Origin of the sequence: Mycolicibacterium iranicum, assembly GCF_002101705.1 — a bacterium.
Classification (GTDB): domain Bacteria; phylum Actinomycetota; class Actinomycetes; order Mycobacteriales; family Mycobacteriaceae; genus Mycobacterium; species Mycobacterium iranicum.
The window spans coordinates 1-57,671 of sequence record NZ_LQPC01000026.1; the positions used below are offsets into that span (position 1 = coordinate 1).

Consider the following 57,671-nt stretch of genomic DNA (forward strand, 5'->3'; position numbering starts at 1 on the left):
CCCCCGCCGCCCCCGCCCCCGCCGCTGCTGCCGCCGGGAGTGCCGCCACCACCGGCACCCGCTCCCACACCCGCGGGCTGATCACCTGAAGTGCGGGTCGAGCAGTGTCGCCCACGCGTTGTCGAGCTGCTGCCACTCCGCCTGGCATCCGCTGGCCCGGCTGTCCGGGAGCTCGCCCGCTGAGACGAGGTCGGCGTTGGCGTCCGGATTCGATCCGTAGATCCAGCACAGCAGGTTGTAATTGCGCGCCTCGTTGAGGGTGTGCTCATCGGCGAAGTCGCCCTCTCCGAGGGGACCGTCCTCGTCGCCGGACACCTCGAACACTTTCGCGAAGTCCTTGACCGCCTGCACCGAATCCGCGTCGGGCGCGCCGCTCTCGTCCGGCTGCAGCAGCACGTAGGCGGCCAACTGATCGGCGAGTCCTCTTCGCGTCCGGTGATCGGCAGGTCGTAGATCGTGATCGCCATGTGGCCGACCTCGTGATAGAAGGTCGCCCATTCGGCGTTGATCGCCGATGCGGCCGGATCCGGCTCCTGTAGCTCGGTGAAGATGCGTTCGCTGTTGGAGGTGTCCTCGTAGCAGATCGTGATGGTCTTGTCGCTCGGGCTCCAGAACGCGTTGGGCTGATCGCACTGCGCCCCGATCAGCGGGATGTCGTAGGGCAGGATCAGCGTCTGGTTGATGTCGTCGGCCATGTCTTCGAGCGCGCCGTCGCCCTCCAGCAACTCCCTGCCCCGCAGCGCCTCCGGGGTGCTCGCGTCCTGATAGGTCGCCACCATGGACCCGCCGCCCTCCGTTGGTTTTTCGGGCGCTTGCTCGGGCGCGTCGACCTTGCCCTTGTCGGCAGCGGCGGCCGACGTCTCTTCGGCGGCTGACGGCGAGTCCGGTTGTTCGGGCTGGGAGCCGCCGCAGGCCACCACCAGCAGGCCGGTCGCCAGGATCGGCAGAATCCGTGTATGCATAGGTCGGCCCCTTTGCTCGAAGCATCTATTGACAGCCTCGCAAATAATGGGCCGGCGTGCGGCTACTTCGACGCGTCCGCGCTCAACCAGCGCTTGGGATGCATCCGGATGACGACCGAAGACGCGCTCGGATACTCGTCGGCGAACTTGTTGCCCTCCCGCTCACCCACGCAGCGGACGGCGACCGACCGTACGCCGGCATCATCCGCCTGTTCGATCGCCGTGACGTCCCCCTCGACCGTGACGTATCGGTACGGCGGCCGCTCATCCTGGACCGTGATGGTGAACCGGCCAGCGTCGCGGATCAGCCGATGCTTCACCGAGTCCGCCTGGGTCCACACCAGCACCTCACCGCCGGGCTCATAGCCGTACCAGATCGGCACCGCGAGCGGGGCTCGGCCCGGTCGCTCGACCGCAACCACGCCGACGTGAACATCGGCCAGGAACTGCTCGCGCTCGTCGAGCGTCATCGTCGCCATGACTCTGACCAACCGGTGCGCGCTGGGTCACATTCCCTCAGTCACTGATGAGCTCGAAAATCGGGATGACGCGGTCGGTGCGCTTCTCGTACTCCCCGAAGCCGGGCGCGCGCTCGACGATCTTCGGGTACAGCTCGTCCCGCTCCGCACGCGGCAGTTCCCGCGCGGTGACGGCCTTCGGCGGCTCGGTGCCGATCTCGATGCTCGCCCGGGAATTCTCGCGAATGTTGAACGCCCAGGCCGGGTCTCGATCTCTGCCCGCTGCCGAGCCGACGATGTAGAGCCGCCCGTCGATGTCGAAGTACGCGGTGGGGTTGATCCGCGCTTCGCCGCTCTTGGCGCCGGTGGAATGCAACAGCAGCAGCGGGAAGCCTTCGAATTGACCGCCCACCTTGCCGCCGTTGGCACGGAACTCGTCGATCGTCTGCTGGTTGAAGTCGCGCTCACCGCGCATCGAATCGTCAGCCATGACCCCATCCTGCCGCTTACCCCGCGCCCGCGGAATAGCATTCCTGGCTGCGGTCGCGGCCGAAATCACAACCCGGAATGCTATTCCGCGAGCGTCCGGCACCGAGCGGCGCGAGGATGACGGGATGGATCACGTCACCTTCATCCCGACACCCGACCAGTACCGGTATACGTTCGGCGGCGCGGAGCCTGTGTTGCGGATCAAGCCCCAGACGATCCTGACGCTGTGGGCCGAAGACGCCTACGGCGGACGGATCACCACCACCGATGACGTCGCGTCCGCGGCGCTGAATACGTGGGACCTCAACCCGCAGACCGGGCCGTTCTTCGTCGAGGGGGCCGAGCCCGGCGACACGCTGGCCGTCCATCTGGTCGACCTGACACCCGCGCGCAGCTGGGGCGCGTCGACGCTGATCCCGTTCTTCGGCGGCCTGACCAGCGTCCCCGTCAGTCCGACGCTGCAGGAACCATTGCCCGAGCGCACCTGGATCTACGAATACGATTCAGCGGCAAAGACATTGGCGTTCAACGCCCACGGCAGCGACTTCAGCGTCGCCCTGCCCGCGAACCCGATGCTGGGCACCGTCGGCGTGGCACCCGACCGTCGCGAGGTCCGCACCGCGCTCGTCCCCGACATCTTCGGCGGCAACATGGACACTCCTGAGATGGCAGCAGGAGCGACGTGTTATCTGCGCGTGAACGTCCCCGGCGCGCTGTTCTCGCTGGGCGACGGCCACTACCGCCAGGGCGAGGGCGAATCCTGCGGCTGCGCCGTGGAGGGGGCGATGCACATCACCGCGATCGTCGATCTGATCAAGGGTGGCAACTCGGCGTGGCCGCGGTTGGAGACCGACACCCACCTGATGTGCATCGGATCCGGCCGCCCGATGGAGGAGGCGTGGCGGGCCGGGCAGGTCGAGATGATCACCTGGTTGGGCGAGTTGTACGGCCTCGACCGATTCGACGCCTACCAGTTGCTCACGCAGATCTCGCTGTCACCGATCGCCAACGTGGTCGACACCAACTACAGCGCTGTCACCAAGATCGACAAGCGACTGCTGCCGCCCGCGCCTGCCTACGGCGGGGTGCATGCACAATTGCGTGCTGCGGCAGAGGCATTGGGCAGCATCAGCTACTAGCCACCTGGTCGACCATGTGCCGCGCGATGGTCGAAATGACATTACGGCGTGCGCGACGTCCGCTCGACGACGAGGATGGCCCCATGGATCTCGGGCTTGCAGGTAAACGCTTCGCCGTCACGGGCGGCACCCGCGGAATCGGCCGCGCCGTCGTCGAAGGGTTGCTCGCCGAGGGGGCGTCGGTCGCCTTCTGCGCCCGCACGCCGGACGCGGTGGCCGAGGCACAGTCGGAGCTGACCGCTGGCGGGGCCACCGCAGTGGGCAGCGCGGTCGACGTGGGCGACCGCACCGCCGTCGCCGCCTGGGTCGAGGCCAGCGCCGAGACGCTCGGCGGGCTCGACGGTGTGGTGGCCAATGTCAGCGCGCTGGCCATCCCGGAGTCTGCCGAGAACTGGCGCACCACGTTCGAGGTCGACCTGATGGGCACGGTCGGGCTCGTCGACGCGGCACTGCCGTTTCTGCTCGCCTCCGGCGCCGGGTCCATCGTCTCGATCTCCAGCGTTTCTGGTCGCGAGGTCGACTTCGCCGCGGGCCCCTACGGCACGATGAAGGCCGCAATCATCCACTACACCCAGGGGCTGGCATACCAGCTCGCCGGAAAAGGCGTGCGCGCCAACAGCGTCAGCCCGGGCAACACCTACTTCGCCGGCGGCGTGTGGCCGTCGATCGAGGAGAACAACCCCGAACTGTTCGCCGCTGCGCTCGCGCTGAATCCGACCGGCCGGATGGCGACACCGGAGGAGGTGGCCAACGCGGTGGTGTTCCTGTCGAGCTCGGCGGCCAGCTTCATCACGGGCACGAACCTGGTCGTCGACGGCGCTCTGACTCGGGGCGTCCAACTCTGAGTCAGGGCTCAAGGCCCCGCAGCAGGACCGCGAGACCGTATTCGAACGCGTCGTCGGCCCGGGCCGGCTTGGGCGCCCCGGTGGCCAGCGCGGCGGCCAGTTCGGGACTCACCTCCGTGCCGGATCGCCACGGTTCGTCGGGTGCGGCGACGTCGAGCGCGGCTCCCAACACATAATTGTCCACCAACGTGATCGTCCGCAACGTGTCCGCGGCGCTGAAACCCGCGCGCCGCAACGTGATCGCGAGAGCGTTGTACATCCTGAACGCCTGCGGGCTGTTGACCGCGTACTCCGTCAGCAGGGGGATCAGCGTGGGGTACCGCGCGAAGCTGGAGCGGTACGACCGCGCGATGTCGGCGACCACGTCGCGCCACGGCCGGTCGGGATCGTCGGCGGGAAGGTGCACTTCCGACATCGCGCGCTCGCGCAGCAGCTCGACGATGGCGTCACGCCCCGACACGTGGTTGTACAGCGACGACGGCTGCACCTTCAGCTTGCGCGCGACCCCCGGCATCGTGAATCCGCCGGAGGTGCGCACGAGCTCGAGCGCGGCCTCGGCGATGACGTCCACGGACAGGATCGGCTTGGGCGGTCGGCCCATCTCACACCTCCCTCTTGCGTTGGCGGGTGACCGGGTTCACAATAAACGAACCTCATTCGTTTTAGGAGCTGGATGATCGTTCTCACCGCACCGGCGGCATCCCCGTTGTCGCGCACGACCGCGTCGCACCGTCCGCCGCTGCGCGTCGGCCTCGTCCAGCACCGCTGGCGTGACGACGCCGACGAACTGCGAAAGGTGTTGCGCGCCGGAATCGATCACGCGGCAGACGAGGGTGCGACGGCGGTGTTCCTGCCCGAGATCACGCTGCTGCGCTACCCCGCCGATCAGCCCGCAGCCGGGCAGGCGGACGCACTGGCAGAAGAGCTGCTCGACGGGCCAACCTTCGCACTGGCCGCCGAAGCCGCCACGGCACACGGAATTTTCGTGCACGCCTCCCTGTACGAGCGTGCACCCGGAGCCGACGGGCTCGGGTTCAACACCGCGATACTCGTCTCTCCCACAGGCGAATTGGTCGCCAAGACACACAAACTGCACATCCCGATCTCGGCGGGATACTACGAGGACACCTACTTTCGCGCCGGCCCGGCAGACAATCCCTACCCGGTGCGCGCGCCCGAGGGCCTCGGTGCCCGCATCGGCCTCCCCACGTGTTGGGACGAGTGGTTCCCCGAGGTCGCCCGCAGTTACTCGCTCGGCGGTGCGGAGATCGTGGTGTATCCGACCGCGATCGGCTCCGAACCCGTGTTCCCCGACTTCGACACCCGGCCGCTGTGGCAGCAGGTCATCGTCGCCAACGGCATCAGCAGCGGCCTGTTCATGATCGTCCCGAACCGCGTGGGCGACGAAGGCACCGTGACGTTCTACGGGTCGTCGTTCATCTCCGACCCGTACGGTCGTGTGCTGGTCCAGGCACCACGCGACGAGGAGGCGGTGCTGGTGGCCGATCTCGACCTCGATCAGCGCCGGGACTGGTTGGAACTGTTCCCGTTCCTGCTGACCCGCCGCCCAGATACCTACGGTGCGCTGACGGAAACCGTTGACATCCAACGCCCTTACGGCGCGGGCCACGAAGCGACGGCGGTGGTCAAGTGAGCGCAACACTGTTCACTGGCGGCGTGATCTGGACCGGCAGCGAGCAGACGGACGCGCTGCTCGTCGTCGACGGCGTCGTCGCCGCGATCGGTGACGACGCGCGCCGGCACCACGCGGACACCGTCGATCTTGCAGGCGGCTTTCTGATGCCGTCGTTCGGGGACGGCCACGCGCACCCGCTCTACGGAGGGCTCGAGGCGGTGGGACCCGCGGTGCGTCAAGCCACCACGGTCGACGAGATCGTGCTCGCCGTCAAACAATTCGCCGACGAGAACCCCGACGAAGAGTGGATCGTCGGTGCCTCCTACGACGGTAGCCTCGCCGAGAGCGGTCTGTTCGACGCGCGCTGGCTCGACGCCGCCGTGCCCGACCGGCCGGTGGTGCTGCGGGCATGGGACTACCACACGGTGTGGTGCAACTCGGCCGCACTGGAGCGTGCCGGGATCACCCCCGAAACCCCCGACCCTGCCTTGGGCGAGATCCCGCACAGCGAGGACGGATCCGTGCTGGGCACGTTGCGGGAATGGGGTGCAGTCGATCTGGTGATGAACGTGATGCCGCCCCGCGACGAACAGCAGCGTATTGATGCGCTGGGCACCGCGGCCGACTACTACCTGGCCCGCGGCGTCACCTGGGTGCAGGACGCCTGGGTCGAACCGGCCGATGTCGCGACGTACGTCGAGGCGGCCCGCCGCGACGCGCTGCGGATGCGGTTCAACCTCGCACTGTACGCTGATCCGCGTCACTTCGATTCGCAGGTAACGCAATTCGCTGATCAGCGCCGCCAGGTCGAGCAGGCGGGCAACCCGCTGCTGACCGCGCAGACGGTGAAGTTCTTCGCCGACGGCGTGGTGGAGAACGAGACCGGGGCGCTGCTGCAGCCGTACTGCACCGGTCTGCACGAGCATACGGGGATGCGCAACTGGGAGGGTGACTCGCTGGCTGAGGCCGCGCGCCGCGTCGACGAACTCGGCTTCCAGATCCACATCCACGCCATCGGCGACGCCGCGGTCCGCCAGGCCCTCGACGCGATCGAGTATGTGGTGAAACAGAATCCGGCCCGCGACCGTCGCCCGGTGATCGCGCACTGCCAGCTGATCGACGACGATGACTTGGCCCGCTTCGCCGCGCTCGGCGTCATCCCGAACATGCAGCCGCTGTGGGCACAGCTGGACGCGCTGATGACGGTGCTGACCATCCCGCGGTTGGGTCAGGAGCGTGCCGATCGCCAGTACCCGATCAACACGCTGGACACCTCGGGCGCGCCGTTGAGCTTCGGATCGGATTGGCCGGTGTCCTCCGGGGCACCGCTGGACGGTATCGCGGTCGCGACGTCGCGCCGCACCCGCGAAGGTACGCCCGAGGAAGGCTGGACACCGCATGAGGTACTGCCGATCGAGCGGGCTCTGACCGCCTACACCTCAGGGGTGGCCAACCAGGCCTTCGCCGAACATGTTTGGGGCGCCCTGACGCCCGGGTCCAGCGCCGACATGGTCTGGCTGCAGCACGATCCCCGGACAACCTCACCGCTGGATCTGCCAGCGGTGGGCCTTCGGACGACGTATCTTCGCGGAGTGCCGATGTACCAGGCGCGAGACTGAAAGGCTGACATGACTTCGGAATTCATCGCCGACACCGACCAGGGCAGTCTCAAGAGAGCACTGGGCCTACCGTCGCTGGTGCTGTTCGGTCTCGTCTACATGGTGCCGCTGACGGTCTTCACCACCTACGGCATCGTCACCGAGACCTCAGGCGGCCGGCTTCCTTTGGCCTACATCGTCACGTTGATCGCTATGGTGTTCACGGCGCTGTCGTACGCGCGCATGGCGGCGGCGATTCCAGTGGCCGGTTCGGCCTACACCTACACCCAGCGCACGTTCGGCGCCCCGGTCGGATTTCTCGCCGGGTGGTCGCTGATGCTGGACTATCTGTTCCTGCCGATGCTGAACTATCTCGTCATCGGGCTCTATCTCAACGCCGCGGTGCCCGCGCTGCCCGAATGGGTCATCGTCATCGCCACCATCGCGATCGTCACGGTGCTCAACATCGTCGGCATCGTGTCCGTGGCGCGCGCCAACTTCCTGATCATCGCAATCCAGGCCGTCTTCATCGTGGTCTTCATTGTCCTGTCCATCGGGAAGATCGCCGGCTACGGGTCGGTCGACTTCCTTGCGCCGTTCGCCGGTGACGGCTCCGCGGCCGGCATGAGCCCGGTGCTCGCCGGCGCCGCCATCCTATGCCTGTCGTTCCTCGGCTTCGACGCGGTGTCCACGCTGTCGGAGGAAGCCAAGGACGCCAGACGCACGGTGCCGCAGGCGATCCTGATCGCGACCATCGTGTCGGGATTCATCTTCATCCTGCTGTCCTACGTCTCGCAGCTGGTGTTCCCGTCCAACGAGTTCGCCGACGTCGACTCCGGTTCGCTCGACGTGATGGTGGCCGCCGGCGGCACCTTCCTCAACGCCCTGTTCACCGCGGCCTACGTCGCGGGCGCCACCGGGTCGGCGCTCACGTCGCAGGCCTCGGTGGCCCGCATCCTGTTCGCGATGGGCCGGGACGGAATCCTGCCGAGGAAAGTCTTCGGACATGTCTCGGTGAAGTACCGCACCCCGGTGTATGCCATCCTCTTCGTCAGCGTCATCTCGCTGCTGGCTATCGTGATCGACCTCGCGATCCTGGCCTCCGTGGTCAGTTTCGGTGCGCTGGTGGCGTTCTCGGTGGTCAACCTGTCGGTGATCAAGCACTACTTCATCGACCTCAAGGATCGCAGCAACATCGTGCTGAACCTGATCGCACCCGCGATCGGTTTCCTGCTGATGGTGTGGCTGTGGACCAGCCTGTCGGGAACCGCGCTGACCATAGGGCTGATCTGGCTCGCCATCGGATTCGTGTGGCTGCTGGTGGTCACCCGCGGCTTCAGCCGCCCCACCCCCGTGCTCGACCTCGAAGAAGCGGCCTAGCATCTCGCGAAAGCGCCACCACGGTAGTCTCCACGCTCGCGTAGCGACACTGGTGGCGTTCTCGCGAGAGCGCCGAAGAGCCTAGAGCCCGAGCTGTTCCGCAAGCTGAGATTCCGTGAAACCACCCGGCCCGCGCCCGTATCTTGCCGCGTCGCGGGCCAGCCGCGCCAATGTCGCGTTGAGCGGCGCTGTCCCGCCGTAGCTGTGCGCGATGCGGGCAATCTCGCCATTGAGGAAATCGGTCTCGACGCTGCCGCTGTTGCGCGCCAGCGATTGCCACGTCGAGTTCGGAATGACGCTGCCGGTCCCCGCGACAGGGCGGACCGTCGGCCCCTCGGCGCGCGCGGCGACGGACACCTCGAATGGCACGTAGTCGATCCCGGCCTGCGCGAGAACCTGTTCGCCCTCGCGGATGACCGCGGTCGCCACCTCGCCGTCGCGGGCCGACCCCGTCAGCGCGACAACGGCATTGCTCAAGTTGGTGAGCAGCTTGTTGTACTTCCACGGCGCGGCGTCGGGAGGCAGCTTCACCAGGATTCCCGCCGGCGTCCAGGCCTCGGCGATGTCCGCAAGGAGGACGCGGTCCTCGTCGGTGCCCAGTGCGGCCGGCCAGCGGGCGATGTGGAACTGCGCGGCCACCGGCCATGACTTGGCGATCACCTCGCCGGGGGTCACGTAAGCGGCTGGCGTCCACACGCATACTCCGAAGACCCTGGCGAAGTAGCGCAACGCCATCTCCTCGGCAACCACACCGTTGAGGGCGGTGAGCACAGGCAGCCGCTCCCCCGCCGTACCAATGACGTTGTCCCCGGTGTGCACTGGCTGATCGGCCCATTGCTGCAGCGCCGCGTCGAGTTGGTGGGTCTTGGTGGCGAACACCAGCACATCGCGATCGGTGAGCCGGATCTCCTCTGGCGCACCGGCCGCAGACACAGGTATTTGGTAGGTGTCGTCCGGCGTGCGCAGGGTCAACCCCTTCTCGGACAGGACTCGCGCGTGCTCACCTCGGGCCACCAGGACCACGTCCACCCCGGACCGCGCCAGCGCCCCGCCGACGGTGCCGCCGACCGCTCCGGCCCCAATGATGACGTAACGACGCGACGCATGCTCTGACACGGACCAGTTCCTCCTGACGCGGGTGACTTCCACGGTAGCCCGCTTGCTGCGGTTACCCAGCGGCCATGGACAGCACTTCCTCCGCCGACGGAGGACTCGGCGGATGGTGCGACAGGCACCATGGGGCGACGATACGGTGGAACGCCTCGCCTTCGGTCGCGACGTAGAAGTTGCCTGCCCGCAGCCTGCTGATGTCGTCGACCAGCCCGCCTTTCGCACGGGCCATCTCGCGGGCCGTCTCAATTTGTGCTGGCGCGTTGAGCAGCCCGTAGAACTGGGTGGCCGCGTTACCGGGGATGTTCAGGTTGAGCCCCTTAGGCGCCTGGGTCGCGAAGACGAGGCCGAGCCCGTACTTGCGCGCCTGCGACGACAGCGCCAGCGTGCTTCGTGTGCACGGCGTGAAACCCCTTGCCGGAGCGAAGTTCTGCGCTTCGTCGATCACCAACAGGCCACCGAGGGGCTTCTCCCCCGCCGGGTTGCGCTTGATCCACGCGAACAGCGCCATCTGCAGCTGGTTGACGAAACTCTGCCGCTGCTCGTCGGACGCGAGGCCGATCATGCTGATGACGGATACCTTGGCCCGGAAGCCTTCGGACGGGGTGAGCAGCACACCGGGGTCGACGGGCGTACCTGCCCCGCCGAAGAGTGGATCGTTGACCATCGCCGCACGCAGGTTCTGCGACAGGTCACCCGCGATGGTGTGCGCGCCCGCCATGTTGCTGACATCGTCGGGCAGGTCGGCCAGCAACCGGACGAACCCGGCCAGCGACGGCTCGGGTGTCCTGCCGTAGTGCTGCAACGCTTCTCGAAGCACGGCGCGGGATCGGGTGGCTTTCTGGCTCTTGCCGGTGATCAGTGCGCGCGGCTCCAGCGCCGAGCACGCCGACTCGACGGCTTCGGTGAACTCGTCGACGTCATCGAGGACGCTGGAGAAGTCCGGTAACGGCTGGAAGGCGAGCGGGCGACCATTGGTCCGCCTGGGCGTCCAGATCGTCACCTCGGTGTTGCTCAGGTAGTTCTCGGCGCGGGCATCGTCGGAGCGCCGCCAGCCCACTGGAGCCTGCGGCCACGCCGCACCGAGGCGCGACAGGTCGTTGTTGGGGTCGAGCACAATCGACGACACGCCGCGCAGCGCGCACTCCTCGACGAGACGGCGGATCAGCACTGTCTTGCCCGATCCCGACCCGGCGAAGATTGCGACGTGCTTGCGCAATGACGAAAGGTCCACCGTCACAGGGGTTTCGGTGTGCAGGTCGAAACCGAGCGGGATCTCGGACTCGGGAATGTCGACCGGATCGTCGACGAGGGTCTCCACAGCCGGCTCGGGTTCGGGTTCGGCGTCCACGACAGCGGTGGCGTCGCCGTCCAGGCCGAGCGCCTCGATCAGCAGCGACAGACCGTGTGCCGGCTTGCGGGCCCTCAACCAGCCCGGCAGTTCAGGGTCGTCGTCGTTGATCAGGTCGCGCAGCGCCGTCATGGTGCGGATGTCGTCTTCGGCCAAGGGCAGGGTGCGGCCGCCCGCGGCGTGGAACTCGTCGATGGCCTCGGCGGTTTTCTTGCCGCTCGGCCACGGCGAGTTGCGGAGCAGGAACAGCTGACGCCGGTCGTCACCTGTACCGAATCCTGTTGCGGTGATGGCTTTTCGCACTCGGCTCAGCGCAGCGCTGGCGTTGGTCGCCGCGACGGCCCGGAACGCCCAGTGTCGTTCGTCCTCGGTCGCCCGGTCGAGGGTCTCGCGCAACCGAGCGTGCAACATCACCTGCGCGCCCGGTGGCGGGTCGCAGACAAACGTCTGCTCGCCGTCGCATTCGGCGATCCACGCCTTCAGTGCCGCCGACAACAGCTCCGGCATCGTGGTGTCTTCGCCGTCGTGGGCGATCGCGGCCTCGGGCACCGCACGACGCCGGTACTCGGCGAAGCGCCGGTCCAGGGCGCCCGACGACGGGGCATTGCCGTTGGTGGACAACGATTCCCAGGTCGGCTGTGCATCCGCGTTCAGGTGTTCGAGCTCGATTACGTCGCCGTGCTTGAGGCACTCGCGGACGTGGGTGTCGGCGCGGATCAGCAGTTGTCGCGGTGTGTACGACGGCGCCTCCTCGAACGCCACGGGCGCCAAAGGCCATGTGGGATAAGGCGGGGTGAACCCCACCGCGGTGTAGCTCGCGGTGAACCGGCGCTCCAGGATGGCGCGCCCCACGTCGGCACTGGGCAGCGGCGACAGCACGCCGGTCACCCGGAACCGGTCGGCGACGCTCGCGGCGGCGCGGTCCTGGATGTGCTCCCACACCGCGGGCAGGCAAGCCACCACGGGGACCGTGCGGCGTGTCGTCTGCCGCAGCGCCATCAGCCCGTGGGCCACCTGTTCGAGCACACCGTCACCGGAGGGCTGTGCCAGCGATTGCGCGAGCAGCGTGTCGATCTGGTCGACGGCGAGCACCGCGGGGCCCGCCAGCGCCACCAGCCGGGAGATGTCGCGCACGCATTCCTGCGCCGATGCCGGCGCCGCACGCAATCCCCACGGCCCGCGCTCTTCGATGCTGAACTCTTCGCTGCCCTGCAGGAAGCCTTCGCCGATGTCGTGAGCGATGAAGTCGTTGGATCCGAGCAGCACCAGTGCGCGCAGCGCCTGATGGCATTGCCAGACAGTCTCTTTCGCGACAACCGAGAGCGCCTTGATGAAGCGGTACAGGGTTTCGGCGTCCAGGTCGTCATCGCCGACGATCGCGCGACGGTCGGCGCGTGACACGTGCGCCAGCGAGGCGAGCTCCCACAGCAGATCCTTGAGCTGGGTTTCTCGGTGGGCCCCCGGCCTGCCGAGACTCTCCAGCATGCCGCTGCGCACCGACTGCCAGAAGCTGGCGGCGTCGAGCAGTTCGACCACGAAGAAGAATCCGCTGTCGGCCTGTACGCGTTCCCGGATCTGGCCGAGCAGATGCGTCTTGCCCGACCCGGCGGGGCCGCGGATCACCACGCCGAGCGGCGCCGACTCGGCATCGCGCTGGGCGTCGCCGAATGCGGCCATCACATCGTCGACAGCGTGCTCGTTGAGCCCCCTCACGTGGGTGGCGGCCTGAGGGCGCCACAGGTCGTCCGAGGTGGGCGCCCACGTCAGTCGCAGCGACGCGAGGGCGTCCCGTTGCAGTGCGTCCATCACGCCTCCATCGCGATCAGATGCTTGGGCCGGTCCCCGATGACCACGGCCGCAGCCCGATCCTGCGCCGTCAGCACCTTCTGATCCTCCTGCGGGATCACGCTGACCCCCGGCGTGCGGTGCAACGTGACCAGGGCGGCGTCGACGTCGGCACGGGAATCGGTGAGCTCGGCGCGCAACGCGGTCAGTGACACCCAGCCGCCCGGCCGCGTCGCCAGCCGTCGGTACGCTGCCCGGATCCTGTCCTCGGTGGTGGCCGGGGTGACGCCGAAGACCTCGGCCAGGCTGACGTCGGCATGCTCCAGATAGCGCCCCAGCGCGCCGAGCACGGTGTAGAGCGTCTTTGCCGGTCCCGTCGAACGTGGCGGCGGTCCAGCGTCGATGAGATCGCGGCACAGTCGCCACCCGTGGTCGGTCAGCTCGTGGACGAATCTGTTTCCGACACGTTCGGATTCGATCAGCCCGAGGCGGTTGAGCTTGTCGCGTCCGGCTTTGTCCAGCGCAGGACCCAAATCGCTCAGCTGCGGGTTCGGCACCGGCCGCGATTCGGCCATCAGCACCAACAGCACCGACCGCTCGGTTCCGGTGAGATCCGTCGCCGTCACAGTCACGGTTGCCAACTTAACGGGGTACGGCAGGATTGCGTTGGCATGGTTGGTACCGAAGACACTTCTCCGACGTCGCGGCGGCGGCATATCGCGCGCCTCGCGGTGTTCGTGGTGTTGCTGTCACTCTTGTTCTATCTGACGGCCGTCGAGCGGGTCATCGACGTCGCCGCCGTTCGGGCGCTGATCGAGTCGGCCGGCCCCCTCGCCCCGCTGGCATACGTCGTGGTGTCCGCGGTTCTCGGGGCGTTGCTGGTGCCGGGCCCGCTGCTCGCGGCCGGTAGCGGATTTCTTTTCGGCCCGGTGCTCGGCACGTTCGTCACATTGGGTGCGACGGTCGGCTCGGCGGTCATCACGGCGGCGGTTGGTAGGCGCGCGGGCCGTGACAGCGCCCGTGCGCTGCTCGGTGAGCCTCGCGCGGACCGGATCGACCGCCTGATCGACCGCGGCGGACTGTGGGCGGTGGTCGGGCAGCGGTTCGTCCCGGGGATCAACGACGCACTCGCGTCCTACACGTTCGGCGCGTTCGGGGTGCCGCTGTGGCAGATGGCCGTCGGCGCCGTCATCGGTTCTGCGCCAAAGGCGTTCGCCTACACCGCGTTGGGGTCGACGGTCGGCGAGTTCTCGGCGCCGCTGTTGGCCGCGGCGATCGCGGTGTGGTGCGTGACCGCGGTGGTCGGCGCGTTCGCCGCACATCGCGGCTGGCGCAGATGGCGCGCCCGGGACTGACTCAGCCGCCGACGAGGGAGAATACTCGCCGAGAGTGCACGCAGGGTTGCGATCTCCGCCGGGCAACGACCGCACGTGCACTTTCGGCGCAGTAGCCTGCTGCCATGCCGGGCATTGTTCTCACCGAGGAGTTCCGTGAGGCGCTGGCTCTGCTGGCCGGAGGCAGGCACGTCTTCCTCACCGGCAAGGCGGGCACCGGCAAGTCGACGCTGATCCGCCGTTTCATGGCCGAGACGGACCGCAACGTGGTCGTGGTGGCACCGACCGGTATCGCCGCGCTCAACGTCGACGGCTACACCATTCACCGGATGTTCGGCTTCCGGTCGACGCTCACCCTCGACGATGTGCGCGGCGGTGAGTATCGCCCCGGCCGGTTCACCAAGACACTGGCGTCGCTGCAGACGCTGATCATCGACGAGGCGTCGATGGTGCGCGCCGACGTCTTTGACATGGTCGCCGCGGCGCTGGAGCGTTTCGGGCCGGAACCGGGCACCCCGTTCGGCGGCGTGCAGATCGTGCTCGTCGGCGACCTCTACCAGTTGCCGCCCGTGGTCCGGGAAGATGAAGCCGGCTACTTCACCACGACGTACGAGACGCCGTACTTCTTCTCGGCGCGGTCGTTTCACCGCGACGACTTTCCGACGGTGTCGTTGACGACGGTGTTCCGTCAGCTCGGTGATGACCGAATGACGGCTATTCTCAACGAGATCCGTGAAGGCGTCCTGCTCGGTCATGCTCAGGAGCAACTGAACGCCCGCGCCGACAAAGACTTCGTGCCGCCTGAGGACGAATTCTGGCTGACGCTGGCGCCGACGAACCGCCTCGTCACAGCGCGCAACCGCCAGCAGCTCGAGCGACTGCCCGGTGACGAGATGGTGCACCACGCGAAGGCATCCGGCGATCTGGCCATGTTCGAGGCGCCGGTCGAGGAAACATTGCGGTTCAAGGTCGGCGCGCAGGTGATGATGCTGAACAACGATCAGGGCAACCGTTGGGTCAACGGGACGGTCGGCCGTGTGGCGGGCGTGGGTTACGACCGTTACGGCGCCGTCGTCGAGGTCGAGTTTCCCGACGGCACCAGCGCTGACGTGTCGCCGTACACGTGGGAGGTGACGAGACCGGTGATGTCGGGCTCGTCGCTGAGCCGCGAGGTCGTCGGGTCGTTCACCCAGTTGCCGTTCAAGTTGGCGTGGGCGATCACGATCCACAAGAGCCAGGGGCAGACGCTGGACCGGGTGGTGGTCGACCTGACCGGCGGAATGTTCTCCACGGGCCAGCTGTATGTGGCGCTGAGCCGCTGCACGTCACTGTCCGGGCTGGTTCTGAAAAGGCCTGTCCTGCCGAAGGATTTGAAGACCGATCGGCGCATCGCCCGCTATCTGCGAACCTCGTCGGGCGACGCGGGTGCCCGGCGGTATTGCGCGATCGGCATGCTGACCGTCGGCGACGAGGGGCGCATGTCGCGACCCCGGCCGGTCGAGTTGGCAGTGGCGTTCGACGACGGCACCGCGGTGACCACCCTGATCAATCCGCAACGCGATCTCGCCGACGCTCGAACAGCTTTCGGCATCACCGTCTCTGACGTTCTGCTGGCGCCGACGTTGCGGGAGGCGTGGGCCGTCATCGCCCCGATGCTGGCGGGCTGCACCCCGGTGGGAGTCGGGGTGGACGGGCAACTCGGCCTGCTCGATTTCGAGCTGAAGCGCCTCGGCTACGTGACGGCGATGCCGTTGGGCGTCGAACTGCGCGGCACACGGATACGCGGAGCGACGGCACTGGAGCGAGCCCGCGCGGCGCTGGACGCTCACCGTGCCGGTGAATCGGAGGACGGGTCGTCAGCGTTCGACGACCCCGAATCGATCGAGATGTCAGGGCTGTTGGTGAGCCGGGATTCATCGGTGCCGACACCGGTCGCCGACCACCTGCCGGGGTTGTCGGCGTTGATGCGGATCAGCCGGGACGTCGGTGCGGTACTGCTGGGCGGTGAGGCGCCGACTTCCGCGGTGAGCACCGGCTGGGAGACGGGAGCTCGGCAGTCGGTGGCCGACCAGCTTCGGACGGCGGCATCGCGGGTGCAGCTCACCGACGAGGTGCTGGCGCGGCTGCGCTCGGCGGAGGAGCTGTTGGGTGTCGAGATCCTCTCCGGTGCAGAGCTTGTCGCGACGCATTCGATCGCTGACGTGCTGATACCAGGCGCACGGATCTGTTTCACCGGCACGGCCCAGGATTCGTCGGGGCGGATCGTGGACCGTGACGAGATGGAACTCCTGGCCGTCGGCGCGGGGCTGGCGCCGGTGAAGACGGTCACCAAGACCCGCTGCGATGTGTTGGTCACGGCGGAGGCGGGCACGCAGTCGGGGAAGGCACGCAAAGCGTTGGAGTACGGCAAGCCGGTGCTCAGCGCCGACGAGTTCTTCGCCTGGCTCGCCTCCCACCCCTAGCATCTCGCGAGACCGCCACCACGGTAGTCAATCGCCACTGCAAACTACGCTGAGTGCACTCTCGCGAGAGTGCCAGAATGGTCGTGTGCCGTCTCCCGCATTCGCCTCGGACAACGCCGCACCGGCGCACCCGACTCTCCTCGAAGCCCTGCACCGCGCCAACGACGGGTCCGCCCCCTCCTACGGCAGCGACGAGGTCACCGCACAAGCGGTGGACGCGCTGAGGCAGGCCTTCGACACGCCCGACGCCGACGTCCTGTTCGCCTTCACCGGCACTGCGGCCAACATTATTTCGCTGGCAGCGGCGGCGAGGCCCTGGGACGAGATTTTCTGCAGCGATGTCGCGCACGTCCTGGTCGACGAGGCGGGTGGGCCCGTACGACTCTCCGGCGCGCAGCTCACGCGATTGCCGAGCGTGGACGGATTGATCTCACCCGATGAGCTGGAGCGCAGAGTCCTCGGCCGTACTGAGGTTCACCACTCGCAACCCCGCATCGTGTCCGTCACCCAGTCGACCGAGAGCGGCCGGGTGTGGAAGGCCGAAGCTCTCAAGCACTTCGTCGACCGCGCCCACGCTTTGGGCCTTCTCGTTCATGTCGACGGCGCCCGTATCGCGAATGCAATTGCCGCATTGGGTGTCTCACCGCTCGATGCCATTGCCGACGCCGATATCGTCAGCGTCGGCGGCACCAAGAACGGCATGCTGTTCGGTGACGCCATCCTTGTGCGCCGGCCCGAGCGCTTCGACGGAATCAACTTCGTGCAGAAGCAGATCGGCCATCTCGCGAGCAAGCACCGGTTCATCGCCGCGCAGTTCATGGCGCTGTTCGATGACGGGCTGTGGCTCCAGAACGCCGCCAACGCCAACGCGATGTCCCGCCGGCTGAGCCAAGGATTGGAGTCGCTGGGATTGCAGTTGGCCGCTCCCGCGGAAGCCAACGAGGTCTTCGTGAAGCTCGATGCGGATGTGCACCGCAAGCTGGCCCAGCACTACCTGGTGCATCAGCCCGATCTCGGCGAACCGGTGGTGCGGTTCGTGTGTTCCTGGGCCACCACCGAGGCCGAGGTGGACGACGCGCTGGGCGTGCTGGACACGCTGCTCTGAGGTTCTGCTCCGCGAGCGCGCGTGTCTGCCCGGCGACACACCGACGTACGCCGTGCAAAAGCGCGCGCTCGTCGCGAGGGCAGAGCCGGTCGGTTGTCGCCACCTTCGTCGGTGGTGGACGCGAGAACTGACCGATCTCTTGCCTGCAGCACATCGATCGCCGAGTGATGTTGTCTGCCAATCCGTGTCACGATGCGTCACGTCGACACGACCGGGTCCCGCTTTTCGCTTCCCATTCTCTCGTTGACAACGTCAACCACTAGCCTCGCTCAGTATTGACTCCCCCAACAATCGAAGGCAGCCTAGGTGGCGGTGCGCCCGGCCACACCGGCCCCGCGCTGAACTTGCGGGCAGCACGTCATGGTCGATGTGGACTTCCGCGTGGTGGGTGCGGGCTTCGCGGGACTGACCGCTGCGCTGCGACTGAAACAAGCGGGCCATTCGGTGGCGCTGTTGGAAGCCCGTGATCGGGTGGGCGGCCGCACCTTCACGATCTACCGTGACGACGGGTCGTGGATCGACCGTGGCGGGGCGTGGATCGGGCCGGGTCAGGACCGCATCTACGCGCTGATGACGGAGTTCGGCGTTCCCGAGTACAAACAGTACGTCGACGGCGACGCGATGATGTTCATCGACGGCAAGAGATACAAGTACCGGGGCACGATCCCGCTGTCGTTGAGCCCGTTCGCGGTCGCGAACCTCGGCGTGGTGTTCCTGGAACTGACGCAGATGTGCAAAGCGATTCCGGTAGAAGCGCGGTGGACAGCGCCGAAAGCAGGCAAGTGGGACGCCCTGACGTGGTCGAAGTGGTTGGAGAGCAACACATTGTCGAAGCCGGCTCGGTCACTCCTCGAGTCGTCGGTGGCGGGTCTCTACACGTCGGCGGCGTCGGAACTGTCGCTGCTGTTCTGTCTCTACCAGATGGCCGCCGCGGGCGGGCCGAGCTTCGTCCTCGGCGTGAAGGACGCCGCTGAGGACGCTCGTCCGGTCGGGGGCATGGGCGCGATCCACGCGGCGGTGACTGCCGAGCTCGGTTACATCGTCCAACTGAATCAGCCGGTACGCAGCATCATCCAAGACGACCACGGCGTCACGGTCCGATCCGAAAGCATGACGGTGCGCGCACGCCGCGCCATCGTCACCGTGCCCATTTGCATTGCGTCACAGATCCTTTTCGAGCCCCAGTTGCCGGTGGATCGCGAACTCCTGCACCAGCGGATGCCGAGCGGGGCAGTGTTCAAGATCGCCGTGATCTACGACGTGCCGTTCTGGCGCGCCGACGGATTGTCGGGTCAGTCGTTCGGCCCGCGAACGCTCGCCAACCTGACGATCGACTCGTGCACCAACACCGGCACACCCGGGATCCTGACGGTGATCACCGAAGGGCCGGAAGCTCGCCACCTGTGCAAGTTGACCGAGGCCGATCGCCGTCAAGCGGTGCTGTCCGCGGTTGCGGAGCGGTTCGGGGGGAAGGCTCTCACTCCGGTCGATTACCTCGAACAGAACTGGACCGTCGAGCGCTATTCCGGCGGCGGGATGATCTCGCACATGCCGCCCGGTGTGCTGACCGAGTTCGGCCCCGCACTGCGTGCGCCATGCGGAAGAATCCATTGGGCCGGAACGGAATCTTCCGCCCGCATGTACGGCTTCATCGACGGCGCGGTGCGCTCCGGCGAGCGCGCTGCAGCCGAAGTCGTCAAGCACGAGGCGATGGCACAGGCCTGACCCCGGTTTCCCGTGAGCCTCGAGGGGTACGCCATGTGTCATGACAACCCCCACCGAACCGCCGGAGCGTCTGACGCCGACCGAGGTCCCCGAGCGCCTCGTCCCCGACGATGTGCCCGAGACCGCACCCGCGCCTGAAACCGCCCCGGAGCCTGGGCCGCCCCAGAAGTCCTAAAACCTGAACCTCATGTGCGCGGATTGCCCCGGCGTCGCGTGGGTATGCCTCACGGGTGAGCAACGCAGGATTACTGGTAATCGGAAGCGGTCCCGCCGGAGTCGCAGCGGCGGAGGCGTATCGCGCCCGCCAAGCCGACCACGCCGTACGCATCCTCACAGCAGACACCGACCCGCCCTATCAGCGGCCGCCCCTGAGCAAAGACTTCCTCCGCGGCGATACCGACGACTCGGCGATGGAAATCAGCCGTCCGTTCGAGACGATCTTGAAGGCCCAAGTCGACGAGATAGACGTAGGCCAACGTGTCGTCACCGCTAGCGGCGTGCGGTACGAGTACGACCGACTCGTCATCGCGAGCGGCGCCAGCCCGCAACCACTTCCCGTCCCCGGTGGCGAGAAAGCTCTGCTGCTTCGTTCTTGCGACGACGCACGACGACTGCGAGAGGCAGCCACCTCGGCGACGACCGCCGTGGTGATCGGGGCCGGGTTCATCGGGTGCGAAGCCGCCGCATCTCTTGCCATCAGAGGCCTTTCGGTCACCTTGATCGCGCCGGAGGAGTTTCCGCAGCAGAAGAGGTTGGGCAGGGACGCCGGCATGCGGCTACGCCGGCTCGTCGAGGCAACGGGCGTCCGGTTCGCAGGTGACGCCCGGGTGGCGTCGATCGGGGACGGCACGGTTGCGCTGGAGGACGGGACCACGGTTGCAGCAGACCTGGTGCTCGCCGCGACCGGCGTGAAACCCAATGCGACGCTGGCCGAATCCGCGGGCATCACCTTGCAGAACGGCCGCATCCCGGTAGGACCAGACATGCGTACCGCGGTCGACGGCGTCTGGGCGGCCGGCGATGTCGCGTTCGCCGTCAACGTCGACGCGGGACGCGCGTTAGCGGTGGAGCATTGGGGCGACGCCATGGACCAGGGCGAGGTCGCAGGCTCCACTGCCGCCGGTGACGAAGCCAAATGGACGGGAGTTCCTGGCTTCTGGACGACCATTGGCGACACGGACGTGAAGTACCACGCATGGGGGGACGGCTACCAGAACAGCCGGTTGATCGAGCGCGACGGCGGCTTCACGGTCTGGTATGAATCCGACGGAGCCGTGGTGGGGGTACTCACGTGCAACGCCGATGACGACTACGAGGCCGGCGAAGAATTGATCACTGCGAGCAAGCCTCCGCCGGTGGAGATGTAGCGGTGCCCGATGGAAGGAGCCCGATAATGACCGCTCCCCAGGTGACGAAGCTCGAAAAGAGTTCGGTACAACCGCAATCAGCGTTGACCGGGTACCTCACCGACCAGATCGGCCTCGTCCTCGATGGTCTCACGGGCCTTCGTGAGGGCACGGATCCCGTCCACGACACCCGGGTGGCCATTCGCCGCACTCGCAGCACACTGCGGATCTTCAAAAGGGAGCTTGACCCCGTGGCCGGCCCGGCATTCGAGGATGAGCTCAAGTGGTTCGCCGGCGTGCTGGGCGACGTGCGCGATGTGCAGGTTCAGCGGCACCGGTTACGTGACGCCCTGGACGACCTTCCCGAGTTGCTGGTGCTGGGCCCTGTGGGATCCAGGATCAATCTCGATCTGCGGGGCATCGAAGCGCCGGCCCGCGAGCGGGTGTCCGAAGCGATGGGGACGACGCGGTACCTGGACCTCGTCACCGAACTGCAGCGGTGGAGCGCCGCTCCCCCGGTGCTACCGGGCGGCACCGCCAAGAGGCTGCGTGCGACGGCGCAGAAGGCCGGCGCGAAAGCCGACCGCCGCCTCAAAGCCGCCCTGAAGAGCGACGATGACGAGCTCCTGCATCGCGCGCGCAAGGCCGCCAAGCGGGCCCGCTACGCCAACGAGCTGCTCCAGTTGGACCGCTCGACGAAGAATGCCAAGCGAAATATCAAGCACTACAAGCAGATACAAAGTGTTCTGGGCGACATGCAAGACACCGTGGTCGCCCGGACGATGCTGCGCCAGCTCGGCGCAGCCGCGGGTACGACGCCCGGTGAGAACGGATTCACGTTTGGTCTCCTCTACGCCCGCGAAGAACAGCTGGCGCGACAGTGCCGGCAAGCGGTCGCCGCCCTGTAGCCGTTTCGAGGCGTCTTTCCCGGGTAGTACGCACCTCACCTACGAACGGGAGGACTGCGATGCGTGCAGCGGTCTTGGAAGCAGCGGGTCAGCCGCCCACGGTCAGAGAATTCGACGCACCCACCCGCGACGTCGTTCAGGTCAGTCTTGCAGGCTGCAACCCCGTCGACCTCGCGCTGGCATCGGGAGAGATGGGTGACCCCGACGTGCCCGCCGTCGTCGGCAAAGAGGGCGTCGGGTACACCGTCGACGGCACCCGGGTGTACTTCAATTCGCCGATGTCACCGTTCGGATCGTGGGCCGAGCTCGCGCAGTTCAATCCGGACAGAACCTTCGAGGTCCCTGACACCGTCGGCGACGACATGGCGGTCGCACTCGGTATCGCGGGTCTGGCGGCGTGGCTTCCGTTGACCCGCCACGCCGACGTCTCCGCCGGCCAGTCGGTCCTTGTCCTCGGCGCGACCGGCGTGGTGGGCAACATCGCCGTGCAGGCGGCCAAGATCCTGGGAGCCGGTCGCGTCGTCGGCGCCGGACGCAGTAAGCAAGGACTGGCCCGAGCACGCGAACTGGGCGCGGACGCCGTGGTTGCGCTCGGCGGTGACGACGACGCGGCCGCCTTGCGGGCGGAAGTCAAAGACGGGTACGACGTCGTCGTCGACATGGTCTACGGACAGCCATTTCTCGCCGCGCTGGAAGCTACGGCCGTCGGCGCGACCTTGGTGACAGTCGGGCAGGGCGCCGGCGGCGCTCCTCGGGTACCGTTCGCCAAACTCATGGGCCGAACCCATATCGGACACAACAACAATCTGCTTCCTGCCCGCGCGATGCGTCAGGGTTATCAGGAACTTGTGACTCTTGCTGAGGAGAAGCGCTTCACCGTCGATACCACCCGGTATCGGCTCGACGACGCCGACAAGGCTTGGCAAGCTCAGGCCGACGGCCCGCACGTGAAGATCGGTATCACCCCGCGATGAGCCGCCATCTAGCAACCCCGCACCGCGAGCGTGCGTGTCTGCACAGGCCCGCCCCGGTGTGTCGCGTACAAAAGGGCGCGCTCGCAGAGCGGTAAGAGCCGCGATCGGCCCGAGCCTCCATCTACGGGCTTATCCTGAGCGTCAAAAGGAGGCACGATGGCCGAATTGGATGTATCGACGCGGCTAGCGGTGCAACGAACCCGGCTGGCCAGCGAGCGCACATTGATGGCCTGGATACGGACAAGCACGTCGCTGATCGCCTTCGGATTCACCATCTTCACGTTCTTCCAGTACCTCGCCGAGTCGGAAAGCCTCGCCCGACCCGTCGTCAGCCCGTGGGTTGTCGGGATGGTGCTGATCGTCATCGGGCTGATCGCCTTGGTACTCGCATGGTTTCAGCACCGACGCGAGATCCGTGAGCTCGCCGCGGAGGCCGGTGCCATGCCGTTTTCGCTCGCCGGCCCCATCTCGGCCCTCATCGCGATGCTCGGAATTCTGGCCCTCGTCGTCGTCGCCTGGCGCCTCTGACGAACCAGCCCGTGTCCCGCCAGGCTCAGTCGAGCGTTTCCCAGAACGATGTCAGAGCCGCCGCCCCACGCTTCGGATCCTCCAGCATCCACCAATGTCCCAAGCCCTCAAGCACTTCCGTGCGTGCACCCGCACGCTCGGCGGCCCGCCTGCGGTTGTCGTTGGCGCCGATGTAGGGGTCCTCGGTCGCGAGCAGCGACAAGCCCGGCCGGGCCGCCGCGGATTCCAGAGCGCGACCTTCCTCCGCCATGGCCGGCTGCGCCGCCGAACGGTACAGCGCCAGAATCGCTGTGGCCATGTCATCGTTCTGATGCTCAGCGACCGCCGCAGCGATATCGGCCGGAAACCCAAGAGAGACAAGCATTTCTGTACGCCCGGCCACGCCTCCCGACATCATGTTCGCGATGAGTTCCTCACCGGCCCCGGGCGTCTGCCACACCTGCGCCATGTCGTGCCAGACGTAGTCGGCGTCGAACAAGCCGACCACATCGGTGGCCCAACTGCGCACCAGCTCGGGCCGCCGCATGACGACGTTCATGACGTGTCCGCCGCCCCAGTCGTGACCGACGAGATCGATCGGCCCGTCGATCGTGCGCAACTGGCCCTCAAGCCAGTCCCGGTATTCCGGGTAGGTGGCGCCGAACCCGTCGGGCAGCGGCGCGCCGAATCCGGGCGGCGACAACAGCACGACGTCGTCGCGCCCGAGCACTGCCGTGAGCGGACCCCAGATGGCCGAGGTTTCGGGATTGCCGTGTACGAACACCACCGTCATAGGCTCATCCTGGCACGGCGGAATGGAGGTGGGATGGAAACGGTGACGACCCGGTGGTCGACGGCGATGAAGCTGGACGCGCCGATCGTCAACGCCCCGATGGGCGGCGCCGCCGGTGGTCGGCTGGCCGCCGCGGTCAGCCGCGCAGGTGGGCTCGGCATGATCGGCAGCGGCAGCGCGGGGTCGGCATCCCAGCTCGAGGCGCAACTTCGGCATCTCGCAGATCTGCAGCGCGCGTTCGGAATTGGCCTCATCGAGTGGGTCGTCGAGCAAGATCCCCGCCTACTCGACATTGCGCTCGAAGCGCGTCCTGCACTGCTGGCTGTCAGCTTCGGCGAGGCTTGGAACTGGGTGGCTCGAGCCCGGGACGCCGGTTGTGTGACGGCGACCCAGGTCGCCGACGTAGACGCGGCACAGAGGGCTGTCGACGCTGGTGTGCAGGTGCTCGTCGCGCGCGGATCAGAGGCCGGCGGGCACGGCACACCGGCCGTCTCCACACTGCCGCTTCTCGCGTCGATCCTCGACCGCGTGGACGTACCCGTGCTCGCCGCCGGCGGCATCGCCTCCGGCCGCGCGCTGGCCGCGGTCCTCGCAGCCGGTGCCTCCGGCGCGTGGATCGGCACCGCGTTCGCCGCGTGCGACGAGTCGCTGCTGCCCGCCGGGGCGCGGCAGGTCTTGATCGACGCACACGGCGACGACACGTTGACCACCCGCGTCTTCGATATCGCGCTGGGCTACCCGTGGCCCGCGACGCTGCCCGAGCGTGTCGTCCGCAACGCGTTCACCGACCTGTGGGACGGACGCATCCCCGACGAGGGCGCCCGCGCCCAGCTGCGCGACGCGATCATCGAGGACGATTTCCGCGTGGCTCCGGTCAACGCCGGCCAAGGCGTCGACAGCGTCACCGCAATCGAAACCGCGGCCGCGGTCATCGAACGACTCACCGCCGACGCGCGCCGCGCTCTCGCGAAAGCGCCACTAGCGTCGTGATCTGTGCCGCATCGCTACCGTGACGGCGGTCTCGCGAAACCCCACGACGCACTGCAATCCCGCTGGTCACATGCGTCACAGCCGCGCGAGGAAAGCCCGCGACACTCCCGTCCCGCGGCCCGGCGATGTCTCCGCAGTGGCCTATGTTGGGGCCTCCGGACCGACACAACGCAACCAAGATCAGGAGCACGGTGGACGACAACGCAACCCTGTCGGCCCCCGACCTGCTCGAACTGAACCGCGACCTGCAAGGCTCCCCCGCGATCCGGCTGTTGGCCACCACCAACCTCAGCCAGTACGCGACGTTGATGGAGCGGCACCTGGCTGACGGCGTCACTGCAGAGAGCACGCTCGTGGTCCGGCTGGAGCGCGATCTGGACGACCTCGGTGACGCGCAGTCCGGGCTCGCGCTGATCAAGTCGTGGGCCAGCCAGGGCTGGCTGCATCGCATCGTGGACACGCGCAGCGATCAAAACGTCTGCTACTTGACCCAGGACGCGCGTCGCGCTCTGGACTTCCTGCGCGGTATGCGCCGGCAGGACACCATCGCCACCGGTGGCTCCATCAACGGCATCGCCTCGCGGCTGCGGCATGTGGCCCTCAAGGTCGGCAACGACCCGGCCCGTATCCGCAAGAGCATCGAGGCCGAGATCGAGGCGCTGCACCGGGAACTCGACGAGCTCGACAAGGGTGAGCGCCCCGCCCCCGATGTCACCGACGCCTATGACGAGGCCCGCGCCATCGCGATGCAGATGGAGCGGCTGATCACCGACATCGGCCAGTACGGATCGATGATCGAGCAGGCCACCGCCGCGCTCGACGAGCCGATCGACAGCAATCTCGAGTACCGCGACCGTCAGCGCCAGATGTATGCCGACTACCAGGCCGCTTGGGACTCCCAGGGCCGCGACAGCCACCGCGCGTTCCTGCGGATGATCAACGATCCCGATCAACGCGCGGAGTTCGAGGCCGACGTCGCCGCGGTTGCCGACGCGCTGCCCGCCCTCGACCCGGCGCTGCGCAAGGTGATGGCAGGGTTTTTCGAACTGGTCGGTCAGCAGATCGACGAGGTCGAGCGCATCCAGCAGCGCTGCGCGCAGCGCGTCAAGCGGTTCACGGCGTTCGGCACGCTGGAGCAGAGTCGCGGGGTGGCTCGCCAGCTCAACGAGGCCATCGGCGCTGCCCGGAATTTGCTCAAGTCCAGCCTCATCGACTCCCGCCTCGACATTGAACTCCCGCTGGCACGGCACGCGATCAGCTCCGTCGGCGCGCTGAGCTTCAAGATCGGCGATCTGTCCAGCCCCAAGCCCGCGGTCGCCGCCGAGGGTGACGTGGATCTAACGACGTTCGCCGCGCTCACCACCCAGGTCGACGCGCCCGCGATGTCCGACATGCTCAACGCGGCGGTCCGCAACGGCCCGGTGTCGTTGCAGGACGCCGTCGATATGCTCGATAACGCCTATCTCGGTCACGTGATCGTGCTGTGGTCGTGGGCGCTCAAGCAGCCCAACGACCCTGAACCGGAATCGACGACCGTGCGGTTCCGTTCCCTGGACGGCAAGGACCGCGAAATGGCCGTTCCGCATTTGCTTTTCACCGAACCGATTACCACTGTCGTTGGAGCTGCTTCGTGACCGCTACCGAGTCGGACACCGACTACTCGGGTTTCTCGTCGCTGCCCGAGGTCGACCAGACCGCCCGTCCCCCGCACCAGCGCAGGCCGCGCTTCGACGGGGATGTCTCCGAGCTGCCCGACCGGGCTTGCTGGGCGTTGCAGCATCTACTGACCCGCCGCTACATCAGCGCCGAGACCGACGCCGACATCTACGCGTGGGTCCTCGAGTACCGCAACCAGCTCTCGACACGACTGTCCGAGCTGGACCTGCTGCTGCGTATAACCGACGGTGCCGATGTCGCGTTCATCGAGCAGGCCCGCTACGAATCCGCCAAGGGCATCAAGCTTCTCCGGCGTGAACCGCTCGGCACCTACGACTCGATCCTGGCGCTGCACCTGGCGCAGATGATGCGCGCGGCGGCCGGCCAGAACGTGTTGATCAGCCGTGAAGAGATGCACAATTTGTTCTCCGGTGTCCTCAACGACACCGACCGCGACGCCGTCACCTTCGCCGGCCGCATCGACGCCGCGATCGCCCGGCTCACCGGTTTGGAAATTCTGCGCAAAAGCCGCGACGACGAGGACAGCTACACGATCAGCCCGGTGATCACGGCCGTGATGACAGCCAGCGTGATCAGTGAGCTACAGCAGCAGTTCGAGACGCTACTGGGCGGCGCCGCGGGCCCGCAGGACCAGACGGATGAGGTCGAACATGACTGAGCAGTTCCACCTGTCGCGACTGCAGGTCATCAACTGGGGCGTGTTCGACGGATACCACGACATCCCGTTCAGCGAGGGCGGCGCACTGATCGCCGGCGCGTCGGGCAGCGGTAAATCCTCACTGCTGGATGCAATTTCGCTGGGCTTCCTGCCGTTCAACCGCCGCAACTTCAACGCCTCCGGCGACAACACCGCGGCCGGGTCGAGCGCGGGCCGGCGCACCGTCGACAAGTACGTCCGAGGTGCGTGGGGTCAGCGCAGCGACGGTGGCACCAGCCGGGTGATGTACCTGCGCGGTGACGGCACCGCCTGGTCGGCGGTGGCGGTCACCTACTCCAGCGACTCCGGGCGCACCGTGACGGGTCTGGTGCTCAAATGGTTGACGGGCGAGTCGCGCAACGATTCGTCGAGCCGCTTCGTGCTCGGCGACGGAGACCTCGACATCGAGGATGTCTGCAACCGTTGGGCCGCAGGGCGATTCGACACCAGCGTGTTCAAAGGAGACGGCTGGCGCTTCACCACCAAGGTGGAGTCGCAGTATCTGGCTCAGCTGTACGCGACGATCGGCATCCGCGCCTCCGACGCGGCCCAGCAGCTGCTCGGCAAGGCGAAGTCACTGAAAAGTGTTGGCGGGCTTGAACAATTCGTCCGGGAGTTCATGCTCGACGAACCCGAGAGCCTCACCAGGCTGCCGGAGGCACTCAAGCAGATCGACCCGCTGGTGGAAGCACGCGAGCTGCTCGCCGTTGCGCAGAAGAAACGCAAGATCCTCGGCGACATCGAGAAGATTCAGCAGCGCTACGCGTCGGAGTCGACGGACCTGGGCATCATCGACCTGGTCGACTTGCCGATGGTGCGGGCCTACACCGATCATGTCCGCCTGGCGCAGTGCCCGACACAGATCGCGCAGCTCGACACGACCATCGACCAGCTCGACAACGAGCACGAGGACATCACCCGAAGCCTCAATCTGGCCAAGGCGGAGGCGGATTCACTCAACGCCCAGATCAGCGGCTCCAGCGCGAGCATCGGGCCGCTGCAGTCTCAGGTGACCGCCGCCGAGACCGAGGCCGAGCAGGTGTCGCGCCGCCGCGGCGCCTACGAGGACATGCTGACCGCCCAGGGCGTCGACGTCCCGGACACTGCGGATCATTTCTGGAATCTGCGCGAGGAACTGCTCGCCGAGGCGACCGAGCTGCTCGCCAAGGTGGAGCGGCACCGGGAAGCCTCCACCGACGCCGAGTACGCGCAGAAGGCCGCGCGTATCGCCCGCGACGAGGCCGCCAAGGAACTCAAACGTGTCGAGCACGTGGGTTCCGCGCTGCCGGAGTTCGCGCTCGTCATGCGTGAACAGATCTGTGCCGCAGTCGGTGTCGACGCCGTCGACCTTCCCTACATCGCCGAGCTGATGGACCTCAAGCCCGATCAGACTCGCTGGCGCACCGCGGTGGAAAAGGTGCTGCGCGGTGTCGGGCTGCGCTTGATGGTGCCCGATCAGCACTGGTCGAAGGTGTTGCAGTTCGTCAACGAGACGAACATGCGCGGCCGGTTGCAGCTGCACCACGTCCGCGCCAAGTTCCTCAACGCCGAACCGGTCGATCCCGAGCAGAACACGTTGGCGGGCAAGCTTTTCGCTGTCGACCCGGCGCATCCCTGTGCGGCCGAGGCCGTCGATGTGGTCACCGCCGCCGGTGACCACATCTGCGTTGACACCCCGGAGGTGTTCGCGCGCTTCCGCCGCGCGGTCACCGACACCGGCCTGTACAAGGACTCCGACCGGCTCGCGATCAAAGACGACCGCCGTCCGCTGAAGCAGTCCGAGTACCTCTACCAGGGTGACGTCTCGGCGAAGATCAACGCGCTGACCGTGGATCTGGCCGCGGCCGAGGAGGCTTATCAGAAGGCGCGTCGCACCGCCGACGACATCGCCGCCCAGCGTCAGCAGTGGCGTGACCGGGCTGCGGCGTGCAAGGCGATCTGCGAGCAGTTCCCGCAGTGGAGCCAGATCGACACCGAGACCGCCGACGGCCACGCCGACCGGCTGCGTGAGCAGTACGAACTGCTGCTGGCCGATCACCCCGACATCGAGGCGCTCAACGCCCGCGCCGACGAATGCTGGTCGCAGATCCAGAAATTGATGACGCGCCGCGGCGCGATCCAGACCCGACGTGACGATCTCGACGACCGCAGAACGCGCTTGCTGGAACTCTCGGAGCGGTTGCAGCCCGCGTTCGTGTCAGAGCCGCTGACCGAACTGCTGGACCGGTACGCCGGCCAGGTCCCGGTGAGCCTCGAGCTGCTGGAGCCGGAGCCGCACCGCGATGCGCTGTTCTCTTCGATCAAGAAGGAGCGCGAGCAGCTCCGCGAGAGCCGCAGGCGTTCCTACGACGAACTCGCGCGCATCCTCAACACGTTCGACACATCGTTCCCCGATGCGATCCCGAACAATTCGGAGAACTTCGACGAGCGCGTGCACGACTACGTCGCACTGTGCAAGCACATCGATGAGCGTGAGTTGCCGGAGGCGTATGAGCGGATGATGCGGCTGGTCACCGAGCAGGCGCCGGACGCGATCTTGACGCTGCACCGGGTGGCCGAACAAGAAGCTCGCCGCATCAGCGACCAGATCGACCGCGTCAACACAGGTTTGGGCGCCGTCGAGTTCAACCGCGGCACCCGGCTGACGCTGCGGGCCACGCCGCGAAGCCTGACGGCGGTGTCGGAGCTCACCGAGATCGTGCGGGCCATCTCACGGCGCATCGCCGAGGTCGGGCTCGGCGACAAGCAGGCGATCCTGGACCAGTACGCCGACATCCTGCGATTGCGCAACCGGCTGGCGTCGACGGCGCCGGAGGACAAGGCGTGGACGCGCGACGCGCTGGACGTGCGTAACCGGTTCACGTTCGACTGCGCCGAATGGGATGTCAGCAGCGAGGAGCTGATCCGCACGCACAGCAACGCCGGCGACAATTCCGGCGGTGAGCAGGAGAAGCTGATGGCGTTCTGCCTCGCGGGTGCGCTGAGCTTCAACCTGGCGAGCCCTGAAAGTACAGACAACAGACCGGTTTTCGCGCAGCTGATGCTCGACGAGGCCTTCTCCAAGTCGGATCCGCAGTTCGCGCAGCAGGCCCTGCAGGCATTCCGGAAGTTCGGGTTCCAGCTGGTGATCGTCGCGACGGTGCAGAACGCGACCACGATCCAGCCCTACATCGACAGCGTCGTGATGGTCAGCAAGACCGAGGCGACGGGCCGCAACGCGCGGCCGGTCGCGACGGTGGCGACGCGCACGATCTCGGAGTTCGGCGCGTTACGCCGGGAGATGCGGGCCAACGCGAAGGTGCCGGTCGGCGTCTGAGCTACGGCGTAGGGTGCCAACCGTGCACGTCGACGTCATGACGACCCCCCAGCCACTGCGCGCCATCGGCGATCTTGCGAAGCGCACTCGGGCGGCCGGGTTCGACGGTCTGCTGTTCACCGAGACCGGCCGGACGGCCTACCTCAACGCCGCGGTCGCGGCGCAGGCCGCGCCTGGGCTCGAGTTGTTGACCGGCGTGGCTGTCGCGTTCCCCCGCAGCCCCTTCGTGACGGCCGCGACGGCGTGGGAATTGCAGGAAGCCACGGGCGGGAGGTTCCGGCTCGGCCTCGGCACCCAGGTGCGCACCCACGTGGTCCGCCGCTACGGCGCCGAGTTCGAGCATCCCGGCCCCCGGTTGCGCGACTACGTGCTGGCGGTCAAGGCGTGCTTCGCGGCGTTCCGAACGGGCAAGCTCGATCACCACGGCGAGTTCTACGATCTGGACTTCATCACCCCGCAATGGAGCGCGGGGCCGATCGACGCTCCGGATCCGATGGTCGACGTCGCCGCGGTCAACCCGTGGATGTTGCGGATGGCCGGGGAGGTCGCCGACGGGGTGCACGTCCATCCGCTCGGCGAGCCGGGTTACATCGCGCGCCACGTGGTGCCGGCGCTCGCGGAGGGTGCGCAGAGGTCTGGGCGGTCGGTCGACGACATCGCGGTCATCGTCCCGGTCATGACGATCGTGGGTGACACCGACGAGGAACGGCACCGGGAACGCGAATCGGTCCGCGCCAGCATGAGCTTTTACGGCAGCACCCCGAACTACGCGTTCATCTGGGACGAGGCCGGATTCGAGGGCACTACGGCCCGCATCCGGGAGAAGCAGAAGGCCGGCGACTACGCGGGGATGGCGGCACAGATCACCGACGAGCACATCGCCACGTTCGCGACGGAGTCAACGTGGGACGGCCTGTCCGACGCGCTGCACGAACGATACGGCCACACCGCGACGCGCCTCGTGCTGTACAACGCACTGGCCGATCCAGAGCGCCTGGAGCGCTACGGCGCTGTCGCTCAACGCCTGTCCGCACCCAGATGACGTCCACAGCGTCGACCTCGACGTGGGCGCCGCTGCGTTCCCCCGTCTATCGCATGCTGTGGATTGCACAGTTCGTCTCCAACCTCGGCACCTGGATGCAGACCGTCGGGGCGCAGTGGATGCTCGTCGGCGATCCGCGGGCCGCGGTTCTGGTACCGCTGGTGCAGACCGCGACCACGCTGCCGGTGATGCTGCTGGCGCTACCGTCGGGCGTCCTGGCCGATCTCATCGACCGGCGCCGGCTGCTCATCGCCACGCAGGCCGCGATGGCCGCGGGGGTGGGTCTGCTGGCCTCGCTCACGGGTGCCGGGCTCACCACGCCCGCCGTGCTGCTGACCCTGCTGTTCGTGATCGGGTGCGGGCAGGCCCTGGTCATGCCCGCCTGGCAGGCGATCCAGCCCGATCTTGTTCCCGCTCACCAGATTCCGTCTGCCGCGGCGCTGGGCAGCATGAGCATCAACCTCGCGCGCGTCATCGGGCCCGCGATCGCGGGTGCCCTGGTGTCGCTGACCGGCCCGACGATCGTGTTCGCCCTGAACGCGGTGTCGTTCGTCGGGATCGTGATCGTGTTGTTCCTCTGGCGTCGGCCTCCCGTCGAGAACGCGCCGACCGAGCGGGCGCTGTCGGCGCTGAGCGCCGGCGGGCGGTTCATCCGCAGCTCACCGATCGTGCGGCGCATCATGCTTCGGGCGGCGCTGTTCGTCGTTCCCGCCAGCGCGGTGTGGGGACTGCTGCCGGTGATCGCCAAGGATCAATTGCATCTGTCGTCGTCGGGCTATGGGTTCCTTCTCGGTGCGTTGGGTGCGGGTGCCGTGCTGGGCGCCTTCGGGTTGGGGCGGCTGCGCACGCGGTTCGATCAGAACATTTTGCTGGTGTTCTCCGCGGTGGGGTTCGCGATCGCCGCCGCCGCGGTGGCGCTGGTGCACAGCTTCGCGCTGGTGCTGGGCGCGCTGGTGATCGGCGGCACGTCGTGGCTGCTCTCTTTGTCGACGCTCAACGCCTCGATGCAGCTGAGCCTGCCGGCATGGGTGCGGGCCCGGGGGTTGTCGGTGTATCAGCTGATCTTCATGGGCGGGCAGGCCATCGGGTCAGTGGTGTGGGGTGTGCTGGCCGAGGCCACCTCCAGCGTCACCAGCCTCCTGGTCAGCGCGGGTCTGCTGCTGGTCTGCGGGTTGTCCACGCTGTGGTGGCCGCTGCACGCCAAGACCGGCAACCTCGACCTCACGCCGTCCTCGCACTGGCCCGAGCCCACGCTGCTGTTCGAACCCGCGCCGCTGGACGGTCCCGTCCTGGTGATCTCGTCCTATCACGTCGCGCCGGAGAACGAGGAGCCGTTCCTCGCCGCGATGACGGTGCTGGGCCGCTCCCGGCAACGCACGGGAGCGGCGCAGTGGCGGGTGTTCCGCAGCATCGAACACGAGTCGACGTTCATCGAGACCTTCTTGGTGCGCTCGTGGGGTGAGCACATGCAGCAGCACCACACCCGCCTGACCGAGCAGGATTTGCTCATCGAACGCAGAGTCGAGGAGTTCACCGACAGTGAACCCGTCGTGAGCCACCACTACCTCGCGGTCCGCTAGCGGCGAGATCGGCGTGGCGGCTGTGATCCGGCGCCGGAGAACGTCCCGATTACGTCATCATTTCGACCCATGGCGCGGGGTATCTATTATCTGGCGCCCGGTGTGGTTGTGCCGCTGGAACGGTTCAGGAGGTAGCCGGCGTGACCGATGACCGGGTGCTTGCTGCCGCGGCGCGCGCCGGTGACGAGGCTGCGTTCGAGACGCTGGTCCGGCGCCACGGCCCGGCCCTCTACCGTTATGCCCGCCGCATGACGGCCGACGCCGACGCTGTCAACGACATCGTCCAGGACACGTTCGTGTCGGCATGGAAGCAGATCGGCACCTTTCGCGGCGACTCCTCCATCCGCACGTGGCTGTTCGCGATCTGCGCCAGGAAGGTTGTCGACTCGCACCGCGTGAAGAGAGCCATCCCCATCGACGACCGGTTGATCGAACCGATGGCCGCAGATGACGACCATGACCCGTTCGCGTCGGCTTCAAACAGCGCGTTCCTGGAGGCGATGGAAATGGCGTTGAGCGAGTTGCCACCGCGTCAGCGCGCGGTCTGGATGCTGAGGGAGATCGAGGGCATGACCTTCCCGCATATCGGTACCGTCCTGAGCTTGAGCCCGGACGGAGCACGCGGTCACCATCACCGCGCCCGAGCGACCCTCCGGCAGCGATTGGCGCAGTGGCGATGACCGGGGACGACGACGACGTCACCGTCCGCGCGGCGCGGACGTTGCAGGAGCAGCCCGAACCCGGGTGGTTCCACATCCGGGACGCCGTGATCGCGTCGGTCCGGTCGACGCCGCGGGGCGGTTGGCCCCTCCTCGTCGAGGATCCACGGCCGGGGTCTGCCGCCGGCGTCCTACGCGTCAGCGGGCTCGTCCTCGGCGGCCTACTGAGCCGGGCGCTGGCCGACGACCCCGACTATGCGGTCACCGACATCGACATGACTGTCGAAGACAGTCTGCTGCAAGGTATTTCGATTGAGCTCAGTGCGCGCTACCGCGCGCAACTGCCTCCGGTCGTCAGTCGGGTGCGGGCGCGCTGCCGCGCAGTGCTCGCCGAGGTGATCGGCGCCGCGGCGGGGATCCCGATCCATGTCACCGTCAGCGACGTGCACCCGTGAGGGCGTTGCGCAGATCACATGACCGAGGTGTTCGGTTTGGCCGCCCTGCTCCGTCTACACAAACAGCGACCACAAAGGTCGTCCTGTGAAAGGAGATGACGATGGGAATCGTAGACAAGGCCAAGAACGCCGCTGAGGACGCTGTGGGCAAGGTCAAGGAGACCGTCGGCGACTTGACGGGCAACGACGAGCTCAAGGCCGAGGGCCAGAAGGACCAGGGCGTGTCCGGCGTCAAGAAGGTCGGCGAGAACATCAAGGACAAGCTGAGCTGACCGCACGCGGGCCGCGTCACCGCTGCGTGGCGCGGCCCGCGGTTGCCGGTCAGAGTATCTGCCGTGCAGTGCTTTTCAAGCATGCCGGATGCCACGGGAACTTCGTTGCGATGCAGAACGTTCCGTGGGTGGTGTCCACTGCAACCGCGAGGTGATCTGAACACATGCTCGAAATAAGTCCCCTGGTATGGGGCGTGACCATCGGCGTCATCATTGCTCTGCTCGCGGTCGATCTGATACTGGCCGCCCTACGGCCGCACAAGGTCGGCTTCCGCGAGGCGACGGCGTGGTCGGTGTTCTACATCCTGGTCGCGATCGGGTTCGGCGTGTGGTTCGCGATGACCTACGGCGGTGACTTCGGCACCCAGTACTTCGCCGGTTACATCGTCGAGAAGAGCCTCTCGGTCGACAACCTGTTCGTGTTCGTGATCATCATGACGACGTTCGCGGTGCCCGAGGAGCATCAGCACAAGGTGCTGACCTTCGGCATCATCCTGGCACTGATCATGCGCGCGATCTTCATCGCCCTCGGCGCGACGCTGATTTCGATGTTCTCGTTCATGTTCCTGATCTTCGGCGGGCTGCTGATCTACACCGCGATCCAGCTGTTCCGACACCGCAACGAGGACCCCGACGTCGAGAACAACATCATGATTCGGGCCACCCGCAAGCTCGTGCCGATCAGCGACGAGTACGACGGCGGCAAGCTGATGACCCGTCGCGAGGGCCGCAAGATCGCTACCCCGCTGCTGGCGGTGCTGATCGCCATCGGCAGCGTCGACCTGCTGTTCGCGCTCGATTCGATCCCCGCGGTCTTCGGCGTCACCAGCGAGCCGTACATCGTCTTCACGGCGAATGCCTTCGCGCTGCTCGGCTTGCGCGCGCTGTTCTTCCTGGTAAAGGGCCTACTGGACCGCCTGGTGTATCTGTCGACCGGTTTGTCGATCATCCTGGCGTTCATCGGCGTGAAGCTGATCCTGCACTGGGCTCACGTCGACATCAATCCGAGCATTCCGGAGATCAGCACCTACGTCAGCCTCAGCGTGATCATCGGCATCCTCACGATCGTCACGGTCGCGAGCCTGATCAAGACCCGCAAGGACCCGTCCGCGAAGGCGCATCCGGGTTCCCTGCGGGCCTCGCGCCCCAAGGAACACCCCGACACGGCTCACTGAGCGGTAACGGCCTCTTCCCGACGCTTGTAGATGCGATTCCGGAGTCCGAGGATCACCGCGCCGCAGATCGCGGAGATCAACGACCCGGTGAGGACGCCGATGCGGACGTGATCGGCGACGGCGCCGCCGTCGAACGCCAGATCGCCGATGAGCAGCGACACCGTAAAGCCGATGCCGGCAAGCAGCGCGACGCCGCAGACATCAAGGGGATGCAGTTCAGACGCCGAGGAGGTGAACCGCTTGAGGAGCAGGGTGATGCCGGCGATGCCCAGGACCTTTCCGAGGACCAGCCCGGCGATGATGCCGAGGGTGACGGGCTCGGTGAGCGATTGGGTCAACCCGGACAGGCCGCCGACGGTGACCCCGGCGGCGAGAAAGGCGAACACCGGGACTGCGACGGCGGCGGAGAAGGGCCGGACGGCGTGTTCGTAGCGTTCACACCACTGATCGGCGGGCACGACGAGTCCCAGCGCGACGCCGGCGATGGTGGCGTGGATTCCCGCCTCGTGGACGAGCACCCACGTCACGACACCGACGGGGATCAACAACCACCATCGCGTGGGGTAGCGACGGACCAACCAGGCGAACAGCGCCAGGGGTACCAGGGCCGCAACCAAAGGTGCAAAAGACAGCGAGGCGGTGTACACGACCGCGATGATGGTAATCGCGATCAGATCGTCGACCACGGCGAGGGTGAGCAGAAATATCCGCAGACTCGACGGCAGATTGCGTCCGATGACGGCGAGCACCGCCAGCGCGAACGCGATATCCGTTGCGGCCGGAATCGCCCATCCCTCATAGGCATTCGACCCCGCGAGCACGTTGACCCCGATGTAGGCCAGCGCAGGCAGCACGATGCCGCAGACTGCGGCGATGATCGGGATCGAGGCGCTTCGCATATCCCGCAGTTCTCCGTGCACGAACTCGCGTTTCAGTTCCAGGGCGACGACGAAGAAGAATATGGCCAGCAGACCGTCAGCGGCCCACGCGGCCAGCGACAGGTTCAGGTGCAGAGCCTCGGGACCGACCGTCCAGTTGCGCAGCGCGTGATAACCGTCCGACCAGGCCGAGTTCGCCCACACCAGCGCTGCGACGGCGGCAAGGAGCAGAAGCACGCCACCAACGACGTCCTGACGAAGAACATCGCCGAATTTCGCGATTTTTCGTTTCGGTTGCCGTTCATTTTTTGCGGCATGCGTGATCGCAGCATCGGGCTGCATATGAAACCTTTCGGGCATGTTGACAAGACATGCCGACCAGGCTTCCCGGCGCACCGCGTCCAGGGTACCACGTTGCCGAGGCCCTCGAAGGCTTGCGCCAAGCGCATCCACGGCATGGCATCGCGTAAAATCCTGTCCCCCAATCACTTTGAGCAGGTATGTCACCGCCCGCCGGGAGGGGTGCGGAATCGCCTGCCGCACTTGATTCATGGCTCGCCCTTGATGCGCTCAGCCCCGACTCAGGGCTTCCGCGGCGGGGTTGATCAGGCGGCGCACAGCAACCGAGCCCCTGCCGCAAAAAAGAAGTGTTCGGAGCGCCATCGCGCTATGGCATCGTTGAATCGGCAATGACGGCGGAGGGATTTCGATGACGGTTGAGCACTCACCCGACGACGACGAACGGATCGTCGCCGCGGTGCACGATGAGCTCGCTCGCTGGGGCATCGACAGGTTCGACGTCGGCGCGATGGCCCACCGCCACGGGCTCGACGTCGACGCGATCCAGCAGCGCTGGCCCGACCCGGAGGTGCTGATCCTCGAGGCACTGGCTCACCGTCCCGGGGACACGGCTCCGCAGCCCGACACCGGGTCTCTGCGAACAGACCTGTTCACGTTGGCGGTGCGGATGGCCGCCATGGTGACCTCGAGCGATGGGCGCAAGCTGCACGGCGGGCACCTCATCGGCGACGTCGAGATCGCCAGCATGGACGTCCGCAGATCCGCATGGCTGGCCCGTGCGGCGACTCTCGACGTCGTGTTCGAGCGGGCACGACAGCGCGGTGAGATCACCGACTCCGCGGACCCCCACCTGGCGCTGGAACTGCTCTTCGCGCCCATCAACATGCGCGCGTTGTACACCGGCATGCCGGTCGACGATGACTACTGCCGGACGATCGCCGACATGGTCTACCGCGCCATCAGCTCCTGAAGCCGCTCCGCCGCACCGGAACCCGGCACCGGAAGGTAGGCCACGATCTGGATGTCGGGCACGTCGACCGGCGCGACCTGGTGGTGCTCGAGCCGCAGTTCACCCGCGACGGGATGGTGGAACCGCCGCTCGCGAGAGGTGAACCGCTCGATGCCGGTGGCCTGCCACGCGTTCGCGAAGTGCGCACTCTCCGTCGACAGCCGCGACACCAGCGCCGTGTACGACGGCTCCCCGACGCGGGGGCCGGCGTCGGCCCGGAACTCGGCGAGGAAGCGTCTGCTGTCGGTGTCCCAGTCGGGTAGCAGCTCGCGGATCGCCGGATCCATGAACACCAGCCACAGCAGGTTGCGGTCGGCCGGCGCCAAGCGTTCGATGTTCGGGTACAGCGCCACGTACGCGCCGTTCCAAGCGGCGATGCCCCAGTCCGGGGTGAGCGCGAAAGCGGGGTAGCCCCCCAGGGCGTCGAGGAACCGCTGAATGTGTGCGGGCAGCGGACCGTCGGTGAGCGCCGGGTCCACGGTGTAGCCGCCCAGCGCCAGCACATATTCATGCTCGGCCGGCGACAACCGCAGGGCCCGCGCGACCGCGTCGAGCACCTGCTTGGACGGGTTGATGTCGCGGCCCTGCTCCAGCCACGTGTACCAGGTGACGCTCACGCCGGCCTGCACTGAGACTTCCTCGCGGCGCAGCCCACTGGTGCGGGCGCGGGGAAGGTCGGGCAAACCGAGGTCGGCGCGGATGACCGCTTCGCGGCGCGCGCGCAGGAACTCGCCGAGGGCGAGCCGCTGCTGTGCGCGTTTGTCCACGTCGCCAGGCTAGTACCGGCACTACTAGTACCAGCGCCGTCTTCTCAGAACGCGGGGACTGCGACGAACCTGGACGCCATGCCGCATTTGAGGTCTCGTACGGTCACGCACGGTCGGAACATGGCAGGCGCGCGCTCGCTGCTGCGCGCCGCGGGGGTGGACAGCGCCGACATCGGCAAGCCGATCATCGCCGTCGCCAACAGCTTCACCGAGTTCGTCCCCGGCCACACGCATCTGCAGCCGGTCGGGCGCATCGTCTCCGAGGCCATCACGAACGCCGGCGGCGTGCCGCGCGAGTTCAACACCATCGCCGTCGACGACGGCATCGCAATGGGCCACGGCGGCATGCTCTATTCACTGCCGTCACGCGAGCTGATCGCCGACTCCGTGGAATACATGGTCAACGCCCACTGCGCCGACGCGATGGTGTGTATCTCCAACTGCGACAAGATCACTCCGGGCATGCTGATGGCGGCGCTGCGGCTGAACATCCCGACGGTGTTCGTCTCGGGCGGGCCGATGGAGGGCGGCACGGCGGTGCTGGTCGACGGGACGGTGCGCACCCGGCTCAACCTGATCACCGCGATCGCCGACGCCGTCAACACCGACGTGTCCGATCCGGACCTGGCCCGCATCGAGGAGTCGGCGTGCCCGACCTGCGGTTCGTGTTCGGGCATGTTCACGGCCAATTCGATGAACTGCCTGACCGAGGCGCTCGGGTTGGCGCTGCCGGGCAACGGGTCGGTGCTGGCGACGCACACCGCGCGGCGCGCCCTCTACGAGGACGCGGGTGCGACGGTGATGGAGCTGTGCCGGCGGCACTACGACGAGGACGACGCTTCTGTGCTGCCGCGCGCGATCGCCAACCGCGATGCGTTCGACAACGCGATGGCGATGGACATCGCAATGGGCGGATCCACCAACACAATCCTGCATCTGCTGGCGGCCGCGCGAGAGGCCGAACTCGACTACACGCTGGAGGACATCGAGAAGCGCAGCCGCGCGATCCCGTGCCTGTGCAAGATAGCCCCTAACGGGCACTACCTGATGGAGGATGTGCACCGGGCAGGAGGCATCCCGGCGATCCTCGGCGAGCTGTGGCGCGGCGGGCACCTCCACGAGACCGTGCACTCTGTGCACTCCGCATCGCTGGCACAATGGTTGCGCCGCTGGGACATTCGCGGCGGCTGCGCCTCCCCCGAGGCCGTGGAGATGTTCCGCGCCGCACCGGGGTGTGTGCGGTCGGCGTCGGCATTCAGTCAATCGGAGCGCTGGGACTCGTTGGACACCGACGCCGAGGAAGGTTGCATTCGAGATGTGCGACATGCCTATTCGGAGGACGGCGGGTTGGCGGTGCTGCGCGGGAATCTGTCGGTGGACGGCTGCATCGTCAAGACGGCGGGCGTCGACGAGTCGATCCTGAAATTCTCCGGGCCCGCCGTGGTCGTCGAGTCCCAGGAAGACGCCGTCGACGCGATCCTGGGCGGGCGGGTGCAGGCCGGTGACGTGGTGGTGGTGCGCTATGAGGGGCCCAAGGGTGGGCCGGGGATGCAGGAAATGCTCTACCCCACCTCGTTTTTGAAAGGTCGCGGGCTCGCAAAGGTGTGCGCACTCGTCACGGACGGCCGGTTCTCCGGCGGATCGTCGGGGCTGTCGATCGGGCACGTCTCCCCCGAGGCCGCGGCGGGCGGCACCATCGCGCTGGTGGAGGACGGCGACCTCATCACGATCGACATCCCGCACCGGACGATCGAGGTGAACGTCGACGACGACGAACTCGAACGTCGTCGCGCGGCGCTGGAGGCGAATGGCGGGTACCGGCCACGCCATCGCGAGAGGGTGGTGTCGGCGGCGTTGAGGGCCTATGCGGCGCTGGCACTCTCGGCGGACAAGGGCGCGGTGCGCGACGTATCGGGGGTCTAGCCAGATTCGAGAGACTCTTCCTCAGAGGTCGAGCACGAGCTCCGTCCTCGGCACCGCCGAACACACGAGCACCGAGCCCGCAGGTGGCTCTTCCAGAGGCTCCTGCGTATAGTCCGCGGTCCCGGACACCACCTCGGTGACGCAGATGTGGCAGACGCCGCTACGGCACGAGTACCGGGTCGGGACGTCACACGCCTCGGCGAACTCGAGCAGGCTCGTGAAGCGTGGCGACCAGTGCGCCGTCAACCCGCTGCGCGAGAACGTCACCGCAGGACCGGTGCCCGGCGCGCCGTCGGGGACATGTGGGTGCGCCTCCTCGGGTGCGCCCACGGCGCCGGGATTGATCCGCGGCCGGGCGCCGAACAACTCGCTGTGGATACTCGCCGGGTCGAACCCATTGGCCACCAACGCTTCACGCATACCGACCATGAAGGAGTCGGGCCCGCACATGTACACTGCCGCATCGGCCGGCAATCGCAGTGCGGCGAGCGAGGCGGCGGACAGACGCGGCCCGTCGGCGGTGTACACGTAATGCGCGGTGGCGTGAGGCAATGACGCGATCAACTCGTCCACCTCGTCGGCGAACGCATGCGAGGCGCGGTCTCGCGTGGTGTGCAGCCAGACCACTCGACGGGGGCTCCGCTCGGCCGCCAACCGGTGCAGCATCGCCAGCACCGGTGTGCTGCCCACGCCGGCCGAGAGCAGTACGACGGGCCGATCCTCCTCGGCGAGAACGAAATCGCCGCGCGGAGCGGCAGCATCGAGCGTGGATCCGGCGCGCAGGTGGTCGTGCAGTCACGCGCTGGCGAGCCCGTGCATGTCCCGCTTGATGCTGATGCGGTAGGTGCCGTCGGTGGAGTACGCGGACAGGGAGTAGCTGCGCAGGGGTGCGGGATCGGCGGCTCCGTCGATTCGGATCGGCAGGTACTGACCGGCCTGCGCCGTCGGAAGCGGGGTTCCGTCGTCGCTTTCAAGCAGCAGCGAGAGCACGTCGGAGGTCTCACGGCGGGTGTCGCGCACGCGCAGGGCGCGAAAACCTTTCCACGCCAACGTGGTCACCGGCGATGCGGGCTGCAGCAGGTCTTGAAAAGACTGCACCCAACCCGGGCTCAGTGCCGGAATGTCGACAGCTTTGCGCAACAGTGTCGGATCACGATCGGGCAAGTACAACAGCGCGTCGATGTCGGCGACAGTCAACGCGTGTCGACCACGGCGCAGGAGGGCGATGTCGTCGCCTGCGCACACGTGCCCTTCGCGGATCACCCTCAGGTAGAAGCCAGGCCGGTGATGGGCCACCAACAGGTTGGGCATACGTGGCTCGTCAAGCCGCATCCCCACACGGAAGCACGTCACCCGCGGCTGCGTGACCTCGAACTCGGCCTCGCCGATGCGGTAGCGGTCGCCGATGCACACCTCGTCGTCGGGCAGGCCGTCAACGGTGAAGTTCTCCCCGAAGCTGCCCGCCGTCAGGTCGTCGCGGCCGAGGTAGGACATCCAGTAGTCGTAGGCGGCGTTCTGGTAGACGAGGACTGCGCGGTTCTCGCCCCCGTGGCCGTTGAGGTCGCCCTGCCCGTCGCCGTCGAGGTTGAGTGTGCGCACCATGACGGGGCCATCCACCGGCTGCTTCCAGATTCCGGTGTGGATGTCTCTGCCCTGCCAGGAGACGTCCGCAGGCATTCCGACATTGACCGAAGTGAGCCGGCCGACTCGTGAGATGTCCTCGGGCACAGGGGCTCACCGCCGTCATCAGCACAATGGGTTCGGCTCAGACTACCGGTCGGGCGATAGCCTGTTGTGGTGAACCGTGTGGTCATCTTCGACGTCAACGAGACGCTGCTCGACATCGAGGCACTCGCGCCGGTGTTCGAGGAGATCTATTCGGATCCGGCGTCGCTGCGTGAATGGTTCGCACAGCTGGTGCTGTACTCGATGACGCTCACGGTGTCGCAGCAGTACGTCGACTTCGTCACTCTGGGCCGGGCCGTCGCGCAGATGCTGGCCGAGATCCGCGGCGGCACCGTCACCGACGCCCAACTGGACCGACTCGCCGAAGCCATGTCGCACATGCCGGCGCACCCCTACGTCGCAGACGGTCTGGCATCACTGCGTGCGCAGGGTTTGCGGCTCGTGACGCTGACGAACTCGCCGACGAGTGCGGAGAGGCCCAGTCCGCTGGACAACGCGGGACTCGGAGGCCACTTCGAGCGGCAGTTCAGTGTCCATCCTTGCCGGGCTTTCAAACCGAGTCCGGAGGTCTACATGCAGGTGTGCCGCGAGCTGGACGTGCGGCCCGACGAGTGTCTGATGGTCGCCGCACATGCCTGGGACACGATCGGCGCCCAAGCGACCGGTATGCGAGGAGCCCTGATCACCCGACCGGGCAATGCGGCGTTGCGAGCCGCGGACAACCTGCTGCCCGACGTTATCGCCACCGACCTTCGGGACCTGGCGCGCCAGCTCAGCAGCTGAAAGCCGATCGCGTCGCCGGCCCCGGTGATCGTCCTCCCCAGTCGAATCATCCGAGACCGGCGCGCCTCCCCAGGCCCGCCCAACCCCTCGATGTGCGTACCTCTCGACGGCTCGGCCGAGCGCAACCAGGGTCATCGTACATAAACGAATACGTTTTTGATGAACGAACAAGTTTTTGAAAGATCACCTAGTGGTTACCGCCCGGGGGTCCAAAACTCGCTGGTCGGCTCGCCCTATACTCCGTCTCAGAAAACTGCAGAGGAGCATTTGCATGGCCCAGCAGCTCGCGTCGGGGCGACATGGCCTCAGTCGTGACGAGGTCGCCGCCAACCAGAAGCAGCGGCTCTTCAAGGCCCTCGGCGAGGTCATGGGCACCAAGGGTTACAGCAACACCACAGTCGACGATCTGATCAAGCACGCCGGGGTGTCCCGCGCCACCTTCTACCAGCACTTCGACTCGAAGATCGACTGCTTTATGGCCGGCTACGCAACCATGCAGGGCTACGTCATCGACGTCATTTTCGAGGTTCCTGCGACTGGCACGCCCATGCAGCGTTTCGCGTTCATGCTGCACCGGTATCTCGGACTGATGGCATTGGATCCTCGGAGGTCGCGGCTGTATCTCCTGGAGGTCTACGCCGCCGGGCCGGACGCTATGCGCCGCCGGATGGAGTTGCAGCAGGAATTCGTCGACGGTGTGGCGAAGATATTCAAGGCGCGCAGCAAAGCAGATCGTTTCGCGTGCCAGGCTCTGGTGGCCTCCATCTCGATGCTCGTGACCACGGCGCTCGTCGAGGCCGACTCCGACGCGATCCTCGCCTTAGAGAAGCCTGTCCTAAAGTTTGCCGAACGTGCGCTTGGGCCACGCGCGGTGTAACCGGGCTTACGCAATTCTTACCTGCGCACAGGCTATTTGGTGTTTGTACCACCCATAGTTCACACTGGGCCAATGTCGGAGCCAGTCCCCTTGCAGAGTTTGCGGGAGCGCAAGAAGATTCACACGCGCCTCGCGATCCGCCGCGAGGCTTTTCGGCTTTTCGAGAAGCACGGTTACGCGAACACCACCATTGAGCAGATCGCCCACGCCGCCGACGTCTCGCCCCGGACGTTCTATCGCTACTTCGGCGTGAAGGAGGCGTTGCTCCTTTCCGATGATCAGATCTCACCGATCGTCGAGGCGTTCGCCGCTGCTCCCAGCGAGATGACGATCATCGAGGCCTACCGATACGCGCTCGCCAAGGTGTTCGGCGGTCTCAGCCTCGAACAGCGTGAGGATGCACTCGTGGGCGAGCGCATGCTGTACGAGACCCCCGAGGCCCGCGGCCTGTTGTACGCGGCCTACATACGGACAATCGACCTCATGACCGAGGCACTCGCGGCACGGCCCGACGCACCGGAGGAGCACGCCGAGCGGCGTGTGATCGCCGGAGCGATCGTCGGAGTGCTTATCGGCGCCGCGCACAACACTCCGCTGCCCGAGCAGGAGTTGCAGAGTGCGTTAGAAATCCTCGGCCGGCACCTGATCTAGCACCGCGAGCGCGCGTGTCTGCACGGCGACACGCCGCATTCGGGCGTGCGGGAGCGCTCGTTCGCCGTCGCCGAGCGCGCAGTTTGGGATCGGTAGCGGCGTCGCTGCCCCTACTGTGACCTCATGTTCGCACTGGTGATGGTCGCCTTCGTGCTGTGGGCGCTGTGCGGGATTCCGGCTGCGTTGATTGCGCACAAGAAGGGCCGCAACGTGGTGATGTGGGCGGTCCTTGGCTCTGTGTTCGGTGTGATCGGCCTGGCCGCGATCGCTGCGGCGCCCTACTACACGCAGGGCGGCCCATGGAATGCCGGCAGCAGCACCACACTCCACTTCGGCAGCTTCAGCGGGTTCGGCCTCTCGGGCGACCACGGCGGAAGCGATTACGGTTTCGGCGACTTCGGCGGTTCGAGTGACTTCGGCGGAGGCGGCGATGGCGGGGGCGGGGGCGGCGATTAACGTCGGGCGGCCACGCGGCGCCCCGCGGTAAAGGTGTTCTTGCTCAGGCGAATTCGGCGCCTGCTTGCGCTCCTGAACCGACGTCAGGTAGCTGCCGCACCACCCACCGCACCAGCGGCCGGCTGGCCGGCCACGAATCCGACTCGGCCGGAAAGATGTTCTGCGCGATGCCGTGCTCGATGCACGCCCGGGCATCGGCGAGCGGCATGTCGGCGAAGCTGACATCGGGGTCGGTGTTCTGTTGCGCCGCAAGCGAAATGACCTGGTTGATCGTGTTCGGAACCAAAAACGCGTCCTTCACCTCGGATGCCTTGGTGTGGTCGACGAAGACACAGCACGTCAGTTCACCGCCGCCGGCGAGTCGGGCACCCAGCAGGATCTCGTCGCCCTCACCGCCCGCGTGCGTCATCCGCACCGCCCGATACACGTCGACGTGGCGGAGATCCGAGATCCACTGCGGCAGCGCGTCGCGCCGGGCGGCGACTTCCCGGCGACACCGTTCGTCGTCGAGGAACTCGCCGAGCACGGCGAGCAAGACGGTCGTCTCGGGAATGCGGTGCCCGACGAAGCTGTCGATCATGGTGGCCAGATCCACCGATTCCTTCTCAGCTCCGACTGCCACGAAGGACAGCGGGGCGGGTGTGGTCGCCTCGACCAGCGTGCTGACCAAGCCAAGCAGATCGATCGGCTGCCCGGTGGCCAGAGCCTGCCGCACCTCGTCGACCAACGGTGTCTCGTCCGCCGCGCCCGGCGCCGGCGTCCTGCGGGCATCACGGAGCGCCCGCTTGGCCTTGCGACGCTTCCGTCCGTCCTTCATTCCGTGAACGCTACGCGGGCCCCTTGACTCCCTCGCACCGCTGTCCGGTGTATGCGTCCAGACCGTCCACATCGTCGGCGGCGGTCCGCAAAACAGGTTGCTGTGCCAACCGACCGCCGACCGGGTCGGGCTCCCGGTGCTCGCTGGACCCGCCGAGGCCACCGCGCTGGGCGATGTACTGGTCACGGCACGTGCACATGGATTGATCGCCGGCAATCTGGAAGCATTGCGACACAGGGTCGCAGCGAGCTTCCCGGCCCAACGCTTCGTCCCCCGGCCCGCCGTCGTCGGGGCAGGAAAGGCAGTCTGATGGAACGTCGCGTCCCCCGCGTCAAAGACCTCGCGCCGTTGATGCAGTTCAAGAAACCCGAGTTCAACGCCCGCACCCGCAGACTGGAGCGGGCGCTGACGATTGAGGATCTGCGCACGATCGCCAAGCGCCGCACCCCCAAAGCCGCCTTCGACTACACAGACGGCTCCGCCGAGGCCGAACTGTCACTGGCCCGGGCCCGACAGGCGTTCCAGGACATCGAGTTCCACCCGGCGATCCTGCGCGACGTATCCAAGGTCGACACCAGCTGCACGATCCTGGGTGGCCGATCGAAGCTCCCCTTCGGCATCGCACCCACCGGTTTCACCCGGATGATGCAGACCGAGGGGGAACACGCAGGCGCCCGCGCCGCCGCCCGCGCCGGAATCCCGTTCTCGCTGTCCACGATGGGCACCGCGTCCATCGAGGATGTGAAGGCCGCCAATCCGCACGGCCGCAACTGGTTTCAGCTCTACATGTGGAAGGACCGCGATCGGTCGATGGCGCTGGTCGAGCGCGCCGCCGCCGCCGGTTTCGACACCTTGCTCGTGACTGTCGACGTACCGGTCGCCGGGGCCCGGTTGCGGGACAAACGCAACGGCATGTCGATTCCGCCCGCGCTGACCGCCAGTACCGTCCTCGACGCGATACCGCGGCCGCAGTGGTGGATCGACTTCCTGACCACCGAGCCGCTGGCCTTCGCATCGCTGGATCGGTGGTCGGGTACGGTGGCCGAGCTGTTGGACACGATGTTCGATCCGACGGTCACGTTCGAGGATCTGGCATGGATCAAGTCGCAGTGGCCCGGCACATTGGTTGTCAAGGGTATTCAGACAGTTGAGGATGCCGTGGCGGTGACCAACCTGGGCGTGGACGGGCTGATCCTGTCGAATCACGGAGGCCGCCAACTGGATCGGGCTCCGATACCCTTCCACTTGTTGCCTTCGGTCGTGAAGGCTGTCGGTGATCGCACCGAAGTCCTGCTCGACACCGGCATCATGTCGGGTGCCGACATCGTGGCATCGATCGCGCTCGGCGCCCGGTTCACGCTCGTCGGCCGGGCGTACCTGTACGGGCTGATGGCCGGTGGCGAAGCCGGCGTCGACCGGGCCATCGCGATCCTGTCCGAACAGATCACCCGCACCATGCGGCTGCTCGGCGTCGCATCGGTGGATGAGCTGGAGCCGGCGCACGTGACCCAGTTGGAGCGCCTCATCCCACGCCCGCGAGGCTGATGGCCGCGGCGGATTCGTCCGACCGCGCGCCGTCGAACCCGGTATTCGTCCCAGAGCTCGTCGTCCGCCGCACCACCGTGCCGTGAGACTAGGCGCGCCGCGCGAGGCGACCTGATGGCCGGCGGCCGGTGCGGCCTCGCTGTCGCCTCTGGTCGCACATGGCCTGGTCCGCTCGGTCGAGCACGGAGTCGATGGAGCGGCCGTCGCCGGGCTGGTGCGATGCTGAGCCGATCGTCAGCGCGATGGGAAGCACGGTTCCGTCGGTCAATGTGATCGGCACGCTGTCGAGCTCATCGCCGATCCGCCGGGTCAGTTCGGCGAGGCTGTGGTCGTCGAAAGTGCTTGATATGATCAGGAATTCGTCGCCACCCCAGCGGGCCACCAGAGCGTCGCCACCGACGGCCGCGAGCAAACGGCCGGCGACCGCGACCAGCAGCCGATCGCCGGCATGGTGGCCGTTGCGGTCGTTGACTGCTTTGAAGCGCTCGATGTCGCAGAACAGCACGCCGTAGCCCTTGCCTTCGGCGTCCAATTGCTCAAGCCTGCGCCACGCGGCGGAGCGGTTCGCGATGGACGTGAGCTGATCGATGTTCGCCTGGCGAGCAACTTCAGCTTCGCGTTCCCTTTCGGCCGTTACGTCGACGATCTGCGAGACGAAGCACTGAGGCCGGTCACGCGGAGCGTGCACGAGCACGGCGGTCAGGGCGCCCCAGACGATGCGGCCGTCAGCGGCGATGTATCGCTTGTCCATCCGGAACGAGCGCCGTCGGCCCTCCAGGCATTCATTGACCAGCGCGAGGTCCAGCTGCAGGTCATCGGGGTGAGTGACATCCTGAAAAGTCATCTTCTGCATGGCTTTTCGGTTGTATCCGAGCATGGTGCGCAGCGCCCGGTTGGTCCGCAGGAACGTACCGTTCAACCCGACAACGCACATTCCGATCGGCGAGTGCGCCAGAGCCAGTTCGAAGCGCCGCTCGCCGAGAAGATCGACGGCGGCAGACTGAATCGGATCCGACTGTGTCGCGGTAATCTCTGCGGACGGGAATCCGTGCTCGAACGGTTTGGGGCGACTGAGGTAATAACCCTGTGCCAGTGAGATTCCCGCGGCGCTGACGGCGTCGAGCTCACTCTGGGTTTCCACGCCTTCGGCGATGACCGTGGCCGATCTGTCCGGCGAACTCCGCGATGGCCTGGGCGAGCCGGCGGCGGGCGTCGTCGACATCGATGTTGCGCGTGATCGATTGGTCGATCTTGACGAACTCCGGCCCCAGCTCGAGGACGTGTGAGAACGATGCGAAGCCCGCCCCCACGTCGTCAACGGCCACGCGCATGCCGTGGGTGCGGCACTCCTCCATGACGTCGTCGAGGGCCTCGTAGTCGGGAACGGCGCTGTGTTCGGTGATCTCGAGGACGATGCGCGATCTATCGACGTTGGCGAGCAATTCGTCCCACGGAAGCACCAGGGCGGCAGCGGGTGAGATGTTGATCGCGACGAAGGCATCAGGCGGCAATGCGGGCATTATCTGCACGACGCGGGCCACGATGGCCCGCTCGAGTTCGATGGCCAGGCCCAGCTCGGCGGCCTGGGCGAAGAAGGCGTCCGGCCGATACGGTTCGCACGAGAAGCGCGCGAGGGCTTCGACGCCCACGACTTTGCCGGTCGCGATGTCGTGGACGGCCTGAAAGTTCATCTCGAAATCGTGCTCGGCCACCACGCGACGGATCGCGCTACGTTGCTCGGCGCCGTGATTCGGGCCGCTGTCGGGCGGGGTGATCAGCGTGCTGATCAGGTCGGCGACCTGCTTGACAAGCGTCAGATCGTCGTCGTTAAGATCCGGCTTGGGACCCCGGCCGACAACGGAGGTCATCCCGACCGGGTCGCCGTCGGGCCCGTTGATGGGGGCACCGATGTAGGAGCCGATACCCAGCGCCGCGGTGATCGGGAGCGCCGCGGTGGTCTGATTGCGTGACGTGTCGGGGATGACGGCAGGCAGTCGCCCGTCGATGACCCTTACGCAGTACGAATCCGACACCGACAGCTCGCGGTCGGGGAGGTCCTCCCAGACGTCGGGATCGCCGTCGACTTCGTCGATGACGTAGATCCCGTCCTGAAACGAGGCCACCAGTGCGACATCAAGGTCCAACCGTCGTCGCAGGAATGCCAAAAGCGTCCGGATCAGGGCGGCGGGGGCCTCGGAGGCGGCCTCATCGAGGCGCCCACGCCACCCCTCCACGCTCATAGCAAAAAATAGTAGACCTGACCGCGCCGAGGGTCGCGCTCATTCGTTCGACCAATTCGGTGACGTATCGCTGAACTAATTCGTGTTCAGCCTGCGTCGATCGCATTCGCGGCTGGTCGCGGCCCATTGCGGTGAGACAAAATGCGACGGCCACTTCGCACCGTGGCTCGGCAAATACTTCACGGCCGTCTATTTCGGCCGCGTCTTCAGTCGTCGGTGACGGTGAGCTTGACCTCGATGTTGCCGCGGGTGGCGTTGGAATACGGGCAGACCTGGTGGGCGGCTTCGGCGAGTCCCTGCGCGGTGTCGTGGTCGACGTTGGGCAGCGTGATCTCGAGTTCGACAGCAAGGCCGAAGGCGCCGCTGTCGGTGGAGCCCAGGATCACCTTGGCACCGACAGCGGAGTCGGAGACGTCGGCCTTCTGCTGGCGGGCGACGAGGCGCAACGCGGAGTGGAAGCAGGCGGCATACCCGACAGCGAAGAGCTGCTCGGGGTTGGTGCCCTCACCGGATCCGCCCATTTCCTTCGGGATGCTCAGGGCGACATCGACTTTGCCGTCCGAGGTGGCGCCGTGACCGTCACGGCCTTCTCCGGTGGCGAGGGCTTCGGCGGTGTAGAGCGCTTTCATGTCGTTCCTTTCAGATGTGTGAATCGAGTTGATGAATCAGTGCTTTCAGGGCATCACGGAGTGCGGCGAGGTCGTCTGGGGAGGCGCCGCCCATGGCGAGGAGACGCTCGGGGACACACGCGGCGCGGGCTTCGAGCTTTTCCCCGGCCGGGGTGAGCGCGACGTCGACCCTCCGTTCGTCGTCGACCGACCGTCGGCGCTCGACCAGGCCGACGGCTTCGAGGCGTTTCAGCAGGGGTGACAACGTTCCCGAGTCGAGGTGCAGGCGCTCCCCCAGGTGGCCGACCGAGCACCGGCCGTCTTCCCAGAGAACGAGCAGTACCAGGTACTGCGGATAGGTGATGCCCAGTTCTTCGAGCACCGGCCGATAGGCCGCGGTGACGGTCCGCGACGCCGTGTACAGGGCGAAGCAGAGTTGGTCATCGAGTCGGGCGGCAGGCACGCACCCGATGGTAGTGAACAATTAAATTGTGCGCAATTGATTGTCGCCGGACTTGTCGGTGACCCGCCTTACAGTCACGTCTCACCACCCTGGGAGGAGACGGATATGGCACCCAAACCTGTGGCTGCTGCGCGGCCGGTCGACATCGTGGCTCCGCGGTCGCGTCCAGCGATGACGGTGGCACTCGCCGTGAGCGCACGCGGCGCATCCGTGTTCGCCTATGCGGCGTGCTCGGCCGAGCACCGCTGGTCCGGAACTGTCGACGCCGAATCGGCGGACACGGCGGTCCTCGATGCCATCAGGCGAATCCGCGAGGCGTCCGGCGCGCAGCGGATCCGGTTCCTGGTGCAGTTGCCTGCGCGCAGCACGCTGTGGGCGCTGCGCGACGAGGTGGCGCTGCTGATACCCGGGGTATGGATCGAATGGCCGCGGTTCTCCGACGAGGCGCTCGTGCGTCGGGCGCATGCCGGGTTGCGTCAGGTGCAGTCACCGGTGTGCGTCGCGACGGACGGGTCGGTGCGCGGCAAGATCACCGGTTACGGCTGGTTGGCATCCTCGGGTGAGTATGGGCTGCAGGGCTTTCGACATTCCGTCAGGCTGATCGGTCCGCAGGTGGTCCTGGTCGCCGAGCTGCGTGCGATCGGTGCTGCAGTGCAGAGACTTCGCGGCCGCGACATCACGGTGCTCAGCGACAGCACGCTTGCGGTCGCGATGGTGAAGCGGTGGATGGCCGGCGAGGACGTGCTACCTGAGGGCTACTCCGCGTATCGCCAGAGCGGCAAGACGCCGGGGTTGGTGCGCGCGCGGCAGATGATCTTCGAGGAGCGCGAGAGGATCACGCCGGTGTGGGTGAAGGGCCATCGCGGTGAACCGCTCAACGAAGGGGCCGATGCGCTGGCGCGGCTGGCGTCGCGTTTCGCGTTGGGCGACAGCATGCTTGACGGTGCCGAGTATCACCGGCGCGCCCAGCAACTGGCGGTGACGTTCTCGCGAGAGTTCGAGCGGGCTCAGTCGGCGAGCTTGAAGGCCAGTACGGTCACCCAGTTCGCCGGATCGGGTTCGGTCGCGGGCCCAGTCTCGTAGATCTCGATGCGGCCGGCCCACTCCTCGCCGTTGTCGGTCGGCGTCGAATCCCATTGCAGGCCTTGATCGGACGCCCACGACAGCAGCTCCTCCGTCGTGTCCATCAGGCCGTCGAAGGGGCCGCGGTGGGTCGCCACTGCATATTTCCCGCCGGGCAGCGTGTCGGTCGACACCGCGCCGTCGGCCGGCAGCGGGGCATCGATCGGGACGCACGCTTCGATGCAGAGTTCGCGGTCCATGTCGATGGTCCGGTATCGAAGGAACGGCGCGCCACTGATCTGCTTTCCATGCCGAGCGAGAGCGTCGAAGACCTCGGGGAAGCGGTCGGCGATCGCACTGACCTGATCCATCGCGACGGTGCCGCCGACCGAGGCGTAGAGCTGGGGTGCGCGGGTTTCGAGTGTCGGTTGTTCAGTCATGCCTGTACCGACTGCGTCGGCGACCGAAAGTCATAAGCCTCCGCGGTCGGCGTCCCCGCCACGACGGGTTTAATGGATTGCGTGCATGAGTCCTGGGGTGATGAAACTTGCTCCGTGCTCGCGAGCAGCTAAGGCGACGAGTCCGTCGCACAAGGCTTTCTCGGGGATACCTCATTCGCCCCAATTCGCGATTTGTGTGCAGCACAAACACGCCGACGTAACGAACGTGCGCGGAGTTCCGGTCGTCGTTCCGGAGGAGCGCGAGATCTCTCGCAGCTGCTTTGACAGGAGATCGAGTTACAGGATTCGTGACGATGAAGACGGCGAGAATGTAAGCGCATTATCTTTCGGCGATCGCAATACACTCCTGTAAGAGCAACAAAGTATCCGCTTCTTACCCCTTCGCGGCCCTATTACACTTCTTCTATCGCGACGATGAGGAGGCAGCGGCGGTGCCAGAGCCGTTATCTGTGGATCCGGCGGGGCTACAGTCTGCAGCAGCGCAATTGACCTTCCAAGCGGACGCCATGGTCGACGTCGAGTTAGCTAGCCCGACTGGCCGGAAGCCGTCCGTCACGGGAGCGATGACATTTGCTGCCAGCGTGAAGGCGTTCACCGCTGCGTATGCTCGGCGACTCGCCTCCCATGGTTCCTCGCTAGCCGTATCGGCCACTCATTACTCCTTAGAGGACGAGAACGCAGGACGCAATATCGCCTCAATCTCACTGTGAGCGCGACACCAGCTGGCCTCCTTCGTGCACCGGCACCGTTGCCGGTAGCCGTGGGAGGTACCGCTTCAGGCACACCTTCGCGATCCGACATCGATAGCTGGTCGACGGCAATTGATCAATTGTTCGCTCTGGCCGAGGGCTTCGCAGCAGCAGCGGACAAGCTCGAGAGCACCGCTGACACGCACGTGCAACAACTGATGGCACCCGGCGGTACCGATTGGGAAGGCGATACTGCCGATGCCGCGCAGCGACGAAGCTTTTCTGATCGAGGTGCCGTATATCGCGCAGCGGATCTCATGCGACAGATGCGCCGAGCCGCCAGCGCCGGCGCCGCGTCCATCCAACAGTTGCGAGACTTAGCGCTTGACGCGATAAGCGAAGCCGAAGCCGCCGACTTCCGGGTGGACGACAACCTAGCGGTCAGAGATGCGCGGCGGTACACGGCGCAACAGTTGGGCATATACGAATCCCGAAAAATCGAGGCCGCGACACACAACAGCTATATCGTGATGCGCGCCGGCAATATCGCGGCCGAGGATGTTCGCGTTGGCGCCCAACTCTCCTCTGCCGCAGCGGAACTCGCTGGCCTGATCCCGGCAGACTGGCTCCAGGACCGATCGCTCGTTCAGCAGTCGTCCACCGGCGATGGTGATGTCCAGGCGTATGACACGGACAGTGGCGACGAAGACGCACTGTCGGGCAATGAGATCGCCGAAAGACTTCGAGAGCTTCAGAGGGGCCACAATCGGGGAGTAAGGGAAGTCGACACTGAAGAAGAGATCTTTGATCTCTACGAGGATCTCGTGAAGGGCGGCGAGCCGCTGCCGACGCCCGACAACTATTACGACAGGCGGGTCCTACCTGACGGAACCATCATCGGCGTCCGCGAAAGCAGCGGCCATGGGCCGACACTCGATGTGAAGTATCCGCCAGGCGTCAGCGGGCCGGACAAGGTTCACCTTCCTCCGCCCCCGCCGGTAGCGCCTCCTCCCGCACCACCGACCTCGGGTGAGGCACCCGTCATTATTTCGCCTCCCGATTTGCCCGTCATTGATCACCCTCCGACGCCGGGGCTAATACCTCCATGGGCTCAGGCGCCTGCGGGAGTCCCCCAGGGGTCCTTGCCCTCCGGTGGACTTCCGCCTGGGATCGACGTCGCCATGCCACAGCCGTCTACTATTGCGCCGTCGGCCGATTCAGTACCCGACTGGTTGCCGGATGCCACCTTGCCGTCGCCGACCTCGGAGGAACAGGTGGGGATTGGCGGCGTACTTTTCGGAGGACTGCTCGCGTTCCTCGGGTGGCTCGGTACACCGAAGGTGTCTTACTAGTGGCGCCGAGCGATTTCTACTTGGCGCCAGAAGCCACTTCAATGGCAGAACATATTCGGCGACACGTGGGTCATGTGAAAGTGGTTCCGCCGGAGGCATTATCGCTTTGGCTACCGTCGCTATCGGTCCCTCTGGGCTGGACTGCCACAACATTGGATATGGGTCCGATAACGCCCGCACGAGTACTTATTCGACGCGCAGATGATGGAATCGACGGCTGGATCGGGTGCGAAGTAATCAATCTGCTCCGATTCAGTGGAACCGTGAGCGACGACGTAATCGAGAATGGCGCTGGCCGAGCCCTGAGGTCCCTCGGGGTAAACGAACCGATCACGTACCGCATCCGCATGCCGGCTGAGGTAAACGTAATAGCCACGCGTAGCAGAGGAACATTGTCGCGAGGCACTCGGCTCTGGATTCAGGTCAGCGACTTCGTCGTGCGGTCCGACGGTGGTGGAGGACTCGTTGAGCACACCATCTTGATCAATGCTCAGGCACGACGACACCTGAAATCCGATGTCGCACAGCTAACTGAATCTGTGCATTCAGCGCTGGTTACCAACATTTCGATTCCCAGGCCACGCACGGCCCGCGAGACTCATCGGGGATCTCACCGCTGATGCCTAGCATCAACCAAGGGAAGGGCGTAGGCAACTACCTTAGCTAATAGTCACGACCGCGGCTCAAACTTCAGCGGTAGCGCCTGATCCTCTGTTCCTTGTTTCCGAATTTTGGACAACCAATCCCGGTATGCGGATTCGTTCAAATCCCCGATACGCTTGCCTTCTTCTGTGATTCGGAGCCACAACGTCCACGGCCACCCGTCGCGCTCGTTGAAACCGTCGACATACTCGGCTTCAAGGCGGCGTGCCGACTCGTCAGCTGTCGTGGTCCACGGCTCGAATCGTGCGCCATGGTCTCGGAGCTCACCCACCTCGGCCAAGCCTTCACTGATCAAGGCCCTCACAATGTCAATGGTTTTTGACTGAACTTCATCTAAGGTGGCAGATGTGTTCTCTAGCGCAACGTTCCGGTGAACCTCCCACAGCTTCACCCAATCGTTCCGCCCCTCCACGAGGAGCTTTTCGCGCGCCGTTAGCTCCGAAACCATGTGCCGAGCATACCCAAACCTTCTGACGCCAACGGCCAGGAATTCTTTGAATGGAGACTTGAATCAGGGCGACATGGAGACAGCTATGAGTGCAACCTCAAAAGATCGTGAGTGCAATCTCGGAGTATCCGATACGTCGTCAGGCTGAATAATTCGGGAGGAATCCATCGACGAAGGCAAGCAAATCAATTCGCGCGTTCGGGCTTAACCTGAACGCGATTTTTCGCCGCAGACCACGAGTTGCACCTGGCGGGCGGCTCGCACCAAGCGACGTTGTTCGAAACCTGGGCAAGAAGAACCTCAACATTGATCACATGACCGTGCTGCCACCGAAAGTCATCAGCCTCCGCACACCACTTTCGGAATCGGGTCGTAGCGCACGGTGTGCGATTCCGTCCGCGTCTCGCCGGTGACGATGTCTCGCAACGTGCGGGTGTCGGTGATCGTGAACCCGGGTGCACCGCCGCTGGCGCTGCATGATTCCCCCTCGGGGATGGTGATGGTCCGGGGACTGGTCGGCGCCGTTCGCGGACTCTGCGCCGAGGTCACTTCGTAGCGTTTGATCCCGATCAGCCGGACGGTGACCGATCCCGAGGTCCACACCGTCTGGATCTGCACCGGTGTGGGTCCGTCGTTGCGGAACTTGACGTCGATGACGTCGCCGAAGACCGTCGCCTCCCGGCCCGCTGGATACCGGCTTATGTAGTAGCTATGTTCTTGGTGCTCAACGAGTTCCATGCCGGCGAAGTACGCAGCGTTGAACAGCGTGGTGGCCACCTGGGACACGCCACCACCGACACCGCTGTCCGGTCGGCCGTCGAGGATGATGCCGGCTTCGACGTAGCCGTTGGCCGCGTTGCGCGGATTGGTGGCGGCGTTGAGGCTGAACGTCTCCCCCGGCGCGACGACAAGGCCGTCGATGGCTCCCGCCGCCCGCTTGATGTTCACGCCCGAGTCGCCCGAGAAGCCGGAGGTCTGGAACTCGCCGATGACCTCTATCGCCCCGAGCGCGTCGATGTCCGCGGTGGTGAAGGTCGCCGGCTCGTCGACGTAGACGGCGGTGATGTCGCGCTCGTCGGTGCTGGTGAGCGCGTCCATCAGGTCGGCGAGGGTGGCGTCGTAGTCGATGCGGCGGCCGTCCTGGGAGGGCAACTTCGCCGGCGGAGACGCGACAAAGTCGATCGTGGCGTTGCGCAGCGGCGTCTCGGATGCTGCGAGTTGGGGGCGGGCGGCGTCGGCGATAGCGGTCGTGTCGACGGTGGCGACGATGTCGCCGTCCTCGACGTCGAAGGTCATTGCCGCGGCGATGACGTCCTCGGAGATGACGGCTCGGGCGTCGCCGTCGCCGGCGATGACGACAGGGGCGGAGACGGCCGGCGCGGCGATGTCGTCGATGGCTGCCTGTACGTCGGAAGTCGTTGTGCTGGGCTCAAGTTCGAGAACTGGGAGGTCGAGGGTGGCGCCGGCAGCCCAGTCGCGTTTGAGCAGTGCAGCGGAAGTGTCGACGTCGAGTTGGCGGCCATTCTCCGGGTCGACGGCGACGGGTTCGCGGCCTTGGAAGCGGACCGACCCTTCGATGGGGCCCTTGGCAATGGTGCTGCCCAGCTGTTCGAGGGCGGCGGTGAGGGCGGCGTCGTCGGCGGTCGACACGACGCCGATCTCGCGGGTGGTGAACAGGGACGTGAGTCGGGTGATCGGGTTCAGCGGCTGGACGCCGGCCTGTGCGACTGTGGCAGCCCAGTCGACCGACAGACCCACCGAGGTCGGGTCGATCTCGCCGTCCACGTCACCGAGCGTGACGGAGACGGGCTGGGTCGCGCGGGGTGTGACGTCGGCACGGAGTCGGTCTTCGGCATCGCCGCGTTGCATACCGCCGATCGGCACGCCGGCGGCGCTGACGCCGCGGGGGACGCGATCGGAGCTGAGGAGCAGGTCGCCCAGGTAAAGGCTGGCCAGGACGGCGAACGGGGCGGTCAGCAGGAGCCACAGGAGGCGGAATCGCGCCGGGGCGGCGTGCTTGGCACCCGGTGTCCCGGTTGTGTGCCCTTCGAGCGGCATCGACTTCGTTCCTCGCTGGCTTGCTCAGCGCGTCAGCAAACACGCCGTAAGCCAGCTTATCGACTGGCGACGATTCGTGCCGTGATGGGCCGTTTCGTCACGCGCACCCATAGTCGCGTACGAGGCAGAGCAGCGAGGCTAGTTGCTCGTCGGCGGTGGTGGTTG

General features: G+C 66.4%; 51 protein-coding genes and 3 pseudogenes (1 of these 54 running past the window's edge). 34 read left to right on the top strand and 20 right to left on the bottom strand.

Annotation, left to right across the window (positions count from 1 at the left end; translation table 11 throughout):
- Positions 1–81 precede the first annotated feature (81 nt).
- The 3 genes and pseudogenes from AWC12_RS31980 to AWC12_RS07505 form a co-directional block, all read right to left on the bottom strand.
- Positions 82–962, bottom strand: a pseudogene (locus AWC12_RS31980) (DUF4344 domain-containing metallopeptidase).
- Between the two features lie 62 nt (positions 963–1,024).
- The gene (locus AWC12_RS07500; RefSeq protein WP_207576393.1) at positions 1,025–1,441 is read right to left on the bottom strand and encodes a pyridoxamine 5'-phosphate oxidase family protein; all 417 of its coding nucleotides are present in this window, start codon (positions 1,439–1,441) and stop codon (positions 1,025–1,027) included.
- 37 nt (positions 1,442–1,478) lie between these two features.
- Positions 1,479–1,910 (bottom strand): nitroreductase/quinone reductase family protein, encoded by a 432-nt coding sequence (locus tag AWC12_RS07505; RefSeq protein WP_085173335.1) that lies wholly within the window; start codon positions 1,908–1,910, stop codon positions 1,479–1,481.
- Between the two features lie 124 nt (positions 1,911–2,034).
- Here AWC12_RS07505 and AWC12_RS07510 point away from each other — a divergent pair, with 124 nt between their 5' ends.
- Positions 2,035–3,048, top strand: a complete 1,014-nt coding sequence (locus AWC12_RS07510; RefSeq protein WP_085173337.1) for an acetamidase/formamidase family protein — start codon at positions 2,035–2,037, stop codon at positions 3,046–3,048.
- 83 nt (positions 3,049–3,131) lie between these two features.
- Complete coding sequence (locus tag AWC12_RS07515; RefSeq protein WP_024445007.1) at positions 3,132–3,893, top strand: SDR family NAD(P)-dependent oxidoreductase; 762 nt, start codon at positions 3,132–3,134, stop codon at positions 3,891–3,893.
- A 1-nt stretch (position 3,894) separates the two neighbouring features.
- Here AWC12_RS07515 and AWC12_RS07520 read toward each other — a convergent pair whose 3' ends face one another.
- Positions 3,895–4,494 (bottom strand): TetR/AcrR family transcriptional regulator, encoded by a 600-nt coding sequence (locus tag AWC12_RS07520; RefSeq protein WP_024445008.1) that lies wholly within the window; start codon positions 4,492–4,494, stop codon positions 3,895–3,897.
- Positions 4,495–4,566: 72 nt separating this feature from the next.
- On the opposite strand from AWC12_RS07520, the gene AWC12_RS07525 reads away from it, so the two are divergent.
- From AWC12_RS07525 to AWC12_RS07535, 3 genes are read left to right on the top strand one after another with little or no spacing between them, the layout of a single operon-like run.
- Entirely contained in the window at positions 4,567–5,547 is a 981-nt protein-coding gene (locus AWC12_RS07525) for a nitrilase-related carbon-nitrogen hydrolase (protein ID WP_085173339.1), read from the top strand.
- Positions 5,544–7,148 (top strand): amidohydrolase, encoded by a 1,605-nt coding sequence (locus AWC12_RS07530; protein ID WP_085173341.1) that lies wholly within the window; start codon positions 5,544–5,546, stop codon positions 7,146–7,148. The genes AWC12_RS07525 and AWC12_RS07530 overlap by 4 nt, the downstream gene beginning before the upstream one ends.
- Before the next feature lie 9 nt (positions 7,149–7,157).
- Positions 7,158–8,507, top strand: coding sequence for an APC family permease (locus tag AWC12_RS07535; RefSeq protein ID WP_085173343.1), 1,350 nt, complete (start codon positions 7,158–7,160; stop codon positions 8,505–8,507).
- Between the two features lie 81 nt (positions 8,508–8,588).
- On the opposite strand, the gene AWC12_RS07540 is transcribed toward AWC12_RS07535, so the two are convergent.
- From AWC12_RS07540 to AWC12_RS07550, 3 genes are read right to left on the bottom strand one after another with little or no spacing between them, the layout of a single operon-like run.
- On the bottom strand, positions 8,589–9,623 hold the full coding sequence (locus tag AWC12_RS07540) for a ketopantoate reductase family protein (RefSeq protein WP_085173345.1): 1,035 nt from the start codon (positions 9,621–9,623) through the stop codon (positions 8,589–8,591).
- A 52-nt stretch (positions 9,624–9,675) separates the two neighbouring features.
- Positions 9,676–12,774, bottom strand: a complete 3,099-nt coding sequence (locus AWC12_RS07545; protein WP_085173347.1) for a helicase HerA domain-containing protein — start codon at positions 12,772–12,774, stop codon at positions 9,676–9,678.
- Positions 12,774–13,385 (bottom strand): J domain-containing protein, encoded by a 612-nt coding sequence (locus AWC12_RS07550; protein WP_085173349.1) that lies wholly within the window; start codon positions 13,383–13,385, stop codon positions 12,774–12,776. The genes AWC12_RS07545 and AWC12_RS07550 overlap by 1 nt, the downstream gene beginning before the upstream one ends.
- A gap of 39 nt (positions 13,386–13,424) precedes the next feature.
- Here AWC12_RS07550 and AWC12_RS07555 point away from each other — a divergent pair, with 39 nt between their 5' ends.
- The 9 genes from AWC12_RS07555 to AWC12_RS07590 all read left to right on the top strand — a co-directional run bounded on the left by AWC12_RS07555 (position 13,425) and on the right by AWC12_RS07590 (position 23,135).
- The gene (locus AWC12_RS07555; protein ID WP_024445015.1) at positions 13,425–14,108 is read left to right on the top strand and encodes a TVP38/TMEM64 family protein; all 684 of its coding nucleotides are present in this window, start codon (positions 13,425–13,427) and stop codon (positions 14,106–14,108) included.
- A gap of 104 nt (positions 14,109–14,212) precedes the next feature.
- Complete coding sequence (locus AWC12_RS07560) at positions 14,213–16,549, top strand: AAA family ATPase (RefSeq protein ID WP_085173351.1); 2,337 nt, start codon at positions 14,213–14,215, stop codon at positions 16,547–16,549.
- An 85-nt stretch (positions 16,550–16,634) separates the two neighbouring features.
- Positions 16,635–17,654: a threonine aldolase family protein gene (locus AWC12_RS07565; RefSeq protein ID WP_085173353.1), complete on the top strand. Its 1,020-nt coding sequence runs from the start codon at positions 16,635–16,637 to the stop codon at positions 17,652–17,654.
- Between the two features lie 360 nt (positions 17,655–18,014).
- On the top strand, positions 18,015–19,379 hold the full coding sequence (locus AWC12_RS07570; protein WP_085173355.1) for a flavin monoamine oxidase family protein: 1,365 nt from the start codon (positions 18,015–18,017) through the stop codon (positions 19,377–19,379).
- Between the two features lie 40 nt (positions 19,380–19,419).
- Entirely contained in the window at positions 19,420–19,554 is a 135-nt protein-coding gene (locus AWC12_RS31870; RefSeq protein ID WP_268743620.1) for a hypothetical protein, read from the top strand.
- A gap of 55 nt (positions 19,555–19,609) precedes the next feature.
- On the top strand, positions 19,610–20,746 hold the full coding sequence (locus tag AWC12_RS07575) for an NAD(P)/FAD-dependent oxidoreductase (RefSeq protein ID WP_085173357.1): 1,137 nt from the start codon (positions 19,610–19,612) through the stop codon (positions 20,744–20,746).
- Between the two features lie 26 nt (positions 20,747–20,772).
- Complete coding sequence (locus AWC12_RS07580; protein WP_085173359.1) at positions 20,773–21,633, top strand: CHAD domain-containing protein; 861 nt, start codon at positions 20,773–20,775, stop codon at positions 21,631–21,633.
- Between the two features lie 59 nt (positions 21,634–21,692).
- Positions 21,693–22,607, top strand: a complete 915-nt coding sequence (locus AWC12_RS07585; RefSeq protein WP_085173361.1) for a quinone oxidoreductase family protein — start codon at positions 21,693–21,695, stop codon at positions 22,605–22,607.
- Positions 22,608–22,763: 156 nt separating this feature from the next.
- The gene (locus AWC12_RS07590) at positions 22,764–23,135 is read left to right on the top strand and encodes a YidH family protein (protein ID WP_085173363.1); all 372 of its coding nucleotides are present in this window, start codon (positions 22,764–22,766) and stop codon (positions 23,133–23,135) included.
- A gap of 25 nt (positions 23,136–23,160) precedes the next feature.
- Here the strand turns inward: AWC12_RS07590 and AWC12_RS07595 are convergent, their stop codons facing one another.
- On the bottom strand, positions 23,161–23,907 hold the full coding sequence (locus AWC12_RS07595; RefSeq protein ID WP_085173365.1) for an alpha/beta fold hydrolase: 747 nt from the start codon (positions 23,905–23,907) through the stop codon (positions 23,161–23,163).
- Positions 23,908–23,940: 33 nt separating this feature from the next.
- On the opposite strand from AWC12_RS07595, the gene AWC12_RS07600 reads away from it, so the two are divergent.
- From AWC12_RS07600 to AWC12_RS07645, 10 genes are all read left to right on the top strand, one after another.
- Positions 23,941–24,897, top strand: a complete 957-nt coding sequence (locus tag AWC12_RS07600) for an NAD(P)H-dependent flavin oxidoreductase (RefSeq protein WP_036464227.1) — start codon at positions 23,941–23,943, stop codon at positions 24,895–24,897.
- 143 nt (positions 24,898–25,040) lie between these two features.
- Positions 25,041–26,531 (top strand): DUF3375 domain-containing protein, encoded by a 1,491-nt coding sequence (locus tag AWC12_RS07605; protein WP_085173367.1) that lies wholly within the window; start codon positions 25,041–25,043, stop codon positions 26,529–26,531.
- Positions 26,528–27,232, top strand: coding sequence for a DUF4194 domain-containing protein (locus tag AWC12_RS07610; RefSeq protein WP_024445026.1), 705 nt, complete (start codon positions 26,528–26,530; stop codon positions 27,230–27,232). The genes AWC12_RS07605 and AWC12_RS07610 overlap by 4 nt, the downstream gene beginning before the upstream one ends.
- Complete coding sequence (locus tag AWC12_RS07615; RefSeq protein WP_024445027.1) at positions 27,225–30,587, top strand: ATP-binding protein; 3,363 nt, start codon at positions 27,225–27,227, stop codon at positions 30,585–30,587. Before AWC12_RS07610 ends, AWC12_RS07615 begins: the two co-directional genes overlap by 8 nt.
- Positions 30,588–30,609: 22 nt before the next feature.
- Positions 30,610–31,629, top strand: coding sequence for a TIGR03617 family F420-dependent LLM class oxidoreductase (locus AWC12_RS07620; RefSeq protein ID WP_024445028.1), 1,020 nt, complete (start codon positions 30,610–30,612; stop codon positions 31,627–31,629).
- Positions 31,626–33,209, top strand: coding sequence for an MFS transporter (locus AWC12_RS07625; RefSeq protein WP_085173369.1), 1,584 nt, complete (start codon positions 31,626–31,628; stop codon positions 33,207–33,209). Before AWC12_RS07620 ends, AWC12_RS07625 begins: the two co-directional genes overlap by 4 nt.
- A 140-nt stretch (positions 33,210–33,349) precedes the next feature.
- Complete coding sequence (locus AWC12_RS07630) at positions 33,350–33,889, top strand: RNA polymerase sigma factor (RefSeq protein WP_085173371.1); 540 nt, start codon at positions 33,350–33,352, stop codon at positions 33,887–33,889.
- Entirely contained in the window at positions 33,880–34,323 is a 444-nt protein-coding gene (locus AWC12_RS07635) for a hypothetical protein (RefSeq protein ID WP_085173373.1), read from the top strand. Before AWC12_RS07630 ends, AWC12_RS07635 begins: the two co-directional genes overlap by 10 nt.
- 101 nt (positions 34,324–34,424) lie before the next feature.
- On the top strand, positions 34,425–34,595 hold the full coding sequence (locus AWC12_RS07640; RefSeq protein WP_024445032.1) for a CsbD family protein: 171 nt from the start codon (positions 34,425–34,427) through the stop codon (positions 34,593–34,595).
- Positions 34,596–34,759: 164 nt separating this feature from the next.
- A complete protein-coding gene (locus tag AWC12_RS07645) occupies positions 34,760–35,770 on the top strand; it encodes a TerC family protein (RefSeq protein ID WP_024445033.1) in 1,011 nt (336 codons plus the stop codon).
- Here AWC12_RS07645 and nhaA read toward each other — a convergent pair.
- Entirely contained in the window at positions 35,764–36,990 is a 1,227-nt protein-coding gene (gene nhaA / locus AWC12_RS07650) for a Na+/H+ antiporter NhaA (protein WP_085173375.1), read from the bottom strand. The two genes, AWC12_RS07645 and nhaA, sit on opposite strands and share 7 nt — an antisense overlap.
- Positions 36,991–37,357: 367 nt before the next feature.
- Between nhaA and AWC12_RS07655 the strand changes: the two genes are divergently transcribed.
- Positions 37,358–37,918 carry a TetR-like C-terminal domain-containing protein gene (locus AWC12_RS07655; protein WP_024445035.1) on the top strand — a complete coding sequence of 187 codons (561 nt, stop codon included), beginning with the start codon at positions 37,358–37,360 and terminating at the stop codon, positions 37,916–37,918.
- Here AWC12_RS07655 and AWC12_RS07660 read toward each other — a convergent pair.
- A complete protein-coding gene (locus AWC12_RS07660) occupies positions 37,897–38,724 on the bottom strand; it encodes a helix-turn-helix transcriptional regulator (RefSeq protein ID WP_024445036.1) in 828 nt (275 codons plus the stop codon). The two genes, AWC12_RS07655 and AWC12_RS07660, sit on opposite strands and share 22 nt — an antisense overlap.
- 78 nt (positions 38,725–38,802) lie before the next feature.
- On the opposite strand from AWC12_RS07660, the gene ilvD reads away from it, so the two are divergent.
- On the top strand, positions 38,803–40,647 hold the full coding sequence (gene ilvD / locus AWC12_RS07665) for a dihydroxy-acid dehydratase (RefSeq protein WP_085173377.1): 1,845 nt from the start codon (positions 38,803–38,805) through the stop codon (positions 40,645–40,647).
- 21 nt (positions 40,648–40,668) lie between these two features.
- On the opposite strand, the pseudogene AWC12_RS07670 reads toward ilvD, so the two are convergent.
- Positions 40,669–42,324 (bottom strand): annotated as a pseudogene (locus tag AWC12_RS07670) (MOSC domain-containing protein).
- Between the two features lie 117 nt (positions 42,325–42,441).
- Here AWC12_RS07670 and AWC12_RS07675 point away from each other — a divergent pair.
- The 4 genes from AWC12_RS07675 to AWC12_RS31875 all read left to right on the top strand — a co-directional run bounded on the left by AWC12_RS07675 (position 42,442) and on the right by AWC12_RS31875 (position 45,100).
- A complete protein-coding gene (locus AWC12_RS07675) occupies positions 42,442–43,116 on the top strand; it encodes a haloacid dehalogenase type II (RefSeq protein WP_085173379.1) in 675 nt (224 codons plus the stop codon).
- A gap of 271 nt (positions 43,117–43,387) precedes the next feature.
- A complete protein-coding gene (locus tag AWC12_RS07680) occupies positions 43,388–43,993 on the top strand; it encodes a TetR/AcrR family transcriptional regulator (protein ID WP_085173381.1) in 606 nt (201 codons plus the stop codon).
- A 72-nt stretch (positions 43,994–44,065) separates the two neighbouring features.
- Complete coding sequence (locus tag AWC12_RS07685; protein WP_085173383.1) at positions 44,066–44,644, top strand: TetR/AcrR family transcriptional regulator; 579 nt, start codon at positions 44,066–44,068, stop codon at positions 44,642–44,644.
- A gap of 123 nt (positions 44,645–44,767) precedes the next feature.
- Complete coding sequence (locus AWC12_RS31875; RefSeq protein ID WP_024445042.1) at positions 44,768–45,100, top strand: hypothetical protein; 333 nt, start codon at positions 44,768–44,770, stop codon at positions 45,098–45,100.
- A 43-nt stretch (positions 45,101–45,143) separates the two neighbouring features.
- On the opposite strand, the gene AWC12_RS07695 is transcribed toward AWC12_RS31875, so the two are convergent.
- A complete protein-coding gene (locus tag AWC12_RS07695) occupies positions 45,144–45,917 on the bottom strand; it encodes a hypothetical protein (protein ID WP_024445043.1) in 774 nt (257 codons plus the stop codon).
- Positions 45,918–45,951: 34 nt separating this feature from the next.
- Between AWC12_RS07695 and AWC12_RS07700 the strand changes: the two are divergent.
- Positions 45,952–46,227: pseudogene (locus tag AWC12_RS07700) on the top strand (FGGY-family carbohydrate kinase); the annotation flags it as partial.
- Positions 46,227–47,462, top strand: a complete 1,236-nt coding sequence (locus AWC12_RS07705; RefSeq protein ID WP_024445045.1) for an alpha-hydroxy acid oxidase — start codon at positions 46,227–46,229, stop codon at positions 47,460–47,462. The pseudogene AWC12_RS07700 and the gene AWC12_RS07705, both read left to right, overlap by 1 nt.
- 88 nt (positions 47,463–47,550) lie before the next feature.
- Here the strand turns inward: AWC12_RS07705 and AWC12_RS31985 are convergent, their stop codons facing one another.
- From AWC12_RS31985 to AWC12_RS07720, 4 genes are all read right to left on the bottom strand, one after another.
- Positions 47,551–48,603, bottom strand: a complete 1,053-nt coding sequence (locus AWC12_RS31985; RefSeq protein ID WP_337360665.1) for a diguanylate cyclase domain-containing protein — start codon at positions 48,601–48,603, stop codon at positions 47,551–47,553.
- Positions 48,587–49,702: a sensor domain-containing phosphodiesterase gene (locus tag AWC12_RS07710; protein ID WP_337360666.1), complete on the bottom strand. Its 1,116-nt coding sequence runs from the start codon at positions 49,700–49,702 to the stop codon at positions 48,587–48,589. The genes AWC12_RS31985 and AWC12_RS07710 overlap by 17 nt, the downstream gene beginning before the upstream one ends.
- 206 nt (positions 49,703–49,908) lie before the next feature.
- A complete protein-coding gene (locus tag AWC12_RS07715) occupies positions 49,909–50,331 on the bottom strand; it encodes an organic hydroperoxide resistance protein (protein ID WP_085173385.1) in 423 nt (140 codons plus the stop codon).
- A gap of 10 nt (positions 50,332–50,341) precedes the next feature.
- Positions 50,342–50,773 (bottom strand): MarR family winged helix-turn-helix transcriptional regulator, encoded by a 432-nt coding sequence (locus tag AWC12_RS07720; RefSeq protein ID WP_085173387.1) that lies wholly within the window; start codon positions 50,771–50,773, stop codon positions 50,342–50,344.
- A gap of 105 nt (positions 50,774–50,878) precedes the next feature.
- Here AWC12_RS07720 and AWC12_RS07725 point away from each other — a divergent pair, with 105 nt between their 5' ends.
- The gene (locus AWC12_RS07725) at positions 50,879–51,856 is read left to right on the top strand and encodes a ribonuclease HI (RefSeq protein ID WP_085173389.1); all 978 of its coding nucleotides are present in this window, start codon (positions 50,879–50,881) and stop codon (positions 51,854–51,856) included.
- On the opposite strand, the gene AWC12_RS07730 is transcribed toward AWC12_RS07725, so the two are convergent.
- Positions 51,781–52,275: a GyrI-like domain-containing protein gene (locus AWC12_RS07730; protein ID WP_085173391.1), complete on the bottom strand. Its 495-nt coding sequence runs from the start codon at positions 52,273–52,275 to the stop codon at positions 51,781–51,783. The two genes, AWC12_RS07725 and AWC12_RS07730, sit on opposite strands and share 76 nt — an antisense overlap.
- 1,036 nt (positions 52,276–53,311) lie before the next feature.
- On the opposite strand from AWC12_RS07730, the gene AWC12_RS07735 reads away from it, so the two are divergent.
- A complete protein-coding gene (locus AWC12_RS07735) occupies positions 53,312–54,337 on the top strand; it encodes a hypothetical protein (protein ID WP_133057318.1) in 1,026 nt (341 codons plus the stop codon).
- A gap of 670 nt (positions 54,338–55,007) precedes the next feature.
- Here the strand turns inward: AWC12_RS07735 and AWC12_RS07740 are convergent.
- From AWC12_RS07740 to AWC12_RS07750, 3 genes are all read right to left on the bottom strand, one after another.
- Positions 55,008–55,448, bottom strand: coding sequence for a hypothetical protein (locus AWC12_RS07740; RefSeq protein WP_085173395.1), 441 nt, complete (start codon positions 55,446–55,448; stop codon positions 55,008–55,010).
- Between the two features lie 339 nt (positions 55,449–55,787).
- A complete protein-coding gene (locus tag AWC12_RS07745) occupies positions 55,788–57,506 on the bottom strand; it encodes a VanW family protein (RefSeq protein WP_085173397.1) in 1,719 nt (572 codons plus the stop codon).
- Between the two features lie 138 nt (positions 57,507–57,644).
- On the bottom strand, positions 57,645–57,671 hold the 3' portion of the coding sequence (locus AWC12_RS07750; protein WP_085173399.1) for an HNH endonuclease signature motif containing protein. Its footprint extends 1,203 nt past the window's final position; 27 of the gene's 1,230 nt are visible here — the last part of the coding sequence; its start codon lies off the right edge, out of view; it ends in the stop codon at positions 57,645–57,647.

Coding starts and splice junctions, on each gene's coding strand:
- AWC12_RS07500 (WP_207576393.1), bottom strand. CDS start 1,441: ATGGCGACGATGACGCTCGACGAGCGCGAGCAGTTCCTGGCCGATGTT.
- AWC12_RS07505 (WP_085173335.1), bottom strand. CDS start 1,910: ATGGCTGACGATTCGATGCGCGGTGAGCGCGACTTCAACCAGCAGACG.
- AWC12_RS07510 (WP_085173337.1), top strand. CDS start 2,035: ATGGATCACGTCACCTTCATCCCGACACCCGACCAGTACCGGTATACG.
- AWC12_RS07515 (WP_024445007.1), top strand. CDS start 3,132: ATGGATCTCGGGCTTGCAGGTAAACGCTTCGCCGTCACGGGCGGCACC.
- AWC12_RS07520 (WP_024445008.1), bottom strand. CDS start 4,494: ATGGGCCGACCGCCCAAGCCGATCCTGTCCGTGGACGTCATCGCCGAG.
- AWC12_RS07525 (WP_085173339.1), top strand. CDS start 4,567: ATGATCGTTCTCACCGCACCGGCGGCATCCCCGTTGTCGCGCACGACC.
- AWC12_RS07535 (WP_085173343.1), top strand. CDS start 7,158: ATGACTTCGGAATTCATCGCCGACACCGACCAGGGCAGTCTCAAGAGA.
- AWC12_RS07545 (WP_085173347.1), bottom strand. CDS start 12,774: ATGGACGCACTGCAACGGGACGCCCTCGCGTCGCTGCGACTGACGTGG.
- AWC12_RS07555 (WP_024445015.1), top strand. CDS start 13,425: ATGGTTGGTACCGAAGACACTTCTCCGACGTCGCGGCGGCGGCATATC.
- AWC12_RS07560 (WP_085173351.1), top strand. CDS start 14,213: ATGCCGGGCATTGTTCTCACCGAGGAGTTCCGTGAGGCGCTGGCTCTG.
- AWC12_RS07570 (WP_085173355.1), top strand. CDS start 18,015: ATGGTCGATGTGGACTTCCGCGTGGTGGGTGCGGGCTTCGCGGGACTG.
- AWC12_RS31870 (WP_268743620.1), top strand. CDS start 19,420: ATGACAACCCCCACCGAACCGCCGGAGCGTCTGACGCCGACCGAGGTC.
- AWC12_RS07580 (WP_085173359.1), top strand. CDS start 20,773: ATGACCGCTCCCCAGGTGACGAAGCTCGAAAAGAGTTCGGTACAACCG.
- AWC12_RS07585 (WP_085173361.1), top strand. CDS start 21,693: ATGCGTGCAGCGGTCTTGGAAGCAGCGGGTCAGCCGCCCACGGTCAGA.
- AWC12_RS07590 (WP_085173363.1), top strand. CDS start 22,764: ATGGCCGAATTGGATGTATCGACGCGGCTAGCGGTGCAACGAACCCGG.
- AWC12_RS07595 (WP_085173365.1), bottom strand. CDS start 23,907: ATGACGGTGGTGTTCGTACACGGCAATCCCGAAACCTCGGCCATCTGG.
- AWC12_RS07600 (WP_036464227.1), top strand. CDS start 23,941: ATGGAAACGGTGACGACCCGGTGGTCGACGGCGATGAAGCTGGACGCG.
- AWC12_RS07605 (WP_085173367.1), top strand. CDS start 25,041: ATGTTGGGGCCTCCGGACCGACACAACGCAACCAAGATCAGGAGCACG.
- AWC12_RS07615 (WP_024445027.1), top strand. CDS start 27,225: ATGACTGAGCAGTTCCACCTGTCGCGACTGCAGGTCATCAACTGGGGC.
- AWC12_RS07625 (WP_085173369.1), top strand. CDS start 31,626: ATGACGTCCACAGCGTCGACCTCGACGTGGGCGCCGCTGCGTTCCCCC.
- AWC12_RS07640 (WP_024445032.1), top strand. CDS start 34,425: ATGGGAATCGTAGACAAGGCCAAGAACGCCGCTGAGGACGCTGTGGGC.
- AWC12_RS07645 (WP_024445033.1), top strand. CDS start 34,760: ATGCTCGAAATAAGTCCCCTGGTATGGGGCGTGACCATCGGCGTCATC.
- nhaA (WP_085173375.1), bottom strand. CDS start 36,990: ATGCAGCCCGATGCTGCGATCACGCATGCCGCAAAAAATGAACGGCAA.
- AWC12_RS07655 (WP_024445035.1), top strand. CDS start 37,358: ATGACGGTTGAGCACTCACCCGACGACGACGAACGGATCGTCGCCGCG.
- ilvD (WP_085173377.1), top strand. CDS start 38,803: ATGCCGCATTTGAGGTCTCGTACGGTCACGCACGGTCGGAACATGGCA.
- AWC12_RS07680 (WP_085173381.1), top strand. CDS start 43,388: ATGGCCCAGCAGCTCGCGTCGGGGCGACATGGCCTCAGTCGTGACGAG.
- AWC12_RS07685 (WP_085173383.1), top strand. CDS start 44,066: ATGTCGGAGCCAGTCCCCTTGCAGAGTTTGCGGGAGCGCAAGAAGATT.
- AWC12_RS31875 (WP_024445042.1), top strand. CDS start 44,768: ATGTTCGCACTGGTGATGGTCGCCTTCGTGCTGTGGGCGCTGTGCGGG.
- AWC12_RS07695 (WP_024445043.1), bottom strand. CDS start 45,917: ATGAAGGACGGACGGAAGCGTCGCAAGGCCAAGCGGGCGCTCCGTGAT.
- AWC12_RS07705 (WP_024445045.1), top strand. CDS start 46,227: ATGGAACGTCGCGTCCCCCGCGTCAAAGACCTCGCGCCGTTGATGCAG.
- AWC12_RS07710 (WP_337360666.1), bottom strand. CDS start 49,702: ATGAGCGTGGAGGGGTGGCGTGGGCGCCTCGATGAGGCCGCCTCCGAG.
- AWC12_RS07715 (WP_085173385.1), bottom strand. CDS start 50,331: ATGAAAGCGCTCTACACCGCCGAAGCCCTCGCCACCGGAGAAGGCCGT.
- AWC12_RS07725 (WP_085173389.1), top strand. CDS start 50,879: ATGGCACCCAAACCTGTGGCTGCTGCGCGGCCGGTCGACATCGTGGCT.
- AWC12_RS07730 (WP_085173391.1), bottom strand. CDS start 52,275: ATGACTGAACAACCGACACTCGAAACCCGCGCACCCCAGCTCTACGCC.
- AWC12_RS07735 (WP_133057318.1), top strand. CDS start 53,312: ATGCGCCGAGCCGCCAGCGCCGGCGCCGCGTCCATCCAACAGTTGCGA.
- AWC12_RS07740 (WP_085173395.1), bottom strand. CDS start 55,448: ATGGTTTCGGAGCTAACGGCGCGCGAAAAGCTCCTCGTGGAGGGGCGG.
- AWC12_RS07745 (WP_085173397.1), bottom strand. CDS start 57,506: ATGCCGCTCGAAGGGCACACAACCGGGACACCGGGTGCCAAGCACGCC.